Here is a 57671-nt window from a genome sequence, read left to right as displayed (position 1 = left end):
ATACCAATTAAGTACGGCTTAATAACTTTTCCATTTTCATCATATTCTGTGAATCTTAAGTCGCAGGTCGCATAACTTCCTATCCATTTTCCCTGTATGCTATTTTTTTTCAAAGGTGCATTAAAGTCGACTAACCTAAATTTAAATTTTACCGTCAAATTATTTAATTTTTCAACCTGGTAATTTCCGGAAAAAGAATGATACCCACCAGTCCACTTTTTTTCGTCTGCCCAGTATTGGGGCCAATTATCAAATACGAATCCAACCTCTCTGACGGTTCCTGCTGTTTTGCTGTCTGTTTTTTGAGAATTATTGGAAATCCTAAAGATAAAAGGTTCCTCATTTTTTTTATCCTTATTAAGAACCATAAAATCGAAACCAAATTCTTTTTTTTGATCCTCTATTCTATATCCTGTTGTTACAAATTTAAATGAAGCATTTGTCTTGTCCGGTGTACTGAATTTCTGCCTGGTCTCATAGTCGATATAAGTTGCATCCCAACTGTTTTTAGGCATTTTCAGATGATCTCCATCGCTGATATCTGAATTTTTTTTATAAAACCTGGGCTCGTCCTGTTCCAGGTAAACCCATGATTTTTTAGTAATTCCCTGATTCCATAGCATCGGAAAACACTTCGTCTGATTTGAAGCACTACCAGAATTAAAAGAACTGAAACTCAGTAAAATTAATACAAAAAGTACGGCAATAATAAATTTTTCATTTTTCATACCTTTTATTCTTCAGTTTCTATAAATCTGGTGTTTTTTGCAATACATACAAAAATAAGCGGATAGATGGGAGACAAATGGCGGACAAAGCTCCCATAATCAGGCTCAAACAAACTTTGAACCAACATAAATGCAATTACAAAAGAGAAAATATTAGAGTAGTTCTTATTTGCATATTCTTTTATATACAATTTTATAAAATTAAAAAAGAATACGGCTATCAATAGGGTCAGAATAATATAAAATGGCTTCCCTAAAAGTAACAAGGGGATAGGCACAATTAAAAATATAAGTGTTACAAAAAAGTTAGCCGCTTCCAAAACAAAGTTATCTCCTTTGATAAAGATCGCAATTGCAGTTTGTGCGGATTCTGCATCCCTGTCAACATTTGTCAGGTAACGGATTAAGGAGAGCGGTGTTCCAAAAATATAATTATAAACAAAAGATATTAAAAAGTAAAATAAAGGAATTACCCATGGCAACATCTTAGGTTTTCCAACAATGAAAAATTTAATAGTCCAAAAAAGTGCAATGGTAATAAACCAATAACTTCTAAAAAAATAGGCATAAATAAGAACAAATACAGACCAGACAACAAGTGCCCTTTTTTCAAGATAAACAAAGGGGACCACAACGATTATAAAGAGAACAAAATCTTTGCTGTACGTGGCCATGTAAACCATTGCAATGGCACTGTAAGTAACGATTAAAGCATATGATAATAAAGATATATAATTAACCGAATAATTTTTAAATAATTTAAAAATCACTAAAAAATATACCACCAATGCCAATACCGGCGCTAAAAAAAATTTATCAATATGAAAGAATCTGTATACATTGGCTGTATTACTAAAAGATTGATCCAATCTTTGTCTAATAGGATTCTCTATACCATGCTGCAATGTTAAGGAGTCAAAAAAATATTTTTCAGGAAATATCGATTCTTTGAAAAATGCCACACCTATACATAAAATAATGCCTAAAGAAAAGACAAATATTGAATCTGCTTTTTTAAGTATTAAATTATTGACCACTAAATTCATATCAACCCCTTTTATTATTTATATGTATCCTGTTTAAGATATTACTATAAATATCTAAAGTGTTCTTCTCTTTGAAGATAAGAAGTAATGCTCCGTACAAAAAACAAAAAACCACCGAAACAATAACCCACGAATAAAACTCCAGCAGAACAACGGTATTTTTTAAAAAAAAGAAAAGAATAAATAAGAAAATATTGATAAAAATTACCCTGATAAAATTTTTCTCAAAATAATTTTCAACAATCTTATGTTTGGAGATATAATATCCCATATAGAGTGCGGCCATCAGTTCTGATAATACAACGACTGCGGCGGCCCCGTTATGCTGATAATACCGTATTACAAAAAGATAGCCTATGATACTGAACAAGGCGGAAACAACAGTGGCTAAAGTATAGACTTTCTCTTTCCCCTGCGGATACAAAATTAATAACCCGAAGAAATAGGCAAATCCGACAATAATACATAAAGGTGATAAAATTTTCAAAGTGATGCTTGCTTCAAGAAATTTTTCTCCTCCCATTAATAAAATAATATTATCAGAAAATATAAAAAAATATACGGTACAAGGTACTGCCACTAACATCATGAGACTAAAAGTCTTTCCAATAAACATCTTATATTTCTCCTTATCATTTATAAATAAATATGATAATCTTGGCAACATTACAGATCCTACAACGGAAATAAAAATAATAACACTTCTTACAAGGGAATTTGCGGTTAAATAATAGGCTACATATTTGTCACCCGATATACTTCCTATGAAAAAATTGGCTAGCTGCAGGTAAATACTTGTAGAAACCGTAGTGACGAAAATGGTTACCACGGGCTTGTAGTGTCGTTTTATATCTAAATCCTTAAAGGAAACTTTATACTGAAGTATCCTATTAATGATGTAAATAAATCCAATGATATTGGCACCGCTCCATAGCATCACCACTAGAAAAGCATATATTTTATAATCTTTCTGTTCTTTTATTAATATAAAAAAAAGAGCAAAAACAATTAATTTGACAGCTATATTACGGACCGTTATAAATTTCTGATTTTCAATCCCTTGAAAATACCATTCTGCACCGATATTGTTTAAAAAAACCATTCCGCTCATGATAAAAATAAGATTTTTATACGGCTCAAAAAATGGAATGAAAATTATAAAACCAAAGAGAATCAGATAAGAAATAATGGTCGTCACGAAAAGTATTGCCATCAACTCGACCACCAGGCTGTTGAGCTTTTTATCATCTTCCCGACATTTGGAAACTTCCCTGATCCCATACAGAGGAATCCCTAATGAAGAAAATAAAATAAAATAATAAAGAATAATGTAAACATATTCTACTTTACCAACATACCCGGCCCCCAAAATTCTATTGATATAGGGCATTGTAAAAACAGTGATAAATGCAGTCGAAAAAACTCGCAAAAAATTTAGAATCAAATTGCCTTTGATGCTAATTTTATTTATATTTTTCACTTGCATAATTTTACACTAAAACAGTTTTTGCCACCATTTCTTTTCTTCTGCCTGATACCCGTATCCAAACTTATTGCCATATCCGAAATTGGATTCTTCTACCCCATTCAGGATGATTCCGATATTTTTTAATTTACCATCTTCCACAGAATGATTCAGGAATTCGATATATTTCATTTCCGTTACCTCAGATCTTGTTACATAAATAAGAACATCGCTCTTATTTGCAATTAAGAAAGAATCGGTCACCAATAGAAGAGGGGCCGTGTCAAGCACGATATATTTGTATTTATTGAGGTCTTTAATGGTTGATAAAAGCTCATCAAACCTCTGGCTTTGCAAAAGATCAGTAGGATTGGGCGGTATAGATCCTGAATAGATAAAATCGCAATCGTTATTATAACCGCTGGGATGAATTATCTCTTCTAGAGTCGTTTCTTCATTACTTAAATATTCGGTAAGACCTTTGGCCGATTTCATCATCGGGTTGTATCTCTGAAGCTGGGGATTTCTTACATCAGCCCCAATCACCAAAACCTTGTCGCGCGAGGATCCTAAAATCATGGATAGATTGGTTGATATAAATGTTTTACCTTCCCCTTTTACAGATGATGAAACCATTATAATGTGAGGAGAATCTTTTTTGGGTAATAAAAACTTGAGGTTTGTCACCAAAATTCTGAAGGCTTCCGCCATCGGAGACACATCATTAAAAGATATCAGATTATTCTGCTTATTTTTAAGTCTGGGTATTTCTGCAATTACCGGCAGCTGTGTAAGTTTTGTAATGTCGCTTCTTGTAACTAAAGTACTTTGTAAAAGCTGTTTCAGATAAATAATTGCAAACGGAATAAGAATACCTGAGAGCAATGCGATAGCAAGAATCACCAGTTTTTTAGGAGCTACCGGTTTTTTGAAGATGAAAGCACGGTCTATAACTCTTGCCTTTTCTGAAGTAATTTCCATACTGATGGCTGCTTCTTCTCTTTTCTGCAATAGCAACAGGTAAAGATTTTCTTTGATCTGCTGTTGTCTTTCTATACTTCTGAAAAGCTTTTCCTGAGAGGGTATTTTGCTGATCATAGATTCTGATCCTCCAAGCTGGGCTGTCGCTTTTCTTCTGGCAAGTTCTAAATTTGTAATATTTCTCTGCAGAGATTCTGTAAGAGATGACTTTATTTGCTGTATCTGCCTATTGGCCTCTTTTACGATCGGGTTATCAGGAGTGGCTTCATCAAGGTATTTGTTTCTCTGAATAACCAATGTGTTGTACTCTTTAATGGCATTCAGAGCAGCTTCATTTTCAAGTCCGATATTTAAAGGCAATACATCTGTAGTTCCTTTTTGAGCCAATGAATTTTTCAGCATCTTGTGAATCTCAAGCTGAGTTCCTAATTCTAAAATCTGGTTTTTTGTCTGCTCTTTTAATTGAAGATTGATCCCGGCTTCCGTTTGTAAGTCTACTATATTATTGCCGGATTTAAATCCTTCTTTCTGAGTCTCCACATCGCCGAGCTCTTTTGAAATCAATATAATTCTTTTATCGATAAAATCTTTGGTTCTTTTTGATTCTATATTTTTATCGTTAATCGCATATTCATTGTATTGCTTCACCAGATTATTAAGAAAACTTTTGGCTTTTTCTTTATTTTCAAAATCTACCGAAAGATTTATAATGGTTCCTTCTTTATCCAACAAATCTACAAGTAAAGATTCCTGGTATTGATTGACAATACTTGCAAAATCTTTATAGGTGAAATATATGTTATCCAGATTTATTTTTGGAGGAGCCTTGTATGAAGGGTTTTTTACAAATAAGACTATAGCAAAAGGCAGACTGGTAGTTTTTTTGTAATGGGTCTCAATATCTTTATCCCATTCTTCCGAAGAAAGAGTAATTTTATCGCCGTTAATTTTTACGAATATCGGCTTCTTTGGAAGTTCCGCATCATTTTTCTCCTGAATTACATTAATTATGAACGGCGAAGTAGTCCCGTAAAGTTCGATACTGTTAAATGTTTGTTTAGCATAAACAGGAGTCTGAAAGTTGTGTTGCTTCAATACATCTTCTACAATGGTTTTCGATTTAAAAACACCGATTTCATTCTCAATACTATTCGTACCCATCCCGCTGAAATTTCCAAAATTCTGAAGAACATTAACATCTCCGGCGGCGGCAGACATTTTTTTGGCATCTTTTATAAGTACGGATGTTTGGGCTTTATAAATTGGCGAACTTGATTTTATGTAATAAATGCCCAACAATGTCATAACGAATATCATGACAACAAAATATTTCCATTTATTAAGATAAGGACTCATTAGTTCTTTAAGACTAATTTCTTTGTTTTTTTTGTTATCCATTTTTTGGATGATATTGAAATTTGAAATTCTTTTACTTTTTATTTTAAGCCCTGCAAATATATTTATAATTTATAAACTAGAATACTTATTTAATCATTATAACGGCATCTTCAAGAACTTTATTTATTCTAAAAGAGAATATCTAGTAAAGATGTCCTGGAAGATTTCGTTAAATTAACGAAAATATCTTTAAATAATTATCACAATTAGACTTTACAGATAAATACCATTCTTATTCTTCTGAAAAATAAATGCTAAATTCTATTCCGGTAAATTCAACCGTCATTCGTTTCATTGTTTTTCAAGTCCCTATCGGCGCAAAACGGATAAAGTCCTGAGCAATATCTTAAGGTCATTTTTAAAAGAAAGATTGTGGTAATAGTCAATATTCATTTTTACCTTTTCAGGAAAAAGAACTTCGTCATTATATTGCAGGGAATTGGTTTGCTGACTCAGTATTTTTTCCTCATCCCTGAATTTAACTCCGGCCTCGCTGGTCAATCCGGGTTTTAGTTCAAGAACCAGCCTGTCATTCCCTTTCAGGGAATCATAATATCCCGGAATATCCGGACGGGGCCCCACCAAAGACATGTCTCCTATAAGGATGTTGAATAATTGCGGCAATTCATCAAGCTTATATTTTCTCATCCACTTTCCTACCGCTGATTTTGTATGCATTACCGAATGGTAGGTCCTGAATTTATAGATGATAAAAATCTTGCCGTATCTCCCAATCCTTTCCTGCCTGAAAATGCCGGGAAAACCCGTATCTAAAGATGCGACCAGAAAAAGAATCAAAAGAACAGGGAGCAATCCAATGGTTGCCGGTAAAACGATACCATAATCCATCATTGCTTTCCACCAGGGATATTTTTTCACTTCAAAAATTTGCCCGGTAAAGATAGCGAAAGATGTGGATTGCGCACTCACAGATTGAATAATTATATAATATATCTAAAATAAAAAAACAGCTTACTTCATGAAAAGCAAACTGTTGTAATGACCGTTGAATTCTATTAATCCCGGTTAATTTATGAAAAAACATTTTTTGATAACGGATCGTATCCTTGATCGGTCTTCATCAGAAAGATTAGAACCTGAAGGCAGACACAGGCCATTATCAAATAACTTCTCTGCTATATTTGTCCCATAATAAGGCGCATCTACAAAAACCGGCTGTAAATGCATCGGTTTCCACAATGGTCTTGATTCGATATTGTCTTCTAAGAAAGCCAACCTTAAATCTTCCCGCGTTTTACCGGTTATTTCAGGATTGACTATGATAGCAGACAGCCAGTGATTGGAAAAATAATCTCCTGATGGTTCGGAAAAAACCTCGACCCCCTCAATATCATTAAAAAGCTCAATATAAAAACCGTGCATTTTTCTGCGGGCTTCCACCCTGTCGTTCAGAACCTCCATCTGCCCGCGGCCGATTCCGGCCACAATATTGCTCATGCGATAGTTATACCCGATATGCGAATGCTGGTAATGAGGGGCATTATCCCTTGCCTGGGTGGAAAGGAAAACTGCTTTATCCTTATCTTCCTGCGTGTGGCAAACCAAAGCTCCGCCTCCTGAAGTAGTGATGATCTTATTGCCGTTGAAAGATAAAATTCCGAAACGCCCAAAAGTTCCGCAGGCTTTTCCTTTATAAGCAGATCCTAAAGCTTCGGCAGCATCCTCAATCACAGGAATATCATATTCTTCAGCAATTTTTAATATTTCATCCATTTTTGCAGGCATTCCATACAAATGAACGACGATGATGGCTTTAGGCTTTTTGCCCTTTGAAGTTCTGTCTTTTACCGCTACTTCAAGCGCTGCCGGACACATATTCCAGGTACTTTTTTCTGAGTCTATGAAAATTGGGGTGGCTCCGCAATAGGCGATGGGATTGGCGGAAGCGATAAATGAAAATGCAGAAGTAATCACCTCATCATTAAATGAGACGCCTAACATGATCAATGAAAGATGAATCGCTGATGTTGCAGAATTTAAAACGCATACATCAATATCGTCTTTGAGGAATTCCTGAAGGCCTTTTTCAAATTCATTTATATTTTCACCCATTGATGTTACCCAATTCTTTTCAAAGGCATCCTCAATAAATTCTTTTTCTTTGCCCGAAAGATGCGGTGGTGAGAGCCATATTTTGTCTTTCATTTTATTCTAACTGAAAGTAAATTTAAATGATATAGAACAATCTGAAAAATTATTTTTGAATCCGATCTCCTTGTCCTTTTCCACCTACAGTCGAAAAAATATATCTAAAGTAATCGGAAAGGGTTAGGCTTTGAAGCATTTCTGCATCTTTTTCAGCTAGTTTTACAGGCGTTGACATATCAATCTCATTAATTTGTGCCAAACCTGTAATTCCGGGAACCGCATTGTAAACGCCCCTTTTGTCCCGTTCTTCAATTAATTCTGTCTGATTGAATAAATTAGGCCTTGGTCCTACCAGACTCATATCCCCTATTAAAACATTAATTAATTGAGGAAGTTCGTCCAATTTTGATTTACGTAAGAAAGAACCGAATTTAGTTATCTGTACATTCTGAGTGAGATGAGTGGCTACTGATTTTGTATTAACCGGCATCGTACGAAATTTTATCAGCTTAAACGGCTTTTTATACCGCCCTACCCTTTCCTGCACAAAAATTGGGGAACCTGTATCGAACAGACCGATAATGTAAAATATCACCAGGATTGGCCAAAGGAATAAAAGTCCGAAGAATGAAAAAAGAAAGTCGAATATGCGTATCATATTGTACTAAATTATATAAAGTGAAATGTTACTTTTCTTTTTGAAAGCTTTTAATAGTCTTAATTAAACCTTCCTCGGCTGAAAAAGGAAGCTTTTCAATTCCCAGCGCTGCTTTTATTTTTTGATTGGAAACCACATAAGATTCGGTCAATTTTTCCAATCTTTCAGAATTTAAAGGTAATTTTAATTTATCTCCTAAAAAAGCCGTTTTTTCCAGCAAGCTTTTCGGAATATTCCAAAATTTAGCTTTTTTACTTAAAGCTTTATTTATTATTTGTATCAACTCGTTTGTTGAAAGGGCCTTGTCGTCTGCAAAATTATAAATTCCTGACGGCAGATCTTCTTTTAAGAGCATTTGGAGGATAAGATAATTTAAATTATCAATTCCTAAAAAAGATCTCTGATTATGAAATGAGGCAAGCGGCCATGGCAAGCCTTTTTCTACTATTTTGTACAAGAGATTTAAATTGCCTTTATTTCCCGGGCCATGAATCATACAGGGACGAATGATATATACTTTTTTTCCTTCTGGTAAATTCTGGTTTAAAATATATTCTTCCGCTTCTATTTTCGATTTTCCATAATGCGTCATCGGGTCGGCTTTTTCATCTTCAGTTAAAATACCACTCACAGAATCAGCAGCAGCTTTAACCGAACTGAAATAAAAAAATTCTTTTATCTCTGAATTTAAAAATTCATCAAAAAGCGCTATGGTCAAATCCCGGTTTACTTTGTAATATTCATCAGGATTTGAGGTATTTTTTGTATCATGGGCTTTGCCGGCTAGGTGAATGATGGCATCAGCGGATTTTGGGAGATAGGTTTTCCAGTCTTTATTTCTTAAAGAAAGATTGTTTAGTGTATACCCTTTACTCTGTAAAAAATATGAAAGATTTTTACCTACAAAACCGGATGAGCCTGTGATGATTATTTTCATTAAAAATAGTTTATAGTATGAAAGGTCACGCTTTCTTTGAGATTATATTTTCTAAATTCGATATGCATGCAGACATTTTAAAATTTTCTGCATAGTATTTTCTGCTATTGCTGCCTAATTTTTGCAGCTCCTCACTAGATAATTCTGATGCTTTAACGATGGTTTCTGCCAAAGCAGAATAATCTCCTGCATCCACTGTAAATCCACAACCTGCATCAAGGATGTTATCCGCACCTTCTCCGTTCAGCATTGCTATGACCGGCTTTGAAGCACTCATGTATGCCTGCAGCTTTGCGGGAACCGTCAGATTGAAGATGGGGTCGTCTTTTAATGTCACCAGCATAACATCGGCCTTGTCAAAAAAACTGGACATCGCTTCTACAGGAAACCTTCCCATTATGTTGACCGTATCATGCAGATCATTCTGCTCTACGAATTCTTTTACAAATGGCATTTTTCTTCCATCTCCTACAAGAATAAATTTAATATTTTTCTTCTCTTTCAGTTGAAGTGCTGCTCTCATGATATTATCCAGATCCTGAGCTTCTCCTATATTACCGGCAAACATGACTTTAAATCCTTCCGGCATTGGAGGAATCGGAAAATCTTTACTGCCTTCAGAAATAGCATCTTCCGCCCAATTTGGAAAATATACAATTTTATTATTAAAATCCCCTTTTTCGTTGATCGCGCCCCTAAAACCTTTTGATGTTATTAATATTTTTTCTGAGTTTTTGTAAAAGCCTTTAATAACTTTAGTGTAATAGCTGAGAACAAATTTATTTTTAACGCCTCCAGCAATCGATAAACTTTCAGGCCACAAATCCATTACCCAGAAATACACCGGTATTTTCCAGAGTTTATTCATTAATAAAGCAGGATAATATTGCGTTATCGGAGAGGGTTCGTGCACAATAATGGCATCAAAGCGGTTATTTAATCCTAAGAAAAACGCTTTAACAGAGGCAAAAAAGGCAAAGCTGTAATAATTGGCAAACAGACGCAGCCCACCTCCTTTTCCTCTTGGCAAAAGCAAAGATCTTATTACTTTCACGCCATTGATAGTCTGTTCTCTATTTTTAAAAAAGCCGTATCCCTCAAATATCTTGCCTTCAGGATAATTTGGTAATCCAGTCAAGACTGTTACCTGATGTCCGCGATTTTTCAGTTCAAAAGCAAGATCATTGCTCTTGAAGTTTTCTGGATAAAAATATTGGGTAATAATTAAAATATTCACTTCTAAATTTCTTCAGACCAAACCGTTCTTTTAATATAATCCGTATAAGAAATGATAATCCTTACTACTTTTTCCGAAACATTAGGCATTGAATAATCTGAAACCGTTCTGAAATTTCTTTCCATTCCTACGGTTTGCTGTAAAACCTGTGTTAAGCCCTGTAAAATTCTTTCCGGAGACAATCCTACCATCATTACGCTGGCTTCTTCCATGGCTTCCGGCCTTTCATGTGCCTGGCGAATATTCAACGCTCTGAAGTTCAATATGGAAGACTCTTCCGAAATGGTTCCGGAATCAGATAGTACCGCATAGGCTCTTTTCTGCAGGGCATTATAATCGTGAAAACCCAAAGGTTTTAAGAACTGAATTTCAGGGCGCATTTCGATCTGCATCTTATCGATCATGTTCTTCGTACGCGGATGTGTCGAAACAATAATCGGATATTCATATTTTTCAGCTATTGCATTCAATGAATCCATTAAACCCCGGAAATTCTTTTCAGAATTGATGTTTTCTTCTCTGTGCGATGAAACGACAAAGAATTTCCCATCTTTAAGATTAAGCTTTTCAAGGACATTTGAGGCATTGATCTCCGGCAAGTAGTGATTCAGAACTTCAAACATCGGCGAACCGGTCTTGATAATCCGGTCTGCAGGAAGACCTTCCCGCAAAAGGTATTCTCTCGCAATATTAGAATAAGTCAAATTTATATCTGCGGTATGGTCTACAATTTTACGGTTGGTTTCTTCCGGAACCCTTTGGTCGAAACATCTGTTTCCTGCCTCCATGTGGAAGATCGGAATATGTCTTTTCTTTGCCGGAATGGCGCATAAACAAGAGTTGGTATCTCCCAACACCAAAAATGCATCCGGTTGTAATTCTTCCAGTAAAGGATCTATTTTAATTAAAATATTTCCTACGGTTTCAGTTGCCGTTTTCCCTGCTGCTTCCAGGAAATAATCGGGTTTACGAAGTCCTAAATCTTCAAAGAAAATTTGATTAAGTTCGTAATCGTAGTTTTGTCCGGTATGAACAATAATATGCTCTACTGCTCCGGAAGCATCCAAAGCATCCAATACTCTTGATAATCTGATAATTTCCGGTCTGGTTCCTACGACCGTCATTACTTTTAGTTTTTTCATATGGCTGTTGGCTGTTGGTTACAAGCTTCTGACTATTTCCTCCAGCATAATTTTTATAATTAATAATTCAGACTTCTAAAAAATAAGTATCTGCATTTTCAGGATTGAATGCTTCATTGATCCAGAAAATAGTGTACAATTCTTCTTCTCCTATATTTTTGATATTATGTGTATACCAGATCGGCATATCCACATACGCAGGTTCGGAGCCATCCAAATAAAAATCAAGAACTTCATCAGTATCTATTTTTCTAAGCTGAATAAGCGCTTTTCCTTTGATTACTGCAAAACGCTCTATTTTCCTTGTATGGTAATGATTGCCTCTTGTGATCCCGGGAACGGTGGTGGAGAATGAACACTGACCGCCAATTCCTAAACGGATCACTTCAACAAAAGCTCCACGGGGATCCGTATGTTGTGTAAATTTTACCGGATAATGCGTTTTATGATCTATATAGGAACGATAGGTATTAAACAAATTATGCTCAAATGAATTGTTGATCACAGGGATCTCTCCGCCATCAAAATATTTTGTTTTGTAATCATTTAATAATGCTAAAACTTCAGAAACTTTTTTCACAGCAGTGGGTTCAACAAAATATTCGGCTTTGCTGTTGCCGCCTTTTATTTCATAAATGATCATGTCAACCAACTCCTGAACATAAATAAGTTTAACTTCTCCATCATTCGCAATAGTCGGCATTTCTCCATGCGTTAACTGGTAACAAAAAGTCGCAACAAATGAATTATAAAAAGGTTTTCCAAAAGCTCCGAATACATTAGGAATAACCAACCCTGTCATTTTCCCGCCATTTTCCCGAGCCCAATCTGCTAAAGCCTCTCTTCCTTCTTTTTTGGATCTCCCGTACAGATTATCTCTTTCTTCCTGCGTTGAAGAGGAAATCATGACATGGGCTTTTGAGCCTGTCCTCTTCAATGAATCAACCAGTTTCCGGACTAATCCTATGTTAGTTTCATAGATAAACTGCTCATTTTCATGACGGTTCATAGCAGCAAGGTGAACAATGACATCACATTGAGCCACCAATTCATCCAATTGGCTTTCGCTTTCAAAATACTCTTTATGAAAATCAATTCTTTGAAAATCTTCGGGAGATAATCCCAAAGTATTGTATAAATGTCTTCCGACAAAACCATGCTGACCGGTAATTCCGACTTTTTTCATGTATTCTGTTTTATTTTTTACAGATTTTTATTAAAATAATTTAAAGCAAATCTATATTCATCATTAATTTCCCCCAATTCGTAATCTGCCAACACCAGCAATTTGCTGCTTTCCTTTTTAGATTGAATGGCAGTAATGCATCCTGCAGGAATATGCAGGTAAGTTAATGTTTCATCTGTCAAAAGATATTTCTGTATTGTTAAATCTTTTGAGGGTTTTGTAAAATCATCTACCTGAATGACAGAAATTTCAAAGTCTCCTTTTATACAGGCAAACCATCTCTGCTCGATTTTATGCCCCTGCCAACCCCTAATAAATTCTGTAGAATGATTTTCTATTGTATAAATCCGCTTGATCTTTGAAGCATCGAAATCATTATTGAATGTGATAATTCCTCTTTCGTCCTGATGTTTCTTACCTTTTAGAAGCATGAGTTATAACTTTATACTTGAGATCTTTTAATAAGGATATTGCATTACATTTTCACCAAAAACTTCTTTTCGGATCAAAGGTAGAGAGGAAATCAGTTTTTTCAGACCTTCCACGCCTTGCTGCTCCGTATTGTGAGAATGATAATCTTCGATCTCTGCAACTTCTTCTTCTCCTTCGGAGAAATACTGTGCGTAATTCAGATCACGATTGTCTGCCGGTACACGGTAGAATTCTCCCATATCTTCAGCTTTTGCCATTTCCTCACGCGTACAGAGTGTTTCATACAGTTTTTCTCCGTGACGGGTTCCTATTACTTTTACAGGAACTTCTTTCCCTGTTAATTCAATTAAAGCTTTTGCCAAATCTCCTATACTCCCTGCAGGAGCTTTATTAACGAAGAGATCTCCGGGATTCGCATGCTCAAAAGCAAATAAAACCAAATCAACGGCATCTTCCAAAGACATAAAGAAGCGGGACATATTAGGGTCGGTAATAGTAATGGGTTCCCCTTTCTGGATCTGGCTCAGAAATAATGGAATTACCGAACCTCGGGATGCCATTACATTCCCATAACGGGTAAGGCAAACTACCGTCTCCGCTGTATTCCGGGATTCTGCAACTGCCACTTTTTCCATCATTGCTTTGGAAATCCCCATGGCATTGATAGGATATGCCGCTTTATCGGTAGAAAGACAAATTACTTTTTGTACTTTATTAGCTGTTGCTGCACGGATTACATTCTGTGTACCTTCAACGTTGGTCTTTACAGCCTGCATCGGAAAAAACTCGCAGGAAGGCACCTGCTTTAAAGCGGCTGCATGAAAGATGTAATCCACCCCTCTCGTTGCCGGTTCCACACTGGAAAAATCTCTTACATCACCGATATAATATTTTATTTTATCATTTTTATAAAGATTACGCATATCATCCTGTTTTTTCTCGTCACGGGAAAAAATACGGATTTCTTTGAAATGATCAGTTTGCAGAAATCTATTTAGAACTGCAGTTCCGAAAGAACCGGTACCTCCGGTTATCAAAAGTGTTTTATTTTGAATTTTCATTTTGCGTAACTAATTTGTTAATAATTTCTAGGTATTTTTTTGTTCTGTCCATGCTTGAACCAAATCTTTTCAGGTTTTCAGTGCCTTTCTTAATAAGCTCATTTTTTAGGTTTTCATCATTTATCAATGTAAAAATAGCATTCGCATAACTTTCAGGGTTTACGGGTTCACAAAAATAAGCAGAATCTCCGCAAATATCACGAGAAAATCCTAAATCTGATGCGATTATCGGTTTTTTCATCAACATTGCTTCTAAATAGGTCGCTGAAAAAACCTCTAACAGCGTTGGAATAAAAACTATGTCTGATTGCTGGTATAGTGATGGAATTTTTTCCAGATCTACCCTTCCCAGATATTGAATATAGCTATTGCATGATTCCGGGAAACTTAAGTCCCCTTTATTTAAAGTAATTAAAAATTTAAAGTCTTTTAAATGAAATTTTTCGGTTAGAATTTTAATTACCTCAGGAAGAACTGCCATATTCTTGTGTGGATAGTTTGCTGTTAAAAACAAAATATTACATGGGCCTGAGGACAAATTCTCAAAATCAACCCAATGATCCGGTTTAAAAAAAATTTCGTTAAGTGTATTTCCTACCGAAAAACTGTCTTTCCTGAAATGTTCTTTTTCTGTAAACATTTTTCTGGCATTTTCAGTTTCAAAGATCAGTGTGTCAGAATATTTTTTAAAGCTATAGGTTTTTATAACCGACAGAAATTTATAGTATAATTTTTCCTTAAAGGAAATCTGTTTAAAAAATGGCGATTCAGAATAAATAATATACGGAATAGCAAATCCCACTACTTTCGGGAACCTGCTTTTATGATAAGAAGGACCAAATAAGGTGAAAATACAATCCGGCTTCACCGCATCTTCTATTTTTTTAACGCTTTTAATCCTTTTTGCCTTAAATCTTTCTTCCGACCGGTCTAAATTATAAAATGTAAAATTACCCGGAAAAGATTCGTTTCCTATTGTACTTGCACAATTCACAGATTGTATTACATGAAAATCATCTGTACAATTCATTTTTTTCAAATCTCTTAAGAAAGAGGCTGCAACCTGTAGACCACCTCCGGCAAATAGATTCGAATTGTCAATGATTAATTTCATTTTTTCTATTTATAATATCTTTAAAAACCAAATCCCAACTTTTCATTATTTCAGGTTTTGAAAACTTATTTGAATTTATTTTAGAAGTCTCACCCAATTTTTTTCTTAATTCATAATCGGATGTAACTTTAACTATGGCATTGCTAAATCCCTTTAAATCACCTAATTCTATCAAAAAACCATTGTGCATATTTACCATTTCAGAGGGCCCTTGCGGACAATCAAATGATATAACAGGTAAGCCAACAGTCATTGCTTCAATAATAGCCAAACCGAATCCTTCATATCTGGAAGAAAACAAAAATAAAGAGCTATTCTGTAATTCAGTCTTTACATTATCTGTAACTCCTTTTAAGGTAATATTTTGTTCTAGTTTATTGGCAATAATTTTTTGTTTCAACATATCTTCCCATTCGCCCTGCCCATAAATGTCAAGATGCCATTCCGCTAATTTATCTTTATTAATCATCCATGAATCTATCAGCATATCAAATCCCTTTTGCGCATCAAGCCTTCCAATTGCAATGGCTCTTTTTATTTTATAGTCTGGAATTTTATCGGATGAAAAAGAACAAAAATTATATATCTGTACTACATTATTATGGGATGTACTCCAATCTTCCAGATCATGTTGGGTTAAAACGATAACTTTATCTAGCTTTTTTGTTTGGTTAATCAGTTGTTGAGATCTGATCCTTCCAATAATTTCGGACTTCAAGCCAGGACTGCGTGATACAAGAAATTGCCTTCTGTAATCTTTGGAAAAATGACTCTCAAATACTTTTTTACAATTTCCTTTAAGAAAATTTAAAAATTCAAGTTCTTTACCTCCAGTTGAAATACAAATATCAATTTGTTTTGTCTCTATTATTTCTTCTAATTTCTTCTTATAAAGAATACTGCGTTTTTTAATCTCCAATCTCTTTTTCAAAAGTGGCAAATTAAAAGTGCTATTAAAGTCCAAATCAAGATGTATAACGTCTATATTATTATGTAAGCTGAAAAAAATTTTTTTCTCCATTTGATCTGTTGTAACCAAAGTAACTTCATATTTATACTCTTCAACTAACGAATTTATTTTATCAGTAATAATTCTCTCCATCCCCCCTGGATTATATAGTGATGGAATGCAATATAGCACCTTAATCATTTAGTAAATTTAAATAGGATTGTACTTGCTCTCTGTCTTTATTGTCAATATCAAATTCAATTGCATTAGCTTTGTAATACTCATAATTTTCAACCAATTTCATAATAGAATTTTTCAGACTTTCTTTACTGTACGGATTAAAGCTTATACCCGTTTTTGGATCAAGCAAGAGTTCGGACAAACAGCCAACATCCTGACTCAATAACAAGGCACAGTTATAATATAACGCCTCCTCAACAACGAGTCCCCAAGCTTCTGAATATGAAGGCAATATAAAAACATCAGCTTCTTTATAATACTTATGTATGTCTTCATTAGAGCAATATCCCTTAAAAATGATGTTAGATTTCGATTTTCTTTCTAATTCTTTTCTTTCAGTCCCATCGCCAACTATTGTTAAGGATAGGCCTAATTCATTAAAAACAGCTATTAACAACTCTACATTTTTAAGTTTAATAATCCTGCCTACAAAAAGGAAACGAAGCCCTGCATTATCATTTATACTCTCTGTTTTTAACAACCTTTCACCTTTTCTCTTTTTCCTAAGAATTCCGACACCTTTCGATATAACAATACTTCCTTTAAAATTTAAATCTATTAAAACTTTTTGGTGTCTTTTACCTGAAACTATTGCTTTATCATATCTGGATAGGAGTGTTTTTTTTATATATCTCTTCCATCCTGTTACTACCGATTCACCTGCAGATTCGGATTGAAGAATATTTTTTGATTTTGAATTAATAAAAGAAAGTAATAAAAACTCTTTTTCAATGTAACCACCATAAATAATTTTCTTACTATTTACTTTTTTTAGTATGTGTAATATTTTAAAAAAGGTTATAAAAAAAGATCTTTTTTCAAGTTGAAATTTATTTAAAACTACGTAGTCAAAATTTATATGATTATCAAATGTATCATCAATAATAACATGTTCCGAGTATCCTAAAAAAATCACGAAAATCTTTTTTTTTAAATTGATTTCATTATACAGATTAATTTTATAGAATGAAGGACAATTATTTAAAATAATTAGATCGTATTTTTCCATTTTTATGACATCTTATTATTTTGTATACCAATTGTAGTTAATTTCTTGCTATAAAAAATTAATAACAATGCTATTAGCGCCACTTTATTTGAGTAAAAATGTAATATGAGAAAATAAAATAAAGTTGCCACCATGATTAAAGTTGATTGATATGAGGAATATTTATTATCTAAAATTGGCAAAATAAAATAAAAAATTAAAAAGATTAATACAGAAATAACTCCAGCTCTTCGCCAGATTTCTAGTAATATATTATGTGATCCGAAGTCGCCTTCCTCTTGATATTGAATAGGAATATCCTTAGGTTCATAATCATAACTTCCCCACATCGGTGATTTCTTAATTTCGTCAATGCTCATCTCCCAAACTTCAGTCCGGCTATCTAAAGCTCCAAGTGACTTTTTAGATTCTTGATAGGTTTGATAATAATTTACTGCTGTCTTATTTGTAACAATAATAACTGAAAATAATAAATATATAAGAAGGATTTTTATATTATAATTATATATTAAATAAAAAATAGCTACTAAAAAAAAAGTAAAGAAAAACCCAAAACTATATGACATAACACATGGAATTAGAATTAATCCTGAAAACACATATTTTTTCCAGCCTTTAATTTTTTTATCTGTTATTAGAAATATGAAAACTAAAATACATGGAAAGTAAATGGCTGTAGCGTCTAACTTTTCTGTACCCATTCTTGCAAAACCACTACCATAAGTTCCTTTATATCCCGTAAGAACTAGAACAGTATTATCAATATTTGATAAGTATAAAAAATAGGGTATTAATAAAGTAATTCCCAAGCAAGAAAATAATTTAAGCTTAAAATTTTCAATATCGAAATTTTTTGAGATGAATAAAATTGACATTAAAATTAATGATAAAATTGTAGTTAATAGAGAGGTTGCATGAGACAGATAACTACCTTTAAATAATATTATTATAATTGGTATTATTAATAAAAATGGATAAAAAAGAAAATTTTCAAATAGAATTTTTCTTTTTTTATTAAATAAAATATTTAATAATATTGCCAAGTATGATACATAAGTGTAATAGTTTTCATTTACATCTTCAGCATTATAGGGCAGAAGTGCAGTAGTAACAAAAAAGATAATCAAATAATCATATTTAGATATAAATATAATATTTAATATCACAAACATGAGAATTCTAAGCTCGGGAGCTTTAATAATATATATTCCAAATATTAAACTTAGAATTACAATGAAATGCTTGCTGTTCATATCTAATTTTTAAAAGTAATTAATAAATAAAAAATTAGTACAAAAAGTAATGATAAATTAATGATAAATTTTGTTTTCTTATTTTTAGAAATAGTATTCATAAAGCTTAAAAAAATTAAACAATATATAGCACTATAGAAAATTGCCAACTTTAAATACAGAAAAAAATTAAAGTGATGTAGGTTTGACAAAACGAACCACAATGGGACAAGCCCAAATACACTAATTAAAGCAAATATAAACACACCTTTCTTCAGTGAATAAGTGATTTTTTGCTGCAATTGGATATAGAAAAAAGTTCGCTGATAGAACCCTATTAAAAACCCAAAAAATACTTTGAGGTACTTGTCTAATTTAAAAAATGTAGCAACAGAAGATGTACTTTGATTTGTTATATAATTTATAATTAGAAAAAAGTTTTCTACCAAAAAACTCATCCAAATATTATTTCTTGTAAAACTAATTTTATTATTTAAAAAAACGAGGTCATTACGCTTAAACTTTTTGAGACTGAAATCCAACTTAAAAAGTATTATAATACAAAGAATTGAAGCTATCTGTATCATATATAGCTGTAGAATGTAAAAAAAGTCAAGTCTAAAATAAAAAATTAATACAGCTGAGACGATTGAGAGAACTGAGGTTAAGACAGATCTTATATAAGAAATTTTTGAAAGCAATCCATCTGATTCTATAATTGTTGTAATATAACCAGCCCAAAATGTGATACCTATATAAGGTATAAGTATATAATAATATCTATTTACATGATATAAATCTAATAAGAAGTTTAATACTGAAATAAGAATAATTATACTGTAAAAAAATAAAAATCTATATAGGGATATCGACAACCAATAATTCCTTAATCTTGGAGCTTTATATTCTGCAGATTTTACTATTGTATAAACACCTGAATCGTAATAAATTATTCCTAATGACTGAATAATTTGGATTATTCCTATCGAATAAAACAGCTCATTCGACAAATACTTAAATGAAAATATTGTTAGGATTAACTGAGTAATCTGAATTAGGAGAGTCTCAGTAAAATAGGATAAAAAAATATGTATATTTTTTTTGAAGAGAGATATATTAAGTTTTTTTAAATTCATAAGCACACTATTTATTTTCAATTGATTCTAAAATCGAATCAATTGAATGAACATATTCCTCTTCATTCATATTATTACTAACCAATAAACAATTGTCTAACATACCAACATAGCTTTCAAAATCAGATAAATCACTTGAAGTAATTAAATTTGCAATCTGGTAAACATCATTACATAAAAATCCAACATTTGCAATTTTCGAAATATCTGTTAAGGAAGTATTATCTGTAGCTATTATAGGAGTAACTAATGAAATAGCTTCAATTAAAGATAGTCCGAACCCCTCAACAAACGATGGTAGAATTAAATAATGAGAATTAATAATCAACTCTTGAACTTCTTCATCATTTTTATTAAGGTGTATAACAATTCGACCATCATTAACATATTCATTCAAAATAGATAAGTTTAGATTATGTCTCGTACAAATATGCAATATACAATTACCAAATCCTGTACTAATTAGTCTGTCTATAAGATGTAAAATACCTTTTCTGATTGAAATTGTTCCCACATATATGATATTTATTTTAGACGTGGTTTCAAAGTTTTCAACTTTCTTTCTATAAATATCATCTTTATTTTTAATTTGAAACTTTGAATAATAAGGTAAGACATAAATATTACCAGTATATCCTGCAAACAAAAGAGATTTTTTAGTTTCCGATGATGCACATATAATATTATCAACACTTGAGAAATCATATCTCATATCTTCACCATCAGTCAATGTTTCAAGTTCATTATCTACAATATCATCAAAATGAATATTCTCAAATTTTTTCAAACATTCATTTGCATATTGTAATCGTTCTTTTACATAAAGAGTTTCTGGATGTATTTGAAATACAATTGTATCATAATTATTTTTCTTTAAAATATTCACTATACCTTTCGCATAATAACTAAACACTATTACAGCATTTTTTTTTGATGAATATTTTAAAATTGTTTTTAAATATTTTTTTTTGAAAAACTCATCAGAGTCTAATCGAAATATTTTAGTTAAAAAGAAATAAAAAGGAAAATGAACAAAATATTTTTTTGGTAATGGAATTCTAAATCTTGCAATATTGCTACCCGCAATAGAAAGGGCAAAATCAGTAATAAGGGTTTGTAATTTATTTTTATCATATAAAGCTTTTGCTAAAAAATAATAATCCCGTGCCCCTGAATGAACGACTATATATTTACTTGCTTTTTTCATAAATTACCTGATATTGTTCCGATACTATTAAAGGACTTAGATTTTGCTGAAATATCTTTATACTTTCACCTTTCATTTCGTTAAGAATATCTCTATCATTCTCAAAAAATTTAAGAATATGCCTTTTAAGGTCTTCCTCATTTCTATTTATTACATATCCATTATTATCAATATAATTTCTCACATCCCCCCAATCAGTTGTAATAACAGATAATCCAGATGCTAATGCTTCTATAAAGCTCATACTAAAACCCTCTGTATGGCTAAATGATATATAAACATCAAATAACGGTAATAGTTTTAAAACTTCAGAACGTTGTACATTCCCGAAAAAAAATATCTTCTTATTATCAACGTTATTATCAATCAATGAATATAGCTGTTCTCCTGAACCAAATATGTATAGTTCGTAGTTTTCGCCTAATTGATTAAAAACATCGACGATCTTTGATATTCCTTTATTTTCATCAATAGCACCAATAAAAACAAATTTAATTATGTTCCGCATTTCATTAGAGCTCACTGTTGGTAAATTTAGATTACAACAATTGGGTACTATAAAACTATTTGTTAAATCTATACCAAAACATTTTTTAATTTTTTCTAATGATAAATAGTCTACACTACTTACAATCAGTCTTTCTAAAAGTATTCTTTTAAAGAATAAAAAATGTAATTTCCTGACAATACTCTTTTTATTATTCATAAAACTATCATAAGCCGGAAATCCATGAATTGTTATTAAAGAATTATTTTGGTTCTTTTTATTTAAAAAAGCTGCGCTCATCTGAGCATTATGAAAATGATAAAATGTATTTTTTTGATTAAAAAAAGTAAAAAATCTTGATAAAATGTAAAACACAAAATAAAATATTGTATTTATTTTTAAAGGACTATAAATTTTTTTAACATCGAAATTAACAAAACTACTGTCTACTTCATTAATATTTATGGTTTTATCATAAATCACCATTAATGAAAATTTTACATCTTTACTTTTAGATTGTTCGGCAACTAAAGATGTTATAAGACTTAAAACTCCCGTACTTGGATTACATACCACATGAATAACTTTCATATCCTAATTATAAAGTTAAAATAAATAATTTACTTAAATTCATCAGGTAATAAATTATAAACTTTTTTCACATCCTGTGATTTTTCTTTGTGAAGGATTAATAAGGCATCCGGAGTATAAACCAAAATAGAGTTTCTAAGTCCTACAAAAGCGGTAAATATTCCCGTTCCAATTAACATATTCCCATTTTCATCAACAGGATGGCCTGTCGAACGCAAATAATCATATAAAGATTCAAAAGATCCCAAATCATTCCATCTGAAATGGGCAGGAACTACTTTTATCTTTTTTGACCTTTCCATTACAGCGTAGTCAATGCTTATGGAAGGGATTTTAAGGGAAGCATCAATATTTAAACAATGATTTTCAGAGATCTGCCATGCATAATTACATTTTTCAAACAATTCAGGCTGATAATTTTTCAACTCATCTAAAAGTACACCTGCCTTAAAACAGAACATCCCGGAATTCCAAAGAAAAGTACCTCTCTCTAAAAATTCCTGAGCCGTTTCGGTATTGGGCTTTTCTCGGAAAGAAAGCACATCTTTGCCTTCATATTCAATATAACCATAACCTGTTTCTGGTTTTGAAGGTACTACTCCGAAAGTGACCAAGAAATCTTTTTTGGCTAACTCAATCGCCTCTTTTAATGCTTTTTCGTAAGCATCCTGATTCTGAATGAGATGATCAGACGGTGTGATAATCAATATATCGCTTGGCTCGACCGCTAGCGCTGCAAAAGCAATTGCAGCCGCTGTATTCCGGGCAGCTGTTTCAGTAATAAAAGTTTTGGGAATGGAAATTTCATTCAACAGTTGCTTGCTCCATTCGATATGATCCTTGTTACCCACCACCATGATTTGATCCACCACCTTCTGGTTGCGTTCTGCTGTTAATTCAAATAAAGCTTTACCTGAAAATAATTTCAGAAACTGTTTCGGATGTTGCTTACGGGAAAGAGGCCAAAGCCGGCTTCCTACCCCTCCCGATAAAATGACGTTGTATATTTTCATGCTCTGTTGTAATCATCTTCCACTCTTACAATATCGTCCTCACCGAAGTAAGTTCCGTATTGTACTTCTATAAAAATAACCGGATCACTGGTTTTGTTCTCCATACGATGGTGCGCTCCTAAAGGGATCTGTGCAACCTCTCCCGCTTTATAATTTTTAATTTCATCATTTATGGTGATCGTTCCTATTCCTGATACGATAGTCCAGACTTCAGCTCTGTGATGATGATATTGTAAGGAAAGCCTTCCTCCCGGATTAACCAGAATTCTCTTTACTTTATGAGTTTCAGCATCTTCTAAAACCCAATATTCTCCCCAGGGTCTTACATCATGTTCCAACATTCTACTCTTGTTTAATCTGCAAATCCGCTAAGGTTTATACAGAAATTATTTTTATAGTCTTTGATCTACGTTTTCTTTTGAAAATACCCCCTTCACGTCATAAATCACCCCTTTTTCATTAATCATTTTATCTAGATTAAGATTCAGGAATTCCTGATGTGCTACAGTAAGAATTATCGCATCAAAGCTTTTATCATTTTCCGGAAGTTCCGAAAGGCAATGAATATTATATTCATTTTTCACTTCGCCTGCGTCTGCCCACGGATCGAAAGTAGTTACTTCTGCACCATATTCTTCTAAATTCGTAATCACGTCAATGGCTTTCGAGTTTCTGATATCCGGACAGTTCTCTTTGAATGTAATTCCTAAATTCAAAATTCTCGCTCCCTTCACCCTGATATCATTCTTAATCATCAGCTTAACCACCTGTGATGCCACAAAAGCCCCCATTGAATCATTCAATCTCCGGGCTGCCAAAATCAATTCGGAATAATAGCCTATTTCCTGTGCCTTTTGAGCTAAATAAAAAGGATCAACTCCAATACAGTGACCGCCAACCAAACCTGGCTTAAATTTCAGGAAATTCCATTTTGTACCGGCCGCTTCCAATACATCGTGGGTATCGATATCCATCAGAGAAAAAATTTTGGCAAGCTCATTCATAAAAGCGATATTCAGATCCCTCTGTGAATTTTCAATAACTTTAGACGCTTCGGCAACTTTTATGGTAGGTGCCAAATGGGTTCCTGCGGTGATCACCGATCTGTATAAATCGTCCACCATCTTTCCTGTTTCAGGAGTAGAACCGGACGTCACCTTCAATATTTTATCAACCGTATGTTCTTTATCTCCCGGATTAATTCTTTCAGGTGAATAGCCTACGAAAAAATCTTCATTAAATGTTAGCCCTGATATTTTTTCTAAGACCGGAACACATTCCTCTTCGGTAACCCCAGGATAAACCGTCGATTCGTAAATGACAACATCCCCTTTTTTCAGAACTTTTGCTACAGTTTCGCTTGATTTGTACAAAGGAGTCAAATCGGGTCTGTTATGTTTATCTACAGGCGTCGGAACTGTTATAATATAAACATTGGCTCTATTAATATCATCTATCGATGCTGAACAAAATAATCCGTTCCTGCTTTCTGTTAAAAACGGATTGTCCTCTGAAAGAACAGACTGCAATACTTTGTCTTCTACCTCAAAAGTCGTATCAATACCTTTTTGTAAGTCTTCAATTCTTCTTTGATTAATATCAAAGCCCACAACCGAATATTGAGTTGCAAAAAGCCTGGCTAATGGTAACCCCACATATCCTAAGCCAATTACTGCAATTTTGTGTTTACTATTCATTATTTTTATTCATCTTGATGTTTAAGCAGAAATTAAAAGTACTTAAAATTTTCCGAACAGTTTTTTCCAGAACGGCTGATGTGCTTCAGCTGAATAGCCGTAGCCATATTTATAGCCGTATCCATAGCCACTATTCATCTTATCCACATCATTGAGTACCAAGCCCACATTCTTAATTTTTTTATCTTTAATTTGCTTATTGATAAAAGAAACCAGTTCTTTCTCGGTATAGCCGGAACGTGTTACATAAACAGTTACATCGGCAACATCGGCAATAAGGAAGGAATCGGTAACCAGCATCAGTGGTGCAGTATCTAAAAGAATATAATCATAATCGGCTTTTAAACTTTCTATAAGCTCATGATATCTTCCGTTGGATAATAATTCCGTAGGGTTGGGAGTGATGGCGCCTGAATAAATCACATCACAATGTGGATTGAATGAGGTCGGATGAATAATTTCACCGGCTTTCATTTCGCTATCATACATAAACTCAGATAAGCCGATAAGCCCTCTTCTGCTCTCATTATATCGCTGCAATTGCGGATTCCGTATATCAGAACCGATAATAATCACTTTTTTACGTGGAGTCGCGAGGGTTAATGCCAGGTTTACTGAGGTAAAGGTCTTCCCTTCGCCTTTTACAGTAGAGGTCACAAAAATCACATTGCCCTTTTTTCCCTTCGGCAACATAAAATTAATATTGGTGATCAATATTCTGAATGATTCGGCCAAAGGCGACAAATCATTAACCTGCACAATTTCCTGTTCTCCTTTTTCCAGAGAAGGTAATTCACCAATAACGGTAACTCCCTTTGCTAGCTTTTCAAGATCATTTTTTGATTTAATCTTATTATTAAATAATTCTGCCAGATAAATGATTCCAAAAGGAATCAACAAGCCTATAATTAATGCTGCCAAATAGATAATCATCCGTTTAGGGGATACAGGAGTGGGATTTGTCAGCGCATCATCTACAATCCTTGCTTTTGGAGCAGCAATTGCTAATGATATCGCTGCTTCTTCTCTTTTCTGTAATAATAATAAATAAAGCTGTTCCTTTATATTTTGTTGTCTTTCAATACTTCTGAATAATTTTTCCTGAACAGGAATCTTTGAAATTCTTCCTGACAAACGGTTCTGTTCGTCCAAAATATTATTTCTTGAAATTTGAAGTGCCGATCTGCTTTTCTGTAAGCTCTGGACAATTGAACTTCGCATACTGTTGATTTGCGAAGTGATGTCCTGAACAATTGGGTTTGCGGTCGTTGAATTTTCCAGCAAACGGTTCCTTTCAATAACCAGCTGATTATAATTTCCGATATCGGATGAAGTATCAGCATCTGAAAGCCCTACATTTAAAGGTAAAACCTGATAGTTTCCCTGCCTGCTAATTGAGTTTAACAAACTATTCACCAATTCAAGCTGCGATTCATTTTCAATCTGCTTTTCTCTTCCTGAAGCAGCCGTTTTTAAAGAAAGTTCCGCTTCGGTCTGAATATCGGCTATATTGTTCTGTACCTTAAAACTTTGTTTCTGGGATTCTACATCTCCCAGCTCCTTACTGATCAAAGTAATTCTTTCATCAATAAAGTTTGCCGTTTTCTGTGCCTCCGAATTTTTATCCAGATTGGCTTCCCTGTTATAATTTACAGCTAAACGATTTAAAATATCTTCAGATTTTTCCGGAACAGGATTGGTTATGGCAATTTTCAATACGGTCGCTTCTTTCTGTACCAGACTTACATTTAATTTGGAAAGATAAGATCTTGTTCTGTCCATAGCAGACATAAACTGAAGCCTGTAAATATCTTCCTGTTTGGCCTTGTATGCCGGATTTTTCTGTAAAATGACCACACCAAACGGCAATGATACTGCCTTGTTAAAAGGAGTATAAATTGGCTTTTTAAAACTCTCGGATTCAAGCAGCACAGTACCGCCGGTAATTTTTGCAGTAACCTCTTTAGAAGGGTAAACACCCTTATTTTTCTCACTGATCACTCTCACAAAGAAAGGAGTACCGTCTTTATAAAGCTCAGTTTCTTTTAATTTTCCTTTAGAATAAACATTGGTTTCTAATGACAGCTCTCTTACCACAGAAAGCATCAGTTTTTTCGACTTTAAGATCTCTATTTCATTGTCAACCGAATTGGTTCCCATCCCTCCAATTCCACCAAGCTCTGAAATAACGGACATCTCCGGCTGACCAGATGTTGATTTTTTAACTTCTTTAATTAATAAGGTCGATTCAGTACTGTAAACGGGTATACTATATCTTAAAAAAAACCATGCAACAACAATGGCAGTGATGCCACCAATTATAAACCAATACCAACGATAAAGATAAGGTTTTATGATTTCTCTGACGTTAAGATCTTCTCCCTGAAATTCTTCCTGATTTCTGTTGTAATCCACTATTGATTTGGTGTAACTGGTTAAATATTAATTTTTTGTCAATGCTAAAACTCCAATGACTAATGAAGCAATTACTGATGCCACAGAAATATACAATCCTGTATTAGGGTCCACTCTTGCCGATTTTTCCCTGTTGGCATTCGGCTGAACGTAAATGACATCGTTCTGTTTCAGATAATAATAAGGGGAATTGATAAACTGAGCACTTGTTAAATCCACTCTTTCTTTAGTAATTTGCCCATCAACATTTCTGACAACCAACACATTTGTTCTGATCCCGAATGGCGTCGCATCTCCTGCAAGCCCCAATGCTCCCAGTAAAGTGGTTCCTCCGTCAGGAATGACATATTGACCGGGCTTATTCACCTCTCCTAATACTGAAATTTTAAAATTAATCAGTTTTAGATCGACAACCGGATTTTTTACATAAGCAGAAATAAGATCAACCAGCTTTGAACGCAGAGTTTCAACATTCTCGCCCTTAGTACTTACTATTCCAATTTGCGGAAAAGTAATATTCCCATCAGTATCTACAATATAAGTAGATCCTGAAACAGGAACCTGCTGAGGAAGACTGTTTGAACTGGGAACTGTATACTGTGTTGTAGTTGTACTTGATGAATATGACTGATTGAAAGGTTTAACCACATCCATATCCTTTGCCGTAACCGTAATAATCAATTGATCGCCCGGCTGGAAAGTAATTCTGCTGTTTTTAATTGAGTTGTCAAGGACGATATTCTCAATATCTTTCATGTAGGTAATTTCCTGGCGGGGCGCACAGGAGAATACTGCCAAGCCTAACGCACCAACTACAAGATATTTCTTAAAATTCATTTCTTTTGATATTTTTTTCACAAAAATAGGATTATTATTTTCTAAATAAAATTTGTTTTCAGTTATATTAAAACCTATACTTATACTGCAGCATCCGGTTCTCCAAGCAACAGTTCCCCTTGTTCTAAAGAATCAGTTTTTTTATCCAAAGCTTCAAACTGAGAGTTATTGCTTATAAATTCAGGTACAATAGCTTTCAAAAGGGTGACCACTTGTACTTTATCTCTTTTAACTGCTGACTTCACAATTTCTTTGCATAAAAGATCTATCTGTTCAAATGCAACACAAGGATCCTTTGAGATCATTATTTTTTCATGATGGGTGGGAATTGTGGTGGCATTGTCACTAAGCAATTCTTCATACAATTTTTCACCAGGCCTCAAGCCGATAAATTTGATCTGGATATCCACATCCGGTGTGTATCCGGAGAGCTTAATCATTCTTCTTGCCAGATCTAAAATTTTCACGGGTTCCCCCATATCAAATACATAGATTTCTCCGCCTCCTCCCATAGTTCCTGCCTGAAGGACCAGCTCACATGCCTCGGATATCGTCATAAAATACCGGATAATATCAGGATGGGTAATCGTTACCGGACCACCTTTTTCAATCTGTTTTCTGAAATGCGGAATAACGGAGCCGTTTGATCCCAACACATTACCGAAACGCGTGGTAATGAATTTCGTAACGTTACCTTCCGAATTTTGCAGAGACTGCACAAAAAGTTCTGCCGTTCGTTTTGAAGCCCCCATGACATTGGTCGGATTGACCGCCTTATCCGTTGAGACCATGACAAATCGGTTCACTTTATATTTTTTAGAAAGAACAGCAAGATTTTTGGTCCCTAACACATTAACAAAAATAGCTTCATGCGGATTTTCTTCTATTAAAGGAACATGCTTGTAAGCGGCAGCATGGTAAACCATTGAAAACTGATATATTTCAAATATCTTCTCTAATCTGTAGCTGTTTGAAATATCCGCTAGTACAAACTTAAATTCCTGTTCAGGGAATTTCTCCAGTAATTCCAGTTCCAATTCGTATAAAGGAGATTCCGCCTGATCCAGCACTACAATTAAAGAAGGGTTAAACTGAGCAACCTGTCTTACAATTTCGCTTCCGATAGAACCTGCCCCGCCAGTTACCAGTACATTTTTTTCAAAATGTCTTTTTCTTACTTCTTCATTTTCAATCTTTATAGGTCTGCGGTTTAAAAGATCCTCGATCTGTAAATGACGGATTCCTCCTACCAGATCAGAATCGCGCATCTTGCTTAAAGTGGGAGCCTTCAGAACTTTCAGACCATGATCCAGTGCACAGGTCATCCATTCTTCAAGTTCCTGCTTCGACATTATTTCTTTAATGATCAAAACCGCATCAAACTGACTCATAATAGGTTTGTTTCCACAAAATTTATCAATATTATAGATTTTATGACCTAACAGCAATGCTTTGTGGGAATCTGATCTTCTGGTAAGGAAACCTTCTAAACGGTATGGATAATTGGGATTGTGTAATATAGCTCTTGCTAAAGAAACAGAGGCATCCCCGACCCCTACCACCGCCACTCTAATCTTGGATGCGGACCCTTTGAAATCGATCAGAACATTAAAAAACTGTTTGATAAACATTCTGAAAAAAAACATAACCGTTACCGAAATAAAGAAATAAAGAAACAGATATGGATATAAAAACAAAGATTTTCCCAGCGATATTTCAGTAAAAAAATTAACGATGACTAAAGTAGCCAATGTACTTCCGGATGATAAAATAATTTTGAAAAAATCAAAAAATGTTGAATGCCTTATGATTCCTGCATAGGTTTTAAAAACAAACATAAACAGGATATTGATCCCTACCAATAAGAGTTTCTGTTCTAAAATATATTGTGGAAAATGAATTCTTACATGAAGATTTTCAAGAAAAAAATGAGAAAAGAATATGGATAGCAGCACTATTGAAATATCAATAAGAATAACTGACCACCTAGGGATATATCTTAATTCGGTAAGCTTAACAATATTATCTCCGTTGTAAATAGCATTAAAAGCATCAGTCAGCTTTTTCATCCAGCATTTTTGGTGTTTAATTTAGTTTTGCAAATCTAACAATATTATGATTACAAAAAAATTAAATATTAGGGGTCACTTTATATCAAAACATATACTATTAATTATCAAATGATTAACCAAAAAAAATTAATCTAAAAATAACTAAAAGAAAATCTTCAAATAAAGTTTTCCCTGATGTTCTATTGACCATATGGATATATTTCTGTACAATGCCAAAGGGTAATTTCAGCATAGATTACTTTGAAATATTATAAAAATTCCCGAAGCAGATGCTTCGGGAATGTGATATCCTTTGTAATTTAATTTTTTTCGATTGCCTTTTTTTTATTTGAAGCGACAAATACCAGAACAACTGCCACCATAAAAAGGAAAGGAAGGTACTCATCTATCGGAGCGACACCAGGATCTCCCGGTCCTGCAGGAGTACTTTTATCCTGCATTTCAGATGTTTCGTCAGGTTGGTCATAAACATAAGGATTATCAGATTGAGCCGACAAAAATCCGGAAACAATCAGGGCAAATATGATGATTATCTTTTTCATTTTATTTAATTATTTTTTGAGTAAATTGTTTTCCTCCAGAAACGGCTTTCAGGATATATATTCCTTTTGTCTGAAGTTTTACAATTACTGATTTAGAATTGGCTGATATCTGCTGAATTTTTCTTCCGGCAGCATCGAAAACTTCAACAGATTGGATATTATGATGATTTCTCACTACGAAGTCTTCGCCATCTCTGTAAACTTCAAAAGTTCCTTTTTCTGTTTCATTCGTAGATAAAACATTCAATTTATATACGATTTCAAATCGGTTCGTAAAGTCTCCCGCATTTGCCGCGAAAGTATAATTCCCAGATTGCAGATCGGTATATGTTCCGGTTTGCTTATCATGAAGGTAGATTGGCTGACCGTTTGTAAATAATCCCTCTTTGTGAGAAAGAGAAATGGTAAAGTTTCCGTTTTCAAAATGCTTATTGCCTAGTGGTACCACATCATTGATCTGGAAAGGTGCTCTACCCTGGATTACCAGTTTTTCAGTTCCTGCCAGACTGTAGAATGCATCAGAACCCATTCCCATTGCTCTTGAATCGTACCCATCGTAAGCATCAGATGCCCCTTGGTTGTAAGTGATGGCCTGAGTAAGAGCATTTCCATAAGATGTGGTCAGTCTGATCCAATATTTACCTTCTGCAGGATTTACATTTTTATTCGTCGTAACAGCCGCTGCTGAAGTACGCATGGCATTTGTAAATGTCGCAGCTGTTCCATTAATTGATTTTACGATAAAACCTTGACTGATCTTAGCAAAACTGCCTAAAGAATTCAGTGATGCGGAACTGTAAGACTGTGTATTCGGTGCTTCGGTCCAGGTTCCTGATTGCGCATTGAAAGTAGCAAAGCCTACATTCACTGAGGTATTCCCGGTTTGTGTCGTAACATTTCCTGTTGTATTATCCCAGAACCATAAGGTCGGTTCAATGGCTGAATTGTTGGCCGTATAAAAATCGGCCAAGCTTATGTTTGAAGGATAAGGATTACCAATTAAATTATATCCGTCTCCGGCATTACTCAAGGCTACATTGATCGTTCCGTTGTTAGGAACCTGAGCAGCGCCTCCAAAAACGAGACTGGCATTGGTAGCCGGAACTTTTACCGAATACCCTTTTCCTGCATTGTTTGTGAAGTTGGCATTGTCATTCGCAATCGTCGGATATAAATTGGTTGCCGGATCATAGCTCATCACATACAACGGAGCTGTAGATGAAGAACCGTTGGCATACGCCGTAAATAAGTTCTGGTTGGCAACCGGGGAAGACCAGAAAGCATATTTGTTCTGTACGCTCGCTGAATTTTTAAGTACTTTAAATGATCCCGTCTGATTCAGCACTCCCGAGTCTTTGATGACAAGATTACCTCCGTCTTCTACTGTTACATCTGCAGCAGCAATCGTCTTTGTACCATTAATTTCCAGAACTCCGCCGTTTTTGATGATTATGTTGTTAGCTGTAAATGTTGGGAAATTATTTGTTGAATAGTTTGCCGTAATAACTACATCCGTTGTAGAACTTGGGGCACCATTGCTCCAAGTAGAACCGTCCCAAATCGAAGGTAACTTTTTGTATAACTGTGAATAACTATTTGTTAAAGTTGAAGATGATCCATAAGCTCTAAAATCCCCGGTTGAAGAATTATATCTTAAAAATCTTCCTGAAGTTGTAGTATCACCATTATTCTTTATAGTAAAATATTGATTTGTATTATCATAAACAATTGTCCATTTTTGAGAATCTGTTGTTACAGCAGAAGGAGCTGTTAATGTAGTACTTGAACTCCAGCCTATAAAATTTCCGGTCTGAACACGTTGCAAAGTATATACATTATTTCCAAGTGAAACTATTTTTACAATAATATTATCACTTGGATTCGCTATTGCTCCTCCTGATGCAGTAACCGAAATACCAATATAAGCCGGAGAAGAGGGAGTTCCGACTGCAAATTCATTGCTCTCGTTAGTAATAACATAATATCCGTCTACAAGATCAGATACAGAATTTATTTTTTGATAAATGATTGCAGATGTAACCGTTACATCGATCGTTGCATTGTATGCACTCCAGTTAGCATCTTCCAAAGCACTTGCTGTTATTGTTGCATAACCAGCTCCTACAATACTAAGTTCATTATTGTTTGCAATAGAAATTACTGACGGGTTACTGCTTACATAGGATATATTCTTATTTGCATTTGTAGTAGCATTCAAAACAACGTTAGCACTTCCGGTAAATAAACTATATGATGTATTATTAGTAGTGGTTTGAGTTGCTTTAGCTAAATTAATACTAAAATTACCAACACCGGATCCTGCGGCATTCGTCGCCGTTACGCTAAAATTAAATGTTCCGGCTTCCTGAGGTGTTCCGGAGATCACACCCGTTGTGGAATTTAAAGATAATCCTAAAGGTAAGGATCCGGATGTAACGGAATAGTCAGTAGGATTATCAGTCGCAATTACCTGATAATTGAATGAAGTATTATATGTTCCAGATAAATTACTGTTGCTTGTAACTGAAGGTGGATTTGAAGGGATCAATGTGCCTTTAATCGCAATATCGTCTATACACCAAAATTCCTGAGATGCATTGTTTACTGCAATGATCTTTACGTATACATTTGTCCAGCTGTTTGGAATATTTACAACAATTTTAGAAAATGCACTTGATCCTGTAAGTGTTGTATTATCCGCGGGAGAATATGTCTGAACAACCGGCGTTCCCGCAGTGGTGGATATTACACCTGTCCCGCTCATTCCCCATCTAACATTTGTGGAACTAGAATTTACGGTAACATCCGGAGTAGAAGAAAATGTATTTGTTTCAGAAACATAAACTTCCAGTTTATCTACAGTTGAGTCGATTCCGTTTCCGTTAGTTGTTGAAATTGACGAGTTCCATAGTTCTAATGACTTTGAGGTATAATTCGAAATATTTACTCCATTCGTTGTTAATGTTGAAGTGTAAACTACACTTCCAGAAGATCCTCCCTGGCCTGACTGAAATGATTTGGAACCTGATTTAATCCGCTGATTGCCTGGTGTCCCAGTATTAACACTAGAACTCGTCCAAGTCCCCTGACTGCTCAATGTCAAGGTTGGAGTTCCATCTTCAGCTCCATTCGAGGCTATTGTACTCTGCCCCCATCCCCACACCGAGAACAGAGCCATCAAAAATGCCATCAACATCTTTGATAATTTTTGTAATGTTAAATTCATAATTATCTTTTTCGTTCGGCAAATCTAAATAATATTAATGAATGTTAAAATTACAAATATGTTAATTTTCAATCATTTACCTGCAAAATAGCATCATATTCAAATCCTCTGCTTAAAAGATACTTAACAGTTTTTAACTTTTTTTGATAATCATTCAAGCCTTTTAATTTACTTTCATAATTTTCGTAAATCTTACGGATTATCTTTAAATAATCATTTTCATCAATTTCATCAGAACAGGAAGCAATTAGCTTATCATTAATTCCTTTTTGTTTTAAATGAATTCTGATTTTTGTTTTTCCCCAATTTTTCAGATAAAATTTCCCACGGATATAGCTTCGGGTGAACCGTTCTTCGTTCAGGTAGTTTTCTTGCATCAGGTACAGAAGGATTTCTTCCTTCGCTTCCGGGACCAAAACAAACTCCCGCATTTTCTGCTCTACCTCTGCGTGGCACCGGTCCTGGTAAACACAGTAATTGACCAGCTTCTGTTTTATCTCTTCAAATGTATACGATTTCTTCTCGGAGTTCATTTCTGATTTGATCTTGATAAGTACTTGAAATAATTTAATAATACGTTTTCGAATTTTAAAATTCTGAATGTAAATCCGACAGCAAAAAAGCCAATTGCTATCAGCTGCTTAGCGGGTCATTAAAATGGCTTTTACAAAAAAGAGGCACAAAATACTTTGAACCTCTTTCTGTTTTATGTTGAAAGCCAACAAGCAAAGGCTATCGGCCAAAAGCAATTTTTAATAGTTGAATAAGGCTTTACCTTCCATTAAATCATTCACTTTCTTTCTTACGGAAGTGATGACCTCTTCATTTTTGATGTTGTCTACCACTTCGGAGATAAATCCGGCAATCGTATCCATATCGTTTTCTTTCAGTCCTCTTGTGGTGATGGCTGCGGTACCCAATCTGATTCCTGATGTTGTAAACGGTGATTTATCATCAAACGGAACCATATTCTTGTTGCAGGTAATATCGGCCAATACCAATGCTTTCTCGGTTTCTTTACCGTTCACATTTTTATTTCTTAGGTCTACCAACATCAGGTGGTTATCTGTTCCACCGCTCACAATATCGAATCCTCTGTCGATCATCGCTTTGGCCAGAGCCTGGGCATTAGACTGTACCTGCTTGGCATACGTCATAAAGTGATCTTCAAGAGCTTCACCGAAAGCCACTGCTTTTCCGGCAATCACATGCTCCAGCGGGCCGCCCTGGATTCCCGGGAAAACAGCTCCGTCAAGAACCTGGCTCATCATTTTGATCTCGCCTTTCGGGGTTTTGTGACCGTATGTATTTTCAAAATCTTTCCCCATCATGATCATCCCTCCTCTCGGGCCTCTCAATGTCTTGTGAGTGGTCGTGGTTACCAGATGACAGTGCTCGAACGGGTTATTTAAAAGACCTTTGGCTACCAGACCTGCCGGGTGTGCAATATCTGCCCAAAGCGTAGCGCCGATTTCGTCTGCCACTTCTCTGAATTTTGCATAATCAAGATCCCTGGAATACGCTGAAAAACCTGCAATAAGCATTTTCGGTCTTTCTCTTAAAGCCACTTCCCTCATCTGATCGTAATCGATAAGACCGGTTTCCTGCTGAACCCCGTAAGAAACCACATCGTACTGGATCCCGGAAAAATTCACCGATGAACCGTGGGTAAGGTGTCCCCCCATCGAAAGGTCCATCCCCATAATTTTGTCACCGGGTTTCAAAACGGCAAGATAAATGGCTGCATTCGCCTGGGAACCGGAATGAGGCTGAACGTTCGCATATTCTATTCCGAAAAGCTCTTTCGCCCGGTTGATGGCAAGCGTTTCGACCTCATCTACCACTTCGCATCCTCCGTAATATCTTTTGCCGGGATATCCTTCGGCATATTTATTCGTCAGTACACTCCCAACGGCTTTCATCACATTTTCAGAAACAAAGTTTTCTGATGCAATCATTTCAATGCCATGGGTTTGTCTTTGTCTTTCTTTTTCAATCAGGTCGAAAATAATGTCCATTTTACTTTTAGTTTTAGAAATTTTTCATGCCAAAAGTACGAAATTTCCAGCGAGATTGAAGCATCCGGCTCAATGAATTTAGTGGCTACTGATTTTTATATTTTTGTTTTAAATAAAGGCTGGCTTTCACTAAAATAATAAGTACGGGAACTTCTACCAGCGGGCCGATAACTCCTACAAAGGCCTGTGCAGAATGAATTCCGAAAACGGCTATGCTTACTGCAATGGCGAGCTCAAAATTATTTCCCGTCGCCGTAAAAGCAACCGAAATATTTTTATCGTAAGGTACTTTCATCATTTTGTTAATGAAAAAACTGATAAAAAACATAAATACGAAATAAATAATCAACGGGATGGCAATTTTTACCACATCCATAGGCAGCTCCAGAATCTGGTCTCCTTTCAGACTGAACATCAGAACAATGGTAAACAATAAAGCATATAGGGTAACAGGCGAAATTGCCGGGATAAATTTTCTGTTGTACCACTCTTTTCCTTTGGATGAGATGAGAAGGTAGCGCGATAAGAAACCTGCTAAAAACGGAATTCCCAAATAAAGCAGTACACTTTCTGTAACTTCCCGTGTAGGTACGGAGATTCTGAAGTCTCCAAGACCTAACTTCAGAGGAAGTAGATTAATGAAAAGCCATGCAAAAAAACTGTAGGAGAATATTTGAAAAACACTGTTCAATGCCACCAGTAGGGCAGCATATTCCCTATTTCCCTTTGCAAGATCATTCCAGACAATTACCATAGCGATACATCTTGCCAATCCGATCAGGATCAGGCCGGTCATATAATCAGGTTCGTTTTTAAGGAATATAACCGCCAATACAAACATCAGGACCGGGCCGACAATCCAGTTTAAAACTAACGAAACCGAGATTACTTTTTTATCCGTAAAAACCTTCGGAAGCAGGCTGTAATCCACTTTTGCCAATGGAGGATACATCATGAGGATCAATCCTATTGCCAGAGGGATATTTGTGGTTCCGGAAGAAAATGATTTGGTAACTTCCGAAATTCCCGGAAAAAAACACCCTAATGAAACGCCGGCAGCCATTGCCAGAAAAATCCAGAGTGTCAGATAGCTGTCGGGAAATTTTAATTTAGGATTCATTTATAGTAATGATTTGAGAAAATACATAGAACATTTCGGAGGCAATTTCAAGACTCCTTTTTTCATAAATTTCCGTTTGCCGGAATGTGTGATCCGAAAATTTAGGATCTTCGAAAGTTACCGGAAATCTTTTTTCAGCTCCTGGAATGAATGGGCAGCCTTCGTCGGCGGAAGAGCAGGTCATTACAGCAGCAAAATTATGTACCGGATTAAACAGATCATCAAACTTCTTGGAAAAACCAACGACCGGTAAAGTATTTTCATCAAATTTTACCGCATATACAGGATTTTGCGATTCGCTTAATTTCCAGATCTCAAAACCTGCGTTCAAAAGGGTTTCCGCAATTTTGGGAAATAATGCGGTAACTTCCGTTCCTCCCGAATAGCACTGTATATCCGGAATGTGATAATAATTTGCGGCAACCTGTGCCCAGATCTGGCACAAATGGCTCCTCCGCGAATTGTGGGTACAGATGAAATTCAGACGTACTGCCTTTTTTCCGTCAACTTTATCCTGAATATAGTTAATTAAAGGTTTTAAAGCAATTTTTCGATCTTCAGCAATCTCCTGCTGCATGATCTTTCCGATGTAAAAAGATAATTTAGAATTCATAGTGTAAATTTACATCAGCAGCACCCAGAATTCGGGGAACATGAAATTACTTTTTTCCCCAGATCCTGTAAACTTATCTTTTCCTTTTCCGTGGGTATTCCACAGGCATCCTGAGCAAGACAGGCTGTTGCTTTGTTTTTCAGGATAAAATGTTTCCCGTTGAAATCGAGATCGTATTTTCCGATGGTCGTTTCCTGGTATTCCACTTCGATCTCAAGATCTTCAATTCCCAGCTTTTCTTCGGAGAGCTTGATAATATTAAGAAGTTTTCCCGGTTTCAGACGGTGTTCGGTATCGTCGGCATTCCAGAGCTGGAAATTTACTTTTTCTTCGTTTCTTACGGTTCCGCCGCAATCGATGAAATGTTTGCTTACCTTTCCGATTTCGGTCACGTGAAAATGTTCCGGAACAAAAGTTCCGTTTTCCAATTGAAATTCTACATTACTGAGTCCGGGAAGGATTTTCTTAATTTGTTCAAGGGTCATCTTATTTTTGTTTTAATTGCAATATCGCAATATTACGATAATTTAATTTAAATTTTTTTAACAGCAATTTTGTTTTTTAACGGCCGTAATTACGGTTGAGAAAAATGTATTCAGTACTTCAAAAGCTTTTTCATCGATACAATAGCAAATTGAATTGCCTTCAATATTTCCTTTGATCAAGCCTGCATTCTTTAGTTCTTTAAGGTGCTGGGACACGGTAGGCTGTGCCAGCGGAAGTTCATTCACAATATCACCGCATATACATTCGTTCACTTTCAGCAGATATTCGATGATGGCAATACGCGCCGGATGCCCCAATGCTTTTGCAATGGTTGCAATTTTGTTCTGCTGTCCGGTAAAGAAATCGGTTTTTGTTGCTCCCATATCTGAAACTATATCGCAATATTACGATAAATAATTTAGATTATAATTTTTTTATCAAAAAAACCTCCCGGAAAGCAGGAGGCAACAAAATAAATATATAGATGAAGTTTAAAAACTTTCTTCAGCGAGCTCCTTATTTACAATGGCTCCGGTTAAGTTTCCCTGAGCTACCGCATTCGCTACGGCACGCATCATGGTGGTATTGTCGCCACAGGCAAAGACGCCTTCCACATTGGTTTTATGGAAATGATCTATTTTGATGAATCCGTGTTCGGTGAGTTCCAATCCAAGTTCTTCCGTAGTGATATTCTGTTCAATAGGAATTTTTGCATACAATGCATCCAAAGGAACCCTTTCGCCGCCTTTCAGAATAACATGCCGGATCTGACCGTTTTCATGCTCAATATTCTCTATCTCCGTTTCTGTAATCACGATATTGTTCCTGCCGAATCTTTCCGTCTGCTCTTCGTTCAGCGTTGATTTGCCGTTGGTAAAAAGGGTAAGTTCTTTCGTTAAATTATAAACGATTTTCGAAAATTCAAAACCCATATCACCGTTAGACATAATTCCGGTTGTCTTTCCGTGGACTTCATATCCGTGGCAGTACGGACAGTGGATCACCGAAATTCCCCAGCACTCGGCAAATCCGGGAATATCCGGCATCAGGTCTTTCACACCGGAAGCCAGGATGAGTTTTTTGGCGTTGAATGATTCACCGCTTTCTGTCTGTACTTCAAAATTTTCAGACTGTTTTACCATTTTTGTTACGAAGCCTTCCTGAAACTCTACGGTTTTGTATTGTAACACCTGTTCTTTGGCTAGGCTGGAAATTTCTTTCGGTGTTTTTCCGTCGTGGGTAAGAAAATTATGCGAATGCGGCGTATTCCGGTTGCAGGGTTTTCCACTGTCTATGACTAAAACTTTCCGGAGGGATCTTCCTAAAGACATTCCTGCCGATAGCCCAGCATAGCTTCCTCCTATAATGATAACATCAAAATTGTTTTCCATAACTGTTTATTGGTAAAGATTAGTGCAAGTACTGCACCGTTCGTCTATGGCAAAGATAAAACAAAAATCATTAATGCAACAATGTTTCAATAATAAAATTATGTTTGATAGGCTGGAAGAGGGAAGCCGGATGCTGGAAGTTTCCCCATTTTAATATCATAGCCAATGATTTTAAGTATCGGATGATATTTATTTGTGAGTCTCTTAAGAGGAATTCTGCTTACTTCACTTTCCCTTTAATTGGTTGATAATTAAACATATGTTATGAAATTTACATTTCCACTGAAAATAAACCCGGAAATCTCATTCACTTAGATCGTTGAAGAAACGACCTTTTCCCTAGCCCTGATTGCAACGGCATCCTTTTTTGTCGCGGCCGGAACAGCGCGGAGGCCGTGACAAAAAAGATAGAGTGGAAAGCAGGAAAAAGCTCCTGAAAAACATTCTTATAAGACGAGCACTGATTCCATAAAAAAATCCCGGGAAAATCCCGGGATCACGTTTAAAGAAATGTATAGTGATTGTTTACTATTTTTTTGATTTGTCTTTTAATTCTTCTTTGTCTTTGTCAGACGGGTTCCATACTTTTACGTCCGCATTTTTATCAAGTCCTGCCAGGATCTGAACATTGATCCCGTCGCTGGCGCCCAATTTCACATATGCCTTTTTGAAACTGCCGTCTTTCTGTTTTACCTCAACAAAAGGAACGTCTTTTCCATTCTTTTTTTCATACTGGATCAGGGATTCGTCCAGCAGCAGGGCATTTTTCTGGGAATTCAGGACAATTTCGCCGTTGGCCGAGAAACCGGCTCTGATATATTCGTTGTTCGGGTTAAAAACATCGCCTTCTACCGGAAATTTGATGGTCCCGTTGTTGTCTTTCCCTTTCGGGGCGATCATCGTCAGCCTTCCCGGGAACATTTTATTCTGTAGGGCGCCGATCACGATATTCATATCCATTCCCTGCTTCAGCTTTCCGGCCTGCGCTTCATCGATCTCTCCCTGGAAGATCAGTGAATTAAGATCTGCAATGGAACAGATGGTGGTTCCTGCGTTGAAAGAGTTGGCTTCAATCACCTGGCTTCCTACTTTTACCGGCACATCAAGAACGGTTCCCGAAGCTTTGGAGCGGATCTGGGTGGTGGCCAGTCCCTGCAATTCAGGCGTGGAACCTGTTTTGGCGATCTGTAAGGCCTTTTGCGCTGTTACCAGCTGCTGCTGGGCATTTCTCAACGACTGCTGCATGGAGTACAGCTGCTGCTGGGCATTCAGGTATTCCTGCTTGGAAGCTACTCCCTGCTTATAAAGCCGTTCCTGCATATCAAACTGTTTTCGCATATTGTCGACGTTCAGTTTCGCATTGCTGATCTGAAGCTGCTGATTACTTACGTTCTGCTGGGCATTGTTCACCTCGGAAAGATTCGGAACGATTCTTACGGTCGCAATCAGCTGTCCTACTTCCACCTTATCACCTTCATCCACCAGGATTTTATCAATGATCCCCGCGATATTCGGCTTGATTTCAATTTCCTCTTTCGGAACGATCTTCCCCGTTGCCATTACCTTATCTTCCATATTCTGAACGGTAGGTTTACGGGTAAGGAAGGCCTCACTTTTTTTGGAGTTGGATTTTACCAGATATCCGATTCCTGCGAAGAGCGCCCCGGCAAATAAAAGCCCCAAGACTATATAAATGGCTTTTTTCCAGGTGAATTTCTTTTTCATATGTATAGTTTATTTCTTAAATATTAATTAAATATCAAATTATTCTGTTCTCAATGCTTCAATCGGCCTGATCTTAACGGCTCTCTGCGCAGGGATCAATCCGATAATGAGTCCTAAAACCACCATGACCGCCATTGCGGCAAAGACATTTCCGTAATTTACGGTAGGATTGTAGAACGGGAACGAGTCCTGTCCTTGGGTTAATATATCAAGGATCATCAGCACGAAAATCCCGAATATAAATCCGAGCAATCCTGAAGAAAGCGTGATGACGACACTTTCCAGGAGGATCTGGTTCCGTACCTCGGAAGGCTTCGCTCCCAATGCCCTGCGGATACCGATTTCTTTAGTTCTTTCCTTGACCGTAATCAAAAGGATGTTTGAAATCGCGATGACTCCTGCAAGGATGGTTAAAGTGCCTACAATAATGGTCAAAAGCTGCATACCCGTTAAAAAGCCGGTCAGTTTTTTGAATTCTTTTCCTAAATTGAAACTTCCGAAAGCATTGGTATCTTCCGGGGAAACCTTATTCTTGGATTTCAGTTCCAGCTTTACCTTTTCCTCTACAGAGTTTACATCCACATTCGGCTTACTTACAATGGCAAACATATCGATCTGGTCTGCCGCATTATACATTTTCGTATACGTGGAAAGCGGAATGAATACCGTCTGGTCATTCTCGAACCCTCCGTTTTTCTTGATCCTGAAAACACCGATCACATTGAAGAAAATCCCTTTGATGTTGATGGATTTGCCGAGCGGGTTTTCATTCTTTTTAGAATCGAAAAAGTTTTTGTAAATCTCTTCCCCGATAACTGCTACATTTTTGTTTCCTGAAACGTCGGCATCGTTGATGTATCTTCCGAAAATCAGTTTTTTCTCTGAAATTTTATTGCCTACCGGATAGTCGCCGGTTAAAGCATAGGTTCCGGTTTTTCCGTTTCTGGACATGGACTCTCCGGGTGTTCCGGTAAAGCTTCCCCGGGAATTCTGAGGGGAAATATAATCGATGTCCGGGATTTTCCTTTTCAGCATGTCGATATCTGGAAGGTGGAGATGTACCTGTCTTCCTTTCGGAAAACCTTCATACGGAATGGAGGTATTCTGTGCCCAGAGGAAAATAGAGTTGGTGGCAAAACCCGAAAACAGTTTATCGAAACCGTTCTCCATCCCTTTTGCCGCTCCCAGCAGACTTACATACAAAAACATACCCCATCCCACACCAATCATGGTAAGGAACGTCCGGAGCTTATTATTCCGCAACGAATAATAAATTTCCTGCCAAGTATCTTTTTTAAATATTATGTTCATTTTAAACTGTCAATCTTTTTAATATGATTAATTCCTGCGGGTTAATCCGCTCCGCTTGTCAATTTCTGCGAGTCAATGGTCAATTTTCATAAATCTAAAATTCACTTGCGAAGCAAAATTCACCATTCACTTTTAACTATTCTGTTCTCAACGCTTCGATCGGCTTAATTTTTGAGGCCCGGTACGCCGGAACAAAACCTGCGATCAGCCCGGAAAAGACCAATGCGATAAAGGCCGCTAAAATATGCCCCCATCCCACATTCGGATCTTTGATGAAATATTCCTCCAGGTTATTGCCGATGAGATACAAAGCCAGTACGCCCAGTCCGACCCCTACCAGTCCTGAAATGACGGTGATCACGACGCTTTCCTGAACGATCAGAGCGACAATGCTCCGCGGTTTTGCACCGATGGCTTTTCTTACCCCGATTTCTTTGGTTCTTTCCTTTACGATGTAGACCATGATGTTGCTGATCCCGATGATTCCCGCCAACAGGGTTCCCATTCCGATAAATCCTACGATCCCGGTAAGCACAGCCATGAAGGCAAACGTATCGTTCATGTTCTTGGCATTGTTCCAGACGCGCACTCCGTTTTCATCATCAGGAGCCACATTTTTTCTGGCTTTTAACCGATCCTTCAGCTCATCCCCGTATTTGATGGCCTGTTCCGGCGTCAGTTTTTCGTTGTAAGCGATATAATTGATGCTTACGGTATCGGAACCTTTTTTCATCTGCTGCAGGGTAGTGATCGGCACGGTAATATGCCTTTCGTCCCAGTCGCCGCCGTCATCCGAGAATACACCGACCACTTTGAACATGGTTCCGTTGATGTTCAGTTCTTTTCCTACCGGACTTCCGTTTTTAATCAGGTCACGCTGTACCATCCTACCAATCACAGCCACATTCTGTTTCCGTTCAAGATCGGTCGGGGTGAGATAACGGCCTTCGAGTACTTTACGGTTTTCGATCACCTGTTCTTCAGGTTTCGCCCCGTTGATCTGATAATTTCCGCTTTCCTTGCCGTATTTTACCAGTAAATTCGAGGTATATCTCGGCGTTGAGCTTCCTACGTTTTCTTTATCAATGTTTACCAGGAAATCGTAATCATCGTTGTTCATGGTTACCTGCCGGTCAGACTGAAGTCCGTTGTAAGCGATGGTGGTTTTTCCCGTCACAATAGAGATCAGGTTCTGGGCATCCCGCGCAAATCCCTGGGTAAAGGCGTTCTGCAGTCCGGAACCGATTCCGAAAAGGACAATGAAAATAAATAATCCCAACGCCACGGTAAAACCGGAAAGCACCGTCCGCAAAACATTGCTGCGGATCGAACTGAATATTTCCTGCCAACGGTCTAGATCAAACATATTTTTAAGCTTGAAGCGGGAAGCTGGATGAGGGAAGTCTCCATCTTTCCGCTGATTTAATTCTATTTATTATAACCCCCTTTCTCCCAGCACCCAGCATCCCGCCTTACAGCACATGCTGTTTAATAAACTCATCACTTTCAATAATGCCGTCGCGGAGGACGACGTTTCTTTTGGTCTGTGCGGCGACGTCGGGCTCGTGGGTAACGACGATGATGGTTTTCCCTTCATTGTTGATGTCCTGAAGAAGCTTCATGATGTCGTGGGTGGTTTTGGAGTCCAGCGCTCCGGTCGGTTCATCGGCCAGTACCACTTTTGGGTCGGTGATCAGTGCCCTGGCAATGGCCACCCTTTGCTTCTGCCCTCCGGAAAGCTCGTTGGGTAAGTGGTTTGCCCACTGCGCGAGCCCTACTTTTTCCAGGTATTCCATCGCTTTCTGGTTACGTTCTTTTCTCGGGACATTCTGGTAATACAACGGAAGGGCCACATTATCCAGAGCTGTTTTATAGCCGATCAGGTTGAAGGACTGGAAAATAAATCCCAGAAACCGGCTTCTGTATTCCGCCGCTTTCACTTCAGACAAATGTTCGATTGGCACGTTATCCAGCTCGTAGATCCCGGAATCTTTTTCATCGAGGATACCGATGATATTCAGCAGCGTGGATTTCCCGGAGCCGGAACTTCCCATGATGGAAACAAACTCGCCTTCGGAAATGCTAAGATTGATTCCCTTAAGTACATGCAGCCTGCTTTTTCCCGTATCGTACGATTTGTGTAAATCCTGAATTAGTAACATGAAGTGATGTTATGTTTTATACCCAATAAGTAGGCACTTTTTTTAATTTGTTACGGCGAGAGGAAATTTCTTTAGATAAATTAATGTTTAACACATTATCCTTTTATTCATAGTATTTTATATTTTTTTGTTTAATATGAAACCCGCAATATGCGTTATTTTTCCACGATAATGGTTTGTAAGTCAATATTTAAAGGCTTTCCGTGCAAATGTGGAAAACTTTTACTGTTAAAACTCAGCGAATTAGTGTTTTCCCCTTTCAATTACAGTTCTTGTTTTCTAACTTTGTACCTAGACGGTCCGGGAGCAGCACCGGTTTCGATTGTGAATAACTTTCAATTTTAAGAAATTAACATTCAGAAACTTGCTTACCACGAAGGACTTTTCCACACTGATCCGATTAATTAAATATAAAGACATTTTAACATGGGAGTTTTTGATAAGAGAGTAAGTTACAAGCCATTTGAATACCCTGAGGTGCTTCAGTTCGTAGAGGCGATCAACAAATCGTTCTGGGTACATTCCGAAGTGGATTTTACTGCAGATGTTCAGGATTTTCATTCGCAGCTGGAGCCGCATGAAAAACATGCTGTGAAAAATGCGCTTTTGGCGATCGCACAGATTGAGGTGTCTGTAAAGACCTTCTGGGGAAATTTATACACCCACCTTCCGAAGCCGGAATTCAACGGCTTGGGTTCTACGTTCGCAGAATGCGAGTTCCGTCATTCGGAAGCGTATTCCCGACTGCTTGAAGTGCTGGGATATAACGACGAGTTCCTTAACGTGGTGGAAATTCCTGCCGTAAAAAGCAGAATCGAGTTTTTGGGGAATGCCCTGAGACATGCCAATTCCGCAACGCCTAAAGAATATGTTTCGGCTTTATTGCTGTTCAGTATCCTGGTAGAAAACGTATCTCTTTTTTCTCAGTTTGCCATCATCCTTTCTTTCACGAGATTTAAAGGATTTATGAAAAACGTTTCCAACATTATTGCCTGGACTTCCGTAGATGAGCAGATCCATGCCAACGCCGGAATTTATTTAATCAACAAAATCAGAGAAGAGCAGCCGGATCTTTTAACCGACAGCGACATCGAAGACATTTATACGTTAGTGGATGAATCCATTGAAAGAGAAGGCGACATCCTGAGCTGGATCTTCGAACTGGGTGAAATCGACCACGTTTCTAAAGAAGACCTTTTGAATTTCATGAAATACCGTGTGGATGACAGCTTGAAGAAAATCAACATGCAGCCGAGATACAACATCACCGCCGATCAGTACAGGCCGATGGTTTGGTTCGAGGAAGAAGTTTTCGCCAATTCCATGGATGATTTCTTTGCAAAAAGACCGGTAGATTATACGAAGCACGATAAGAGTATTACGGCGAATGATTTGTTTTAAATAAAACAAATTTAGCACTGTCAAAACTTCTTATTCCGCAATGTCATGCTGAGCCTGTCGAAGCATTTGCCACACAATTTACTTTAATAATATAAAATCAAAATTCCTGAGCCTTAAAACCGTTCGGGAATTCGAAAATATACAACAACTATGGACGAACAGAACAACAACATATGGTGGCTCAATGAAGAGTCTGAGCAAATGCTGAACAGAGGCTATTTGCTGAAAGGGGAAACGGTAGACGGTGCTATCGACAGAATCACGACTGCGGCGGCAAAGCGCTTATACAAGCCGGAACTTCAGCCTGCGTTCAAGGAAATGATCACCAAAGGATGGATCAGTTTCTCATCGCCGGTCTGGGCCAATATGGGAACCCAGCGAGGGCTTCCTATTTCCTGCTTCAACGTCCATATTCCGGACAGCATCGAAGGCATCACCCACAAAATGGGGGAAGTGATCATGCAGACGAAGATCGGGGGCGGAACTTCAGGGTATTTCGGGGAACTCCGTAACCGTGGAACAGCGGTAACGGACAACGGGAAATCCTCAGGAGCCGTTTCTTTCATGAAACTTTTTGATACGGCCATGGATGTTGTTTCCCAGGGCGGTGTAAGAAGAGGGGCTTTTGCCGCTTACCTTGACATCGATCACGGGGATATTGAAGAATTTTTATCCATTAAAGATATCGGAAGCCCGATCCAGAACCTGTTTACGGGAATCTGCGTACCGGATTACTGGATGCAGGACATGATTGACGGCGATATGGACAAGCGTAAAATCTGGGCAAGAGTACTGGAAAGCCGCCAGCAGAAAGGCCTTCCTTATATCTTCTTTACGGATAACGTCAATAGAAACAAGCCTCAGGTATACAAAGATCTAGGACTGACAGTAAACGCCAGTAACCTGTGTTCTGAAATCATGCTTCCTTCTACAAGAGAAGAATCTTTCATCTGCTGTCTGTCTTCCATGAACCTGGAACTGTATGACGAATGGAAAGATACCGATGCGGTAAAACTGGCCATTTACTTCCTGGATGCCGTATTATCCGAATTTATTGATAAAACGGAAGGAAACTATTACCTTCAGGGGGCAAGAAACTTCGCAATGCGTCACAGAGCGTTAGGGTTAGGGGTTTTAGGATACCATTCTTACCTGCAGAAAAATATGATCCCTTTTGAAAGTTTTGAGGCGACCCAGTTCAATGCAAGGGCTTTCAGACGTATTAAAGAACAGGCGGAACAGGCTTCCAGAGAACTGGCCAATATCTACGGCGAGCCAGAACTGTTAAAAGGATACGGACTGAGAAATACCACGACGATGGCAATTGCTCCAACGACATCAAGTTCTGCGATCTTAGGCCAGACTTCTCCGGGAATCGAGCCGTTTGCATCCAATTATTACAAAGCGGGGCTTGCGAAAGGAAACTTCATGCGTAAAAATAAGTATCTGGCTAAATTGCTTGAAGCAAAAGGGCTTGACAACGAAGAAACCTGGAGAACCATCATGTTGAATCACGGTTCGGTACAACATTTGAAGGAACTAACAGATGAAGAAAAAGCGGTATTTAAAACCTTCAAGGAAATCTCCCCGATGGAGATCATTTCCCAGGCAGCCCAAAGACAGCAATATATCGACCAGGCACAGTCTCTGAATCTGCAGATTCCTTCTACAATGCCGGTGAAAGATGTAAATTATCTTTATATTGAGGCTTGGAAAAAAGGTGTAAAAACCCTTTATTATCAAAGAAGTTCTTCTGTTTCTAAAGAAATGATGGTAAATTTTGTTACCTGCACGGCTTGTGAAGCATAAGACTCCCAAATAATAAACAATACATATTCACTTCGGCACGCTTTTTAGCGTGCCTTTTTGTAACCGGATATAAATGAAGCAGCAAATAATTTTTCTACAGGTTTTATTTATATTTCTTTAGTGACCTAATTAAAAAACAGTAAATTATGAAATTCGGAAAAGTAGAAGATCCTTCAAAAATAGATTTTACCCTGCCTGAAGATGATCCGCGGACAAAAGAAATTGTGAGCCAAAATAAAAAAGGACTGGAGAATATTTCCGTCGGAGCTGCCAAATGGAACAAAACCGATATGAAGGGATTCTACCCGAAAGGGACAAAGGATGAACTGACCTACTACGCCACCCAGTTTAACTCCATTGAGCTGAACGGAACTTTTTACGGAATGCCGGCTCCGCAACAGATCCTGACCTGGAAAGATAAGACACCTGCAGATTTTAAATTTTTTCCGAAAATCACCAGTACAATTTCACACTACAGAAGGCTGATTGACGTAACAGACCAGGTCACCCAGTTTGCCACGTCCGTCCTGAATTTTGAAGAAAAGCTGGGTATGGCCTTTCTTCAGCTTCATGACAACTACCAGCCGAAAGATTACGGCAGGCTTGAAAAGTTTGTAAAAGAATGGCCGAAAGAAGTCCCGTTGGCCATCGAACTGCGAAATGCCGAATGGTACAACAATGATGAAATTTACAATACCGTCTGTGAGCTATTTGAAAAGTACGGTATTACCAATATTATTGTAGATACGCCCGGCAGAAGGGATATGCTTCACATGCGGCTTACCACGCCGAGTACCTTCATCCGGTACGTGGCAGCCGGTACGGAAATAGATTATACCCGTCTCGAAGAATGGGTACAACGGCTTACTTTATGGAAGAAAGAAGGACTGCAAAATATCTACTTTTTTGTTCATCAGGGCCTTGAAAAAGATTCCCCGCTTCTTTCCTCATATCTGATCAAAAAAATGAATGAAACCTGGAAAACAGACCTCCGAATCCCTAAAATGGCTACAGAAAATACCGGAACTTTATTTTAAGTATTAGCATTATTTAAAATTATTCGCATATTAGTGAAATAAAATATAAAGAAAAGAATAGTTTTAACAAAAATAATTCACTTTTTTATCTTAAAAAAAAATTCCGTACAATCCTGCGTTTACATTGTTATATTTAGTAAATTACAAAATACGACAAACCAAAAATGAATGTTAAATTATTTATTAAAACAATGGAAAAGGAAATTTGCAAGATAAGCATTACCAATAACTGGCTGGGCGATGAGTATACTTTTTATGAAGACAATAAAATAAAAAGAACATACGACAGCAACAGCCTGAGTTCCGACAAAACGGAATGGCTCGAACCCAAACAGATCAGTAAGCAGAATAAGGATAAGCTGATAAAGAATTGTCCTGAAGAATTCAAGGAAACGGTTATGCTGATTCTGGATTATCCTTAAATATCAGTATTCACCCGATAAAATATAATCCCGGTCTGTAAAAACAGCACCGGGATTTTTTATTTACGTTTTCTCATAAGCAATACCAGATTCAGGAACAGCAGCAGGAAGTCCAGTGTTACCCAAATGCCGACCTTTGTATTTTCATGGTTGTAGGCCTCCACCTGTTTTTTGGCAATTTCTGAAAGCTTTACACTCTGGTTGATATAATTGTTGACTTCGATAATCTGGTCAATATTCTTATTCGGAACGGAATGCTGGGAGAAATACACAAGATTCTTTTTCCCAAGGTACCCAACGATCCAGTATTCGTCGGATTTATCCATTCTCAGGTATTCGATCCTGTAATATTCGGAGCGGATATTGCCGATGTGTTTGGTTTCAATAGCTTTTCCGGCTTCAGGATCATTAAGATTAATGACATAAAAATCGATGGGCTGCGGAAGCTTGTTGATAACCTGTAACGCTACCGAATCCTGCACAATTCCTACCGAACTTCTTTTGATAAACCAATACGTGAAAAAAGAAATGGAAAAGACCAGCGTAAGAATCCTGAAAATCTTGGCCCATTCAGCACCCCTCCCCTTCTTGATCTTAAAAAGAATGAGAGAGAGAACCGATGCCCAGAAAATAAGCAAGACCATAAATACCATGCTGCAAAGATACTTATTTAAAAAGTTTTATCGGGAAAGCTAATCAACATTCCATTCTTTATAAAACTGATCCAGGAATTTCAGCATAAAATCGTGCCTTTCAGCAGCAATTTCCTTTCCTTTTTCCGTATTCATCAGATCTTTCAGCAGCAATAATTTTTCATAGAAATGATTAATGGTGGTTCCGTTCGATTTTTTGTATTCTTCTTTGGGCATATTCAGCTTAGGCTCCACCTTCGGGTCATACATCGGGTTGTTCTTAAAGCCACCGAAATTAAAGGTTCTCGCCACACCAATTGCTCCGATGGCATCGATCCTATCGGCATCCTGTACGATCTTAAGCTCTATGGGAAGATCTTTCGGAACATCGCCCCTGTTTTTAAATGAAATATTTTTAATGATGAACAGCACCTGTTCAATAGTTTTTTCATCGACATTCTGACGCTCAAGAAATTCTCTCGATACTTTTAGCGCAATGGTTTCATCCCCATTATGAAACTTAGGATCGGCAATATCGTGCAGCAGGGCAGCCAGCTCCACGATTTCCCGGCTGCAGGTTTCAGCTTCGGCAATTTTGTCAGACAGTTTCCATACCCTTTCGATGTGAAACCAGTCGTGTCCGGCTTCTGCGCCTTCCAATTTTTCTTTTACAAACTCTATCGTGTTTTCAATCAGCTTATTCATCTATAATCAATTCTTTTAAAATAATGTCCCAAAGGTTTTTATTGTAGCTTCTGAAAAAATTAACATGGCCTATTTCTCCCTGTTCAGATTCTGAAGTTCCAACCAATCTGTAGGTCGGTCTTAGGTTCGGATACGTATCGTTCAGCAGACTTTTTATCCCTTTTTCTGTTAACCATACATCGTCTTCCGCCCGGATCACCAAAACTTTCTGCGTCAGCTCTTTAGCATAATCAGCCGTTTTTTCCAGCAGCCGGTTGGTTGATTTTCTGTTTAAAATTAAGGTTCTCCAGTCAGATGCGCAATTTTTAGGGAGACTTTCTCCGAGTCCAAACCAATTTGCGGGAAAATATCCCAGCAATCCGGTGGTTACAGGCTGAACAATGCCGAATCCCAGAAGGGCTTCAATCTTTGTCCTGAACCTTAAATTCCCGATGAAAGCATTCTGTGTCCCCACGAAAACGAATTTGTCAAATATTTCAGAATCTTCATTCATACCCAGAATCAACGCTCCTACAGAATGGCCCAGACAATATTTTTGGTGATCCTTAAAATGTGTTTCTATATAATCTGTAAGTGTTTTATAATCTGCCGAGCCCCAAATTCTCATGGAAGCTTGGAAACCTTTCATACGGGAAGGCTTGGAAAGACCTATCCCGCGATAATCATACGTAATTACGGTAAATCCCTGTTCTGAAAAATAGCTGGCAAATGAAAAATACAGCTGCTGCTTCACACCTGTCGCCGAATTAATCAGCAGCAATTTGCTATTGCCGGTTTCAGGTATAAAAAGATGGGCAGTGATGGAAAACTGATCAGACGTTAAAAGGCGAAGCTCTTTCATAGGTAAAAAAAAATTCCATTATAAAAATGGAATTTTTAACTTTTATTTTTAGGCTTTGCCATGTCTTTCGATATGCAACAAATAGTTTAAAGGAAATCTGAAACTCTCGGAAGCCCGGTTTGTGAACCTTTTTTAGAAGAAACCCTGGCAGACACTTCGTTTCCGAATTTCACACAGTCTTCGATAGGGTTTTTATGGCATAAAGCGATTGCGAATCCTGCCGTAAAAGCGTCCCCCATACCCATTTTATAAACGGTTTTATCCTTGTCATTCCTGCAATATTTCATTTCGGTACCGTCAAAATAAACCGTGGAATTGATGTCGTCTCTCACGAAAACTTTATTAAAATATTTTTTCAGGATTTCTTCCCGCCGCTCTTCACCGAAAACGATGTGGAGCTCAGTACTTTTCACAACGATAAAATCTACATTGTCAAGAATTTCAGTGCTTAAATGCTGTGCCGGGGAAGCATATAATCCTACTTGTTTATTATACTTTCTGGCTTTTCGTATGGTATATTCAACAACTCTCATGGAAACTTCCAGCTGAAGAAGGACAAGGTCTGCCGTATGAAAATATTTGTCGGCAGCTTCCACATGTTCAATGCTTAAATAATTGTTGGCCGCAGGAACCACCACAATAGCAGAGTTTCCTTCTGACGTAGTCACATAAGCCGTTCCTGTAGCTTCCTGGTCGGTTTCAAAGACAAACCCGACATTTACGCCTTCATTCACCATGTTTCTCATGATCTGCTGGCCAAGAGGATCCATCCCTACACAACCTACGAAGTATACACTTGCTCCCAGCCTAGCGGCAGCAACGGCCTGGTTGGAACCTTTTCCTCCGAAAAAGCTTTCGGAATTATAGGCCATTACCGTTTCATTCTGGCAGGGAACTTTTTCAGTTTCTAAAATAAGATCTATCGAAGAGCTTCCTACGACGATGATTTTCGGCTGTTCTGAGGCAAAATTCATTGTGTTTTATATTAACTTATATTATTGAGTGGTTATAACAAATTTATCATCCCGCAGCTGTGGGTCAAAATAATTAACTTTTATTAACTAATTTCGATAAATTCATTAACGATTTTTACCGGTGAATTATTCTGATCATAGGCAATATAGCTTGCGTAAAATCCTTCACCATATCCTGTTTCAAACGCAAAAATGGTTCCAGGATGCTGTTCTGAAGGTTTTAAGAAAGCAAACTGATCGATGGCTCCGTTTTCATCAAAAAAATATTCATGGAAAAATTCTTCATAAATCCCCATAAAGTCTACGCCTTTACTTCGGTAAAGTCTCTGCTCCAGATCATTCAGGCTGTTCTGGGTATCTGCATCCATAAAGCATCCCATCCCGCTTTCCACAGGATATCCGAAAACTTCTCCTTCTGCAAGGTCTTTTACATTCTGTCCTTCCGTTACGGCCAGTTTCCAGTCTGCCACCTCTTCATTGCTGAAAATGATTTCGGCGTACGCCACACAGTTGCTTTCCCGCTCTTTATGCAGTAAAACAGAAAAATCTCCTTTTGGGAATTTCGTGGTAAACGGGAGCATATCGTTTGTAATTACCGGATCACAGGCTACAAGCTTCCCGCTGGACAGATAAATTTTACCCACTTCGAAGCTTTCCAGCAAAGGGTTTTCTACGAAGTTTTTAGAGAAGAGTTTTTTTATATTTTCTATATGTGTCATTTTAATTTAATTAATCTTCGTCATCTGAAATGACGGTTATTTTGGATACAGGTTTTAATTTCCGGCAACATATGAACTAAAAGCTGTTACCAACTGCTGTTTTCTGTGGAAATTTTAAACAGACCTTCTTTATAGGGCTGGGCAATCTGCTTCAGCCTGCTTTCCAAAACTTCCCAACTTTCTTCGGAATAGGAAAGTAAAACAGCATTTAATTCCGCTTTGTTATTATTCACATATTCCACAGGAACCGGAAAAAAATCGCTCCAATGTGGGGTACAGCTTGAAGTCCCCTCGTAAAGGGCTATGGTTCCGATCCTATCGTTCAGCCGGCCTTTTCCTTTGTAGGGAATGATTTTTACCACCGGATAATTTCCGGCAAAACCTTTTGAGAGATTGGCTGCTACGGCAACCAGCTTAGGATTTTCCGAAACCACGATACCGCCATTGGAATCCCCAAAAGCAAAATGCTCCTGTTTTCTTCTCCAATATAAATAATTTATCACGAAAAAGATTATAGAAGGAAGTGCTCCCCACAGCAGAGAAACCTGAAAAACAAAAACCAATGAAACCAACAGAGGGATTAACAGCAAAACTGATTTGCGCATGTGCCTCATCAGTACGAAAGGCATGATCCTCACTCTTCCCGGATTGGAAGCGACGGTATCACTATCCAGTGTGAAAATACCTCTGTCGTCGTCTTTCATGTTATGCTAAGCTTTATAATTAAAGGCTTTTCAGCTTTTCTTCAAGGATCGCAATCTTATCCATTGCATCTTTCTGTTTTTTACGCTCCACTTCTACGATTTCGGGCTTTGCATTGGCCACAAACTTTTCGTTGGAAAGCTTTTTGTCCACGGAGATCAGGAAACCTTTTAAATATTTCAGTTCTTCTTCGGTCTTTTTCTTTTCTTCTTCCAAGTCTAAATTTTCACTTAGTGGAATTGAAATTTCCGTGGCCCCTATCAGGAAGGTAAAGCTCGGTTTATCCGTTTTTGTTGCAAAATGAATTTCCGAAACATTTGCCAGTTTACGGATAACTGCTTCATTGGTAAACTCTGTTGCACTTGTATAAATTTCAGCCGCTTCTCTTGGGGAAATCCCTTTGGTCTGGCGGTAGTTTCTTACACCGGAAATCAGTTCCGATGCTGTTTCAAAGTTTTTAATAATGGTTTCATCGAATGCTTCCGCTTTTTTCTGCTGCGCGATAATTAGAGCCTCATCAATATTTCTCTCTGAAATCGTCTGCCATAATTCCTCCGTTAAGAAAGGCATAAACGGATGAAGCAGCTTCATTAATTCTTCAAAAAGTTCTACTGTTTTATTGTAAACTTCTCTGGAAATCCCTTCCCCGAAATTTGGCTTGATGGCTTCAAGATACCAGGAGCAGAAATCATCCCAGATCAGCTTATAGATTAAATGCAAGGCATCGGAAATCCTGAATTTATCAAACTGATCATTAATGTCAGCAATTGTTTTATTCAATTTATTTTCAAACCATTCGATAGCCTGGATTTCTGCCGCGTTTGCCGGTTTATCTTCATGATTCCACATATTGATCAAACGGAATGCACTCCAGATCTTAGACATAAAGTTTCTTCCCTGCAGCATAAGATCTTCATCAAAAAGGAGATCGTTTCCGGCTGCAGAACTTAATAAAATTCCTACACGAACGCCATCTGCTCCGTATTTATCCATCAGTTCCAGCGGATCCGGAGAGTTTCCCAGCGATTTTGACATCTTTCTTCGCTGCTTATCCCTTACAATACCCGTAAAATAAACATTTTTGAACGGAACTTCCTTTCTGTATTCCAAGCCGGCCATGATCATCCGGGCTACCCAGAAGAAAATAATATCCGGACCGGTTACCAGATCAGAGGTAGGATAATAGTAATTGATGTCCTTATTTTCAGGATCAAGCAGTCCGTCAAAAACCGACATCGGCCACAGCCATGAAGAGAACCAGGTATCCAACGCATCTTCATCCTGTTCAAGGTTTCCGGCAGTCAGCTGATCGTTATTGGTTTTTTGTTTTGCCAATTCCAATGCTTCTTCTATGGTTTCAGCTACTACGAAATCATTTTCGCCATCACCATAATAAAACGCAGGAATTTGCTGTCCCCACCAAAGCTGGCGGGAAATGTTCCAGTCGCGGATGTTTTCCATCCAGTATTTATAGGTATTCTTAAACTTTTCAGGATAGAATTTCACCTCATCATCCATTACAACATCCAGGGCCGGCTTTGCAATTTCAGACATTTTAAGGAACCACTGAACCGAAACTTTAGGTTCGATTACCGCACCGGTTCTTTCGGACGTTCCCACTTTATTTACATAGTCTTCCGCTTTAAGCAACAGATCTTTTTCTTGCAGCTCCTTCGCGATCTGCTTTCTTACCTCGAACCTGTTTTTTCCGGCGTAGTGTAATCCGTGATCATTCAGGTTTCCATCGTCATCCAGCGCATCAATCATCGGCAGACTATGCTTCTGCCCGATTTCGTAGTCATTTACGTCGTGTGCCGGAGTAATTTTCAAAGCTCCTGTCCCGAATTCGATATCCACATATTCGTCTTCGATAATCGGAATTACCCTGTTGACGATCGGCACGATTACTTTTTTACCTTTCAGGTGGGCATATCTTTCATCATTCGGGTTGATACAGATCGCTGTATCGCCAAAAATGGTTTCAGGACGCGTAGTAGCTACCGAGAGGAATTCCTCCGAACCTTCAACGGCATATTTCAGGAAATATAATTTTCCGTTCTGTTCCTTGAAGATTACTTCTTCATCGGAAATATTGGTCTTGGCTTCAGGATCCCAGTTTACCATTCGGTACCCGCGGTAGATCAGTCCTTTGTTATAGAGATCCACAAAAGATTTGATCACCTGTTGGGAGAGCTTCGGTTCCATAGTGAAACGGGTTCTGTCCCAATCACACGAACAGCCCAGCTTTTTCAGCTGCTCCAGGATGGTTCCGCCGTATTTATCGGTCCAGTCCCAGGCATGCTTCAGGAATTCTTCTCGGGTGATATCAGACTTGCTGACCCCTTCTGATTTCAGTTTGGCAACGACTTTCGCTTCCGTAGCAATGGAAGCGTGATCTGTTCCCGGCACCCAGCAGGCATTGAAGCCCTGCATTCTCGCACGACGGACCAGAACATCCTGAATGGTATTGTTAAGCATGTGCCCCATGTGCAAAATCCCCGTTACGTTCGGCGGAGGGATTACAACAGTGTACGGCGGCTTATCATTCGGTTCTGAATGGAAGTATTTGTTTTCCAACCAGTAATTGTACCACTTTTGTTCTGTTTCCTGTGGATTGTACTTTTCTGAAATCTGCATAAATTCTGTTTCTTTACTTTACAATTTGCAAAAATAGTCTAAAGAAAAAAAATTTTAAGTATGAATTAAAATAATTTTTAACTTTGTTACCGAAATTTATCTAACAACATATTTAACATTCAAGAATATGAAAAAATTAATCGCAGGAATTGCATTATTCGGAACATTCGCTCTTGCATCTGCACAAACGATTACATTTGACAAGACTACGTACGATTACGGTACGGTAAAGCCAAATTCAGATGGTATCAGATTTTTCACCGTAACCAATACCGGTGATAAGCCTCTGATCCTTTCAAATGTAAAGGCATCTTGCGGATGTACGACTCCGGAATTCAGCCAGGATCCGATTATGCCGAAAAAATCTGCTAAAATCAAGGTAGGATATAATACAGGAATCAACGGTGGTTTCAACAAGATGATCGAAGTATTCTCCAACGACCCTGTGAACAGCAGAAGTGTAATCTACATCAAAGGAAACGTAGATCCGAATGCTCCTGAACCAAAGCCATTAACGCCTGAAGAGCTAAAGGCTAAGGAAAAAGCTGAGAAAGCTGAAGCTAAGGCTGCCGCTAAAGCTGCAAAAAAAGCTGCCAAAGCTGCTGCAAAATAGTTATATTTCTACTCAAAATAAAGAAACCGTCTCCTAAAGAGGCGGTTTTTTTATTGTTACAAATTAATTATTAAAAATAACATAATCGTAATGGTTTTAGCCTAAAATATTAATTAATAATTAAATACCACTTACTTTTATTCTACAAAAAGTGATTTATTTATAACAAGTATAAATTATACCAATTATGTATATACAATAGTCTA

At 37.0% G+C, this 57671-nt stretch carries 50 protein-coding genes (1 of these 50 running past the window's edge); 5 read left to right on the top strand and 45 right to left on the bottom strand.

Features of this window, described 5'->3' with window-relative positions; genetic code table 11:
* The 38 genes from ACED20_RS15570 to ACED20_RS15385 form a co-directional block, all read right to left on the bottom strand.
* Positions 1-728: the 5' portion of a hypothetical protein gene (locus tag ACED20_RS15570; RefSeq protein ID WP_294240597.1), read on the bottom strand. It extends 328 nt beyond the left edge of the window; 728 of the gene's 1056 nt are visible here — the first part of the coding sequence; the start codon lies at positions 726-728; the stop codon falls past the left edge of the window.
* Between the two features lie 5 nt (positions 729-733).
* Complete coding sequence (locus tag ACED20_RS15565) at positions 734-1774, bottom strand: hypothetical protein (protein WP_294240599.1); 1041 nt, start codon at positions 1772-1774, stop codon at positions 734-736.
* Position 1775: 1 nt separating this feature from the next.
* Entirely contained in the window at positions 1776-3254 is a 1479-nt protein-coding gene (locus tag ACED20_RS15560) for a flippase (RefSeq protein WP_378105603.1), read from the bottom strand.
* Between the two features lie 15 nt (positions 3255-3269).
* Positions 3270-5618: a polysaccharide biosynthesis tyrosine autokinase gene (locus tag ACED20_RS15555; protein WP_294240603.1), complete on the bottom strand. Its 2349-nt coding sequence runs from the start codon at positions 5616-5618 to the stop codon at positions 3270-3272.
* Between the two features lie 309 nt (positions 5619-5927).
* On the bottom strand, positions 5928-6497 hold the full coding sequence (locus ACED20_RS15550; protein WP_378105602.1) for a sugar transferase: 570 nt from the start codon (positions 6495-6497) through the stop codon (positions 5928-5930).
* A gap of 147 nt (positions 6498-6644) precedes the next feature.
* Complete coding sequence (locus tag ACED20_RS15545) at positions 6645-7784, bottom strand: DegT/DnrJ/EryC1/StrS family aminotransferase (protein WP_378105600.1); 1140 nt, start codon at positions 7782-7784, stop codon at positions 6645-6647.
* Between the two features lie 49 nt (positions 7785-7833).
* Positions 7834-8385: a sugar transferase gene (locus ACED20_RS15540; protein ID WP_294240607.1), complete on the bottom strand. Its 552-nt coding sequence runs from the start codon at positions 8383-8385 to the stop codon at positions 7834-7836.
* Between the two features lie 28 nt (positions 8386-8413).
* Positions 8414-9322 carry an NAD-dependent epimerase/dehydratase family protein gene (locus tag ACED20_RS15535; RefSeq protein WP_294240609.1) on the bottom strand — a complete coding sequence of 303 codons (909 nt, stop codon included), beginning with the start codon at positions 9320-9322 and terminating at the stop codon, positions 8414-8416.
* A 25-nt stretch (positions 9323-9347) separates the two neighbouring features.
* Positions 9348-10559: a glycosyltransferase family 4 protein gene (locus ACED20_RS15530; RefSeq protein ID WP_294240611.1), complete on the bottom strand. Its 1212-nt coding sequence runs from the start codon at positions 10557-10559 to the stop codon at positions 9348-9350.
* A 2-nt stretch (positions 10560-10561) separates the two neighbouring features.
* Positions 10562-11701 (bottom strand): non-hydrolyzing UDP-N-acetylglucosamine 2-epimerase, encoded by a 1140-nt coding sequence (gene wecB / locus ACED20_RS15525; RefSeq protein WP_294240613.1) that lies wholly within the window; start codon positions 11699-11701, stop codon positions 10562-10564.
* Positions 11702-11768: 67 nt separating this feature from the next.
* Positions 11769-12887, bottom strand: a complete 1119-nt coding sequence (locus tag ACED20_RS15520) for an NAD-dependent epimerase/dehydratase family protein (RefSeq protein ID WP_294240615.1) — start codon at positions 12885-12887, stop codon at positions 11769-11771.
* A gap of 17 nt (positions 12888-12904) precedes the next feature.
* Complete coding sequence (locus tag ACED20_RS15515; protein ID WP_378105594.1) at positions 12905-13318, bottom strand: WxcM-like domain-containing protein; 414 nt, start codon at positions 13316-13318, stop codon at positions 12905-12907.
* 27 nt (positions 13319-13345) lie between these two features.
* Positions 13346-14380, bottom strand: coding sequence for a polysaccharide biosynthesis protein (locus ACED20_RS15510; protein WP_294240619.1), 1035 nt, complete (start codon positions 14378-14380; stop codon positions 13346-13348).
* The gene (locus ACED20_RS15505) at positions 14364-15494 is read right to left on the bottom strand and encodes a glycosyltransferase (RefSeq protein ID WP_378105592.1); all 1131 of its coding nucleotides are present in this window, start codon (positions 15492-15494) and stop codon (positions 14364-14366) included. Before ACED20_RS15505 ends, ACED20_RS15510 begins: the two co-directional genes overlap by 17 nt.
* Positions 15478-16596 (bottom strand): glycosyltransferase family 4 protein, encoded by a 1119-nt coding sequence (locus ACED20_RS15500; protein WP_294240623.1) that lies wholly within the window; start codon positions 16594-16596, stop codon positions 15478-15480. Before ACED20_RS15500 ends, ACED20_RS15505 begins: the two co-directional genes overlap by 17 nt.
* A 40-nt stretch (positions 16597-16636) precedes the next feature.
* Positions 16637-17692, bottom strand: coding sequence for a glycosyltransferase (locus ACED20_RS15495; protein WP_294304046.1), 1056 nt, complete (start codon positions 17690-17692; stop codon positions 16637-16639).
* A 2-nt stretch (positions 17693-17694) separates the two neighbouring features.
* Positions 17695-18945 carry an O-antigen ligase gene (locus ACED20_RS15490; protein WP_294240626.1) on the bottom strand — a complete coding sequence of 417 codons (1251 nt, stop codon included), beginning with the start codon at positions 18943-18945 and terminating at the stop codon, positions 17695-17697.
* A 1122-nt stretch (positions 18946-20067) separates the two neighbouring features.
* Positions 20068-21267, bottom strand: coding sequence for a glycosyltransferase (locus ACED20_RS15485; RefSeq protein WP_294240628.1), 1200 nt, complete (start codon positions 21265-21267; stop codon positions 20068-20070).
* On the bottom strand, positions 21251-22345 hold the full coding sequence (locus tag ACED20_RS15480; protein WP_294240630.1) for a glycosyltransferase family 4 protein: 1095 nt from the start codon (positions 22343-22345) through the stop codon (positions 21251-21253). Before ACED20_RS15480 ends, ACED20_RS15485 begins: the two co-directional genes overlap by 17 nt.
* Before the next feature lie 29 nt (positions 22346-22374).
* Positions 22375-23358, bottom strand: a complete 984-nt coding sequence (locus tag ACED20_RS15475; protein WP_345766391.1) for a sugar phosphate nucleotidyltransferase — start codon at positions 23356-23358, stop codon at positions 22375-22377.
* Positions 23355-23696, bottom strand: a complete 342-nt coding sequence (locus tag ACED20_RS15470; protein ID WP_294240646.1) for a phosphomannose isomerase type II C-terminal cupin domain — start codon at positions 23694-23696, stop codon at positions 23355-23357. The genes ACED20_RS15475 and ACED20_RS15470 overlap by 4 nt, the downstream gene beginning before the upstream one ends.
* A 54-nt stretch (positions 23697-23750) precedes the next feature.
* Entirely contained in the window at positions 23751-25055 is a 1305-nt protein-coding gene (locus ACED20_RS15465) for a nucleotide sugar dehydrogenase (RefSeq protein WP_378105586.1), read from the bottom strand.
* Positions 25056-25097: 42 nt separating this feature from the next.
* The gene (locus ACED20_RS15460; RefSeq protein WP_378105584.1) at positions 25098-27470 is read right to left on the bottom strand and encodes a GumC family protein; all 2373 of its coding nucleotides are present in this window, start codon (positions 27468-27470) and stop codon (positions 25098-25100) included.
* A gap of 27 nt (positions 27471-27497) precedes the next feature.
* Positions 27498-28307: a polysaccharide biosynthesis/export family protein gene (locus ACED20_RS15455; RefSeq protein WP_294304041.1), complete on the bottom strand. Its 810-nt coding sequence runs from the start codon at positions 28305-28307 to the stop codon at positions 27498-27500.
* Between the two features lie 80 nt (positions 28308-28387).
* Positions 28388-30376, bottom strand: a complete 1989-nt coding sequence (locus ACED20_RS15450) for a polysaccharide biosynthesis protein (protein ID WP_378105582.1) — start codon at positions 30374-30376, stop codon at positions 28388-28390.
* A 302-nt stretch (positions 30377-30678) separates the two neighbouring features.
* Entirely contained in the window at positions 30679-30921 is a 243-nt protein-coding gene (locus ACED20_RS15445) for a hypothetical protein (RefSeq protein WP_294198105.1), read from the bottom strand.
* A 1-nt stretch (position 30922) separates the two neighbouring features.
* Entirely contained in the window at positions 30923-34147 is a 3225-nt protein-coding gene (locus ACED20_RS15440) for a putative Ig domain-containing protein (protein WP_378105578.1), read from the bottom strand.
* A gap of 68 nt (positions 34148-34215) precedes the next feature.
* Positions 34216-34680 (bottom strand): regulatory protein RecX, encoded by a 465-nt coding sequence (locus ACED20_RS15435; protein WP_378105577.1) that lies wholly within the window; start codon positions 34678-34680, stop codon positions 34216-34218.
* 219 nt (positions 34681-34899) lie between these two features.
* The gene (gene glyA / locus ACED20_RS15430; protein ID WP_294240643.1) at positions 34900-36165 is read right to left on the bottom strand and encodes a serine hydroxymethyltransferase; all 1266 of its coding nucleotides are present in this window, start codon (positions 36163-36165) and stop codon (positions 34900-34902) included.
* Between the two features lie 85 nt (positions 36166-36250).
* Positions 36251-37285, bottom strand: coding sequence for an ACR3 family arsenite efflux transporter (gene arsB, locus ACED20_RS15425; protein ID WP_378105573.1), 1035 nt, complete (start codon positions 37283-37285; stop codon positions 36251-36253).
* Positions 37275-37898 (bottom strand): low molecular weight phosphatase family protein, encoded by a 624-nt coding sequence (locus ACED20_RS15420; protein WP_294238785.1) that lies wholly within the window; start codon positions 37896-37898, stop codon positions 37275-37277. The genes arsB and ACED20_RS15420 overlap by 11 nt, the downstream gene beginning before the upstream one ends.
* A 14-nt stretch (positions 37899-37912) precedes the next feature.
* Complete coding sequence (locus ACED20_RS15415; RefSeq protein WP_294238788.1) at positions 37913-38383, bottom strand: DUF6428 family protein; 471 nt, start codon at positions 38381-38383, stop codon at positions 37913-37915.
* Positions 38384-38440: 57 nt separating this feature from the next.
* The gene (locus tag ACED20_RS15410; RefSeq protein WP_378105570.1) at positions 38441-38767 is read right to left on the bottom strand and encodes an ArsR/SmtB family transcription factor; all 327 of its coding nucleotides are present in this window, start codon (positions 38765-38767) and stop codon (positions 38441-38443) included.
* A gap of 108 nt (positions 38768-38875) precedes the next feature.
* Positions 38876-39775: an NAD(P)/FAD-dependent oxidoreductase gene (locus ACED20_RS15405; protein ID WP_378105567.1), complete on the bottom strand. Its 900-nt coding sequence runs from the start codon at positions 39773-39775 to the stop codon at positions 38876-38878.
* Between the two features lie 528 nt (positions 39776-40303).
* A complete protein-coding gene (locus ACED20_RS15400; protein WP_294238797.1) occupies positions 40304-41500 on the bottom strand; it encodes an efflux RND transporter periplasmic adaptor subunit in 1197 nt (398 codons plus the stop codon).
* A 39-nt stretch (positions 41501-41539) separates the two neighbouring features.
* On the bottom strand, positions 41540-42811 hold the full coding sequence (locus ACED20_RS15395; RefSeq protein WP_294200472.1) for an ABC transporter permease: 1272 nt from the start codon (positions 42809-42811) through the stop codon (positions 41540-41542).
* Positions 42812-42947: 136 nt separating this feature from the next.
* Complete coding sequence (locus tag ACED20_RS15390; protein ID WP_294200471.1) at positions 42948-44177, bottom strand: ABC transporter permease; 1230 nt, start codon at positions 44175-44177, stop codon at positions 42948-42950.
* 106 nt (positions 44178-44283) lie between these two features.
* On the bottom strand, positions 44284-44973 hold the full coding sequence (locus tag ACED20_RS15385; protein ID WP_294200470.1) for an ABC transporter ATP-binding protein: 690 nt from the start codon (positions 44971-44973) through the stop codon (positions 44284-44286).
* 426 nt (positions 44974-45399) lie between these two features.
* Between ACED20_RS15385 and ACED20_RS15380 the strand changes: the two genes are divergently transcribed.
* From ACED20_RS15380 to ACED20_RS15365, 4 genes are all read left to right on the top strand, one after another.
* Positions 45400-46374, top strand: a complete 975-nt coding sequence (locus tag ACED20_RS15380; protein ID WP_294200469.1) for a ribonucleotide-diphosphate reductase subunit beta — start codon at positions 45400-45402, stop codon at positions 46372-46374.
* 150 nt (positions 46375-46524) lie between these two features.
* Entirely contained in the window at positions 46525-48183 is a 1659-nt protein-coding gene (locus tag ACED20_RS15375) for a ribonucleoside-diphosphate reductase subunit alpha (protein WP_294200468.1), read from the top strand.
* 146 nt (positions 48184-48329) lie between these two features.
* A complete protein-coding gene (locus ACED20_RS15370; protein ID WP_345766402.1) occupies positions 48330-49220 on the top strand; it encodes a DUF72 domain-containing protein in 891 nt (296 codons plus the stop codon).
* A gap of 191 nt (positions 49221-49411) precedes the next feature.
* Positions 49412-49642, top strand: coding sequence for a hypothetical protein (locus ACED20_RS15365; protein WP_294200465.1), 231 nt, complete (start codon positions 49412-49414; stop codon positions 49640-49642).
* A 59-nt stretch (positions 49643-49701) separates the two neighbouring features.
* On the opposite strand, the gene ACED20_RS15360 is transcribed toward ACED20_RS15365, so the two are convergent.
* The 7 genes from ACED20_RS15360 to ACED20_RS15330 all read right to left on the bottom strand — a co-directional run bounded on the left by ACED20_RS15360 (position 49702) and on the right by ACED20_RS15330 (position 56852).
* A complete protein-coding gene (locus ACED20_RS15360) occupies positions 49702-50295 on the bottom strand; it encodes a hypothetical protein (protein ID WP_294231033.1) in 594 nt (197 codons plus the stop codon).
* A gap of 39 nt (positions 50296-50334) precedes the next feature.
* On the bottom strand, positions 50335-50979 hold the full coding sequence (locus ACED20_RS15355) for an HD domain-containing protein (protein ID WP_345766404.1): 645 nt from the start codon (positions 50977-50979) through the stop codon (positions 50335-50337).
* The gene (locus ACED20_RS15350; RefSeq protein ID WP_378105561.1) at positions 50972-51820 is read right to left on the bottom strand and encodes an alpha/beta fold hydrolase; all 849 of its coding nucleotides are present in this window, start codon (positions 51818-51820) and stop codon (positions 50972-50974) included. Before ACED20_RS15350 ends, ACED20_RS15355 begins: the two co-directional genes overlap by 8 nt.
* An 86-nt stretch (positions 51821-51906) precedes the next feature.
* The gene (locus ACED20_RS15345) at positions 51907-52794 is read right to left on the bottom strand and encodes a ribokinase (RefSeq protein WP_294238831.1); all 888 of its coding nucleotides are present in this window, start codon (positions 52792-52794) and stop codon (positions 51907-51909) included.
* Positions 52795-52877: 83 nt separating this feature from the next.
* Entirely contained in the window at positions 52878-53513 is a 636-nt protein-coding gene (locus ACED20_RS15340) for a DUF4241 domain-containing protein (RefSeq protein ID WP_294238834.1), read from the bottom strand.
* A gap of 86 nt (positions 53514-53599) precedes the next feature.
* On the bottom strand, positions 53600-54217 hold the full coding sequence (locus ACED20_RS15335; protein ID WP_378105559.1) for a hypothetical protein: 618 nt from the start codon (positions 54215-54217) through the stop codon (positions 53600-53602).
* Positions 54218-54236: 19 nt separating this feature from the next.
* Positions 54237-56852, bottom strand: a complete 2616-nt coding sequence (locus ACED20_RS15330) for a valine--tRNA ligase (protein ID WP_378105556.1) — start codon at positions 56850-56852, stop codon at positions 54237-54239.
* 127 nt (positions 56853-56979) lie between these two features.
* Between ACED20_RS15330 and ACED20_RS15325 the strand changes: the two genes are divergently transcribed.
* On the top strand, positions 56980-57465 hold the full coding sequence (locus ACED20_RS15325; RefSeq protein ID WP_294225392.1) for a DUF1573 domain-containing protein: 486 nt from the start codon (positions 56980-56982) through the stop codon (positions 57463-57465).
* Positions 57466-57671 lie beyond the last annotated feature (206 nt).

The sequence above is a fragment of the Chryseobacterium sp. sg2396 genome, assembly GCF_042610505.1.
In the GTDB taxonomy this organism is placed as follows: Bacteria; Bacteroidota; Bacteroidia; order Flavobacteriales; family Weeksellaceae; genus Chryseobacterium.
The sequence above is the reverse complement of the archived record's forward strand: the minus strand, read 5'-3'. Positions and strand labels throughout refer to the sequence as shown.

Coding starts and splice junctions, on each gene's coding strand:
- ACED20_RS15440 (WP_378105578.1), bottom strand. CDS start 34,147: ATGAATTTAACATTACAAAAATTATCAAAGATGTTGATGGCATTTTTG.
- ACED20_RS15435 (WP_378105577.1), bottom strand. CDS start 34,680: ATGAACTCCGAGAAGAAATCGTATACATTTGAAGAGATAAAACAGAAG.
- ACED20_RS15565 (WP_294240599.1), bottom strand. CDS start 1,774: ATGAATTTAGTGGTCAATAATTTAATACTTAAAAAAGCAGATTCAATA.
- ACED20_RS15365 (WP_294200465.1), top strand. CDS start 49,412: ATGGAAAAGGAAATTTGCAAGATAAGCATTACCAATAACTGGCTGGGC.
- ACED20_RS15475 (WP_345766391.1), bottom strand. CDS start 23,358: ATGAAAATATACAACGTCATTTTATCGGGAGGGGTAGGAAGCCGGCTT.
- ACED20_RS15485 (WP_294240628.1), bottom strand. CDS start 21,267: ATGAAAAAAGCAAGTAAATATATAGTCGTTCATTCAGGGGCACGGGAT.
- ACED20_RS15325 (WP_294225392.1), top strand. CDS start 56,980: ATGAAAAAATTAATCGCAGGAATTGCATTATTCGGAACATTCGCTCTT.
- wecB (WP_294240613.1), bottom strand. CDS start 11,701: ATGAAAAAACTAAAAGTAATGACGGTCGTAGGAACCAGACCGGAAATT.
- ACED20_RS15400 (WP_294238797.1), bottom strand. CDS start 41,500: ATGAAAAAGAAATTCACCTGGAAAAAAGCCATTTATATAGTCTTGGGG.
- ACED20_RS15465 (WP_378105586.1), bottom strand. CDS start 25,055: ATGAATAGTAAACACAAAATTGCAGTAATTGGCTTAGGATATGTGGGG.
- ACED20_RS15350 (WP_378105561.1), bottom strand. CDS start 51,820: ATGAAAGAGCTTCGCCTTTTAACGTCTGATCAGTTTTCCATCACTGCC.
- ACED20_RS15405 (WP_378105567.1), bottom strand. CDS start 39,775: ATGGAAAACAATTTTGATGTTATCATTATAGGAGGAAGCTATGCTGGG.
- ACED20_RS15330 (WP_378105556.1), bottom strand. CDS start 56,852: ATGCAGATTTCAGAAAAGTACAATCCACAGGAAACAGAACAAAAGTGG.
- ACED20_RS15535 (WP_294240609.1), bottom strand. CDS start 9,322: ATGAAAATAATCATCACAGGCTCATCCGGTTTTGTAGGTAAAAATCTT.
- ACED20_RS15500 (WP_294240623.1), bottom strand. CDS start 16,596: ATGGAGAGAATTATTACTGATAAAATAAATTCGTTAGTTGAAGAGTAT.
- glyA (WP_294240643.1), bottom strand. CDS start 36,165: ATGGACATTATTTTCGACCTGATTGAAAAAGAAAGACAAAGACAAACC.
- ACED20_RS15420 (WP_294238785.1), bottom strand. CDS start 37,898: ATGAATTCTAAATTATCTTTTTACATCGGAAAGATCATGCAGCAGGAG.
- ACED20_RS15335 (WP_378105559.1), bottom strand. CDS start 54,217: ATGAAAGACGACGACAGAGGTATTTTCACACTGGATAGTGATACCGTC.
- arsB (WP_378105573.1), bottom strand. CDS start 37,285: ATGAATCCTAAATTAAAATTTCCCGACAGCTATCTGACACTCTGGATT.
- ACED20_RS15385 (WP_294200470.1), bottom strand. CDS start 44,973: ATGTTACTAATTCAGGATTTACACAAATCGTACGATACGGGAAAAAGC.
- ACED20_RS15390 (WP_294200471.1), bottom strand. CDS start 44,177: ATGTTTGATCTAGACCGTTGGCAGGAAATATTCAGTTCGATCCGCAGC.
- ACED20_RS15555 (WP_294240603.1), bottom strand. CDS start 5,618: ATGGATAACAAAAAAAACAAAGAAATTAGTCTTAAAGAACTAATGAGT.
- ACED20_RS15395 (WP_294200472.1), bottom strand. CDS start 42,811: ATGAACATAATATTTAAAAAAGATACTTGGCAGGAAATTTATTATTCG.
- ACED20_RS15510 (WP_294240619.1), bottom strand. CDS start 14,380: ATGAAAATTCAAAATAAAACACTTTTGATAACCGGAGGTACCGGTTCT.
- ACED20_RS15520 (WP_294240615.1), bottom strand. CDS start 12,887: ATGAAAAAAGTCGGAATTACCGGTCAGCATGGTTTTGTCGGAAGACAT.
- ACED20_RS15360 (WP_294231033.1), bottom strand. CDS start 50,295: ATGGTATTTATGGTCTTGCTTATTTTCTGGGCATCGGTTCTCTCTCTC.
- ACED20_RS15340 (WP_294238834.1), bottom strand. CDS start 53,513: ATGACACATATAGAAAATATAAAAAAACTCTTCTCTAAAAACTTCGTA.
- ACED20_RS15490 (WP_294240626.1), bottom strand. CDS start 18,945: ATGAACAGCAAGCATTTCATTGTAATTCTAAGTTTAATATTTGGAATA.
- ACED20_RS15455 (WP_294304041.1), bottom strand. CDS start 28,307: ATGAATTTTAAGAAATATCTTGTAGTTGGTGCGTTAGGCTTGGCAGTA.
- ACED20_RS15445 (WP_294198105.1), bottom strand. CDS start 30,921: ATGAAAAAGATAATCATCATATTTGCCCTGATTGTTTCCGGATTTTTG.
- ACED20_RS15505 (WP_378105592.1), bottom strand. CDS start 15,494: ATGAAATTAATCATTGACAATTCGAATCTATTTGCCGGAGGTGGTCTA.
- ACED20_RS15515 (WP_378105594.1), bottom strand. CDS start 13,318: ATGCTTCTAAAAGGTAAGAAACATCAGGACGAAAGAGGAATTATCACA.
- ACED20_RS15415 (WP_294238788.1), bottom strand. CDS start 38,383: ATGACCCTTGAACAAATTAAGAAAATCCTTCCCGGACTCAGTAATGTA.
- ACED20_RS15380 (WP_294200469.1), top strand. CDS start 45,400: ATGGGAGTTTTTGATAAGAGAGTAAGTTACAAGCCATTTGAATACCCT.
- ACED20_RS15370 (WP_345766402.1), top strand. CDS start 48,330: ATGAAATTCGGAAAAGTAGAAGATCCTTCAAAAATAGATTTTACCCTG.
- ACED20_RS15355 (WP_345766404.1), bottom strand. CDS start 50,979: ATGAATAAGCTGATTGAAAACACGATAGAGTTTGTAAAAGAAAAATTG.
- ACED20_RS15480 (WP_294240630.1), bottom strand. CDS start 22,345: ATGAAAGTTATTCATGTGGTATGTAATCCAAGTACGGGAGTTTTAAGT.
- ACED20_RS15375 (WP_294200468.1), top strand. CDS start 46,525: ATGGACGAACAGAACAACAACATATGGTGGCTCAATGAAGAGTCTGAG.
- ACED20_RS15450 (WP_378105582.1), bottom strand. CDS start 30,376: ATGAAAAAGCTGACTGATGCTTTTAATGCTATTTACAACGGAGATAAT.
- ACED20_RS15410 (WP_378105570.1), bottom strand. CDS start 38,767: ATGGGAGCAACAAAAACCGATTTCTTTACCGGACAGCAGAACAAAATT.
- ACED20_RS15495 (WP_294304046.1), bottom strand. CDS start 17,692: ATGGAAAAATACGATCTAATTATTTTAAATAATTGTCCTTCATTCTAT.
- ACED20_RS15345 (WP_294238831.1), bottom strand. CDS start 52,794: ATGAATTTTGCCTCAGAACAGCCGAAAATCATCGTCGTAGGAAGCTCT.
- ACED20_RS15540 (WP_294240607.1), bottom strand. CDS start 8,385: ATGATACGCATATTCGACTTTCTTTTTTCATTCTTCGGACTTTTATTC.
- ACED20_RS15545 (WP_378105600.1), bottom strand. CDS start 7,784: ATGAAAGACAAAATATGGCTCTCACCACCGCATCTTTCGGGCAAAGAA.